53 protein-coding genes, 2 tRNA genes and 1 riboswitch (1 of these 56 only partly in view) are annotated in these 52,922 nt (G+C 45.9%); of the genes, 23 read left to right on the forward strand and 32 right to left on the reverse strand.

Annotation, left to right across the window (positions count from 1 at the left end):
* Positions 1–74, reverse strand: the start of a protein-coding gene (locus ACRPK8_RS08555; protein WP_432237845.1) for a hypothetical protein. 529 nt of this gene lie to the left of the window's left edge; only the first 74 of its 603 coding nucleotides appear in the window; its start codon is at positions 72–74; its stop codon lies off the left edge, out of view.
* A gap of 136 nt (positions 75–210) precedes the next feature.
* Here ACRPK8_RS08555 and ACRPK8_RS08560 point away from each other — a divergent pair, with 136 nt between their 5' ends.
* The gene (locus ACRPK8_RS08560; RefSeq protein WP_432237846.1) at positions 211–1,077 is read left to right on the forward strand and encodes a YitT family protein; all 867 of its coding nucleotides are present in this window, start codon (positions 211–213) and stop codon (positions 1,075–1,077) included.
* Between the two features lie 187 nt (positions 1,078–1,264).
* Positions 1,265–1,900, forward strand: coding sequence for a CHASE3 domain-containing protein (locus tag ACRPK8_RS08565; RefSeq protein ID WP_432237847.1), 636 nt, complete (start codon positions 1,265–1,267; stop codon positions 1,898–1,900).
* A 167-nt stretch (positions 1,901–2,067) separates the two neighbouring features.
* Here the strand turns inward: ACRPK8_RS08565 and ACRPK8_RS08570 are convergent, their stop codons facing one another.
* The 7 genes from ACRPK8_RS08570 to ACRPK8_RS08600 all read right to left on the reverse strand — a co-directional run bounded on the left by ACRPK8_RS08570 (position 2,068) and on the right by ACRPK8_RS08600 (position 8,338).
* On the reverse strand, positions 2,068–2,436 hold the full coding sequence (locus ACRPK8_RS08570; protein WP_432237848.1) for an ArsR/SmtB family transcription factor: 369 nt from the start codon (positions 2,434–2,436) through the stop codon (positions 2,068–2,070).
* A 55-nt stretch (positions 2,437–2,491) separates the two neighbouring features.
* A complete protein-coding gene (locus ACRPK8_RS08575) occupies positions 2,492–2,935 on the reverse strand; it encodes a hypothetical protein (protein ID WP_432237849.1) in 444 nt (147 codons plus the stop codon).
* 11 nt (positions 2,936–2,946) lie between these two features.
* Positions 2,947–3,585, reverse strand: a complete 639-nt coding sequence (gene thiE / locus ACRPK8_RS08580) for a thiamine phosphate synthase (RefSeq protein WP_432237850.1) — start codon at positions 3,583–3,585, stop codon at positions 2,947–2,949.
* Positions 3,575–4,345 carry a hydroxyethylthiazole kinase gene (thiM, locus tag ACRPK8_RS08585; protein ID WP_432237851.1) on the reverse strand — a complete coding sequence of 257 codons (771 nt, stop codon included), beginning with the start codon at positions 4,343–4,345 and terminating at the stop codon, positions 3,575–3,577. Before thiM ends, thiE begins: the two co-directional genes overlap by 11 nt.
* Positions 4,326–5,129, reverse strand: coding sequence for a bifunctional hydroxymethylpyrimidine kinase/phosphomethylpyrimidine kinase (thiD, locus tag ACRPK8_RS08590; protein ID WP_432237852.1), 804 nt, complete (start codon positions 5,127–5,129; stop codon positions 4,326–4,328). Before thiD ends, thiM begins: the two co-directional genes overlap by 20 nt.
* Positions 5,130–5,244: 115 nt before the next feature.
* A riboswitch (TPP riboswitch) is annotated at positions 5,245–5,355 on the reverse strand.
* A 64-nt stretch (positions 5,356–5,419) separates the two neighbouring features.
* Positions 5,420–6,697: a murein hydrolase activator EnvC family protein gene (locus ACRPK8_RS08595; RefSeq protein ID WP_432237853.1), complete on the reverse strand. Its 1,278-nt coding sequence runs from the start codon at positions 6,695–6,697 to the stop codon at positions 5,420–5,422.
* A 204-nt stretch (positions 6,698–6,901) separates the two neighbouring features.
* On the reverse strand, positions 6,902–8,338 hold the full coding sequence (locus tag ACRPK8_RS08600) for a murein hydrolase activator EnvC family protein (protein ID WP_432237854.1): 1,437 nt from the start codon (positions 8,336–8,338) through the stop codon (positions 6,902–6,904).
* A 267-nt stretch (positions 8,339–8,605) separates the two neighbouring features.
* On the opposite strand from ACRPK8_RS08600, the gene mce reads away from it, so the two are divergent.
* Positions 8,606–9,013 (forward strand): methylmalonyl-CoA epimerase, encoded by a 408-nt coding sequence (gene mce, locus ACRPK8_RS08605; RefSeq protein ID WP_432237855.1) that lies wholly within the window; start codon positions 8,606–8,608, stop codon positions 9,011–9,013.
* A 41-nt stretch (positions 9,014–9,054) separates the two neighbouring features.
* Here mce and ACRPK8_RS08610 read toward each other — a convergent pair whose 3' ends face one another.
* From ACRPK8_RS08610 to ACRPK8_RS08635, 6 genes are all read right to left on the reverse strand, one after another.
* Positions 9,055–9,567 carry a type 1 glutamine amidotransferase domain-containing protein gene (locus tag ACRPK8_RS08610; protein WP_432237856.1) on the reverse strand — a complete coding sequence of 171 codons (513 nt, stop codon included), beginning with the start codon at positions 9,565–9,567 and terminating at the stop codon, positions 9,055–9,057.
* A 26-nt stretch (positions 9,568–9,593) separates the two neighbouring features.
* Positions 9,594–9,767 (reverse strand): hypothetical protein, encoded by a 174-nt coding sequence (locus ACRPK8_RS08615; protein WP_432237857.1) that lies wholly within the window; start codon positions 9,765–9,767, stop codon positions 9,594–9,596.
* Between the two features lie 26 nt (positions 9,768–9,793).
* Positions 9,794–10,228 carry an Ohr family peroxiredoxin gene (locus ACRPK8_RS08620; protein WP_432237858.1) on the reverse strand — a complete coding sequence of 145 codons (435 nt, stop codon included), beginning with the start codon at positions 10,226–10,228 and terminating at the stop codon, positions 9,794–9,796.
* 160 nt (positions 10,229–10,388) lie between these two features.
* On the reverse strand, positions 10,389–11,726 hold the full coding sequence (locus ACRPK8_RS08625; protein WP_432237859.1) for a hemolysin family protein: 1,338 nt from the start codon (positions 11,724–11,726) through the stop codon (positions 10,389–10,391).
* A 191-nt stretch (positions 11,727–11,917) separates the two neighbouring features.
* On the reverse strand, positions 11,918–12,400 hold the full coding sequence (locus ACRPK8_RS08630) for a DUF456 domain-containing protein (protein WP_432237860.1): 483 nt from the start codon (positions 12,398–12,400) through the stop codon (positions 11,918–11,920).
* A gap of 36 nt (positions 12,401–12,436) precedes the next feature.
* The gene (locus ACRPK8_RS08635) at positions 12,437–13,666 is read right to left on the reverse strand and encodes a DUF2254 domain-containing protein (RefSeq protein ID WP_432237861.1); all 1,230 of its coding nucleotides are present in this window, start codon (positions 13,664–13,666) and stop codon (positions 12,437–12,439) included.
* Between the two features lie 168 nt (positions 13,667–13,834).
* Between ACRPK8_RS08635 and ACRPK8_RS08640 the strand changes: the two genes are divergently transcribed.
* Positions 13,835–15,319 carry an aldehyde dehydrogenase family protein gene (locus ACRPK8_RS08640; protein WP_432237862.1) on the forward strand — a complete coding sequence of 495 codons (1,485 nt, stop codon included), beginning with the start codon at positions 13,835–13,837 and terminating at the stop codon, positions 15,317–15,319.
* A gap of 55 nt (positions 15,320–15,374) precedes the next feature.
* The gene (locus ACRPK8_RS08645) at positions 15,375–15,764 is read left to right on the forward strand and encodes a tautomerase family protein (protein ID WP_432237863.1); all 390 of its coding nucleotides are present in this window, start codon (positions 15,375–15,377) and stop codon (positions 15,762–15,764) included.
* A gap of 101 nt (positions 15,765–15,865) precedes the next feature.
* Here ACRPK8_RS08645 and yidD read toward each other — a convergent pair whose 3' ends face one another.
* Positions 15,866–16,150, reverse strand: a complete 285-nt coding sequence (gene yidD / locus ACRPK8_RS08650; protein ID WP_432237864.1) for a membrane protein insertion efficiency factor YidD — start codon at positions 16,148–16,150, stop codon at positions 15,866–15,868.
* A gap of 110 nt (positions 16,151–16,260) precedes the next feature.
* Here yidD and ACRPK8_RS08655 point away from each other — a divergent pair, with 110 nt between their 5' ends.
* The 3 genes from ACRPK8_RS08655 to ACRPK8_RS08665 all read left to right on the forward strand — a co-directional run bounded on the left by ACRPK8_RS08655 (position 16,261) and on the right by ACRPK8_RS08665 (position 20,241).
* Positions 16,261–17,229: a quinone oxidoreductase family protein gene (locus tag ACRPK8_RS08655; protein ID WP_432237865.1), complete on the forward strand. Its 969-nt coding sequence runs from the start codon at positions 16,261–16,263 to the stop codon at positions 17,227–17,229.
* Positions 17,230–17,381: 152 nt separating this feature from the next.
* A complete protein-coding gene (locus ACRPK8_RS08660) occupies positions 17,382–19,700 on the forward strand; it encodes a YhgE/Pip family protein (RefSeq protein WP_432237866.1) in 2,319 nt (772 codons plus the stop codon).
* Positions 19,687–20,241, forward strand: a complete 555-nt coding sequence (locus ACRPK8_RS08665) for a TetR/AcrR family transcriptional regulator (RefSeq protein WP_432237867.1) — start codon at positions 19,687–19,689, stop codon at positions 20,239–20,241. Before ACRPK8_RS08660 ends, ACRPK8_RS08665 begins: the two co-directional genes overlap by 14 nt.
* 15 nt (positions 20,242–20,256) lie before the next feature.
* Here the strand turns inward: ACRPK8_RS08665 and ACRPK8_RS08670 are convergent, their stop codons facing one another.
* Complete coding sequence (locus ACRPK8_RS08670) at positions 20,257–20,892, reverse strand: sterol desaturase family protein (RefSeq protein ID WP_432237868.1); 636 nt, start codon at positions 20,890–20,892, stop codon at positions 20,257–20,259.
* A 115-nt stretch (positions 20,893–21,007) separates the two neighbouring features.
* Here ACRPK8_RS08670 and ACRPK8_RS08675 point away from each other — a divergent pair, with 115 nt between their 5' ends.
* Positions 21,008–21,286, forward strand: a complete 279-nt coding sequence (locus ACRPK8_RS08675) for a hypothetical protein (RefSeq protein ID WP_432237869.1) — start codon at positions 21,008–21,010, stop codon at positions 21,284–21,286.
* Between the two features lie 35 nt (positions 21,287–21,321).
* On the opposite strand, the gene ACRPK8_RS08680 is transcribed toward ACRPK8_RS08675, so the two are convergent.
* On the reverse strand, positions 21,322–22,056 hold the full coding sequence (locus tag ACRPK8_RS08680) for a metallophosphoesterase family protein (RefSeq protein ID WP_432237870.1): 735 nt from the start codon (positions 22,054–22,056) through the stop codon (positions 21,322–21,324).
* 363 nt (positions 22,057–22,419) lie between these two features.
* Between ACRPK8_RS08680 and ACRPK8_RS08685 the strand changes: the two genes are divergently transcribed.
* Positions 22,420–23,442, forward strand: coding sequence for a PTS transporter subunit IIC (locus ACRPK8_RS08685; RefSeq protein WP_432237871.1), 1,023 nt, complete (start codon positions 22,420–22,422; stop codon positions 23,440–23,442).
* 94 nt (positions 23,443–23,536) lie between these two features.
* Here ACRPK8_RS08685 and ACRPK8_RS08690 read toward each other — a convergent pair.
* Positions 23,537–23,609 (reverse strand) — tRNA-Val (locus ACRPK8_RS08690).
* A 185-nt stretch (positions 23,610–23,794) separates the two neighbouring features.
* On the opposite strand from ACRPK8_RS08690, the gene ACRPK8_RS08695 reads away from it, so the two are divergent.
* Positions 23,795–26,926, forward strand: coding sequence for an efflux RND transporter permease subunit (locus ACRPK8_RS08695; RefSeq protein WP_432237872.1), 3,132 nt, complete (start codon positions 23,795–23,797; stop codon positions 26,924–26,926).
* Between the two features lie 298 nt (positions 26,927–27,224).
* Here the strand turns inward: ACRPK8_RS08695 and ACRPK8_RS08700 are convergent, their stop codons facing one another.
* Both ACRPK8_RS08700 and ACRPK8_RS08705 read right to left on the reverse strand, forming a co-directional pair.
* A complete protein-coding gene (locus tag ACRPK8_RS08700; protein WP_432237873.1) occupies positions 27,225–27,701 on the reverse strand; it encodes a hypothetical protein in 477 nt (158 codons plus the stop codon).
* 65 nt (positions 27,702–27,766) lie between these two features.
* Positions 27,767–28,591 carry a D-alanyl-D-alanine carboxypeptidase family protein gene (locus ACRPK8_RS08705; protein ID WP_432237874.1) on the reverse strand — a complete coding sequence of 275 codons (825 nt, stop codon included), beginning with the start codon at positions 28,589–28,591 and terminating at the stop codon, positions 27,767–27,769.
* Between the two features lie 211 nt (positions 28,592–28,802).
* Here ACRPK8_RS08705 and ACRPK8_RS08710 point away from each other — a divergent pair, with 211 nt between their 5' ends.
* Both ACRPK8_RS08710 and ACRPK8_RS08715 read left to right on the forward strand, forming a co-directional pair.
* Positions 28,803–29,348: a methyltransferase family protein gene (locus tag ACRPK8_RS08710; RefSeq protein ID WP_432237875.1), complete on the forward strand. Its 546-nt coding sequence runs from the start codon at positions 28,803–28,805 to the stop codon at positions 29,346–29,348.
* Between the two features lie 17 nt (positions 29,349–29,365).
* Positions 29,366–30,853: a phytoene desaturase family protein gene (locus ACRPK8_RS08715; RefSeq protein WP_432237876.1), complete on the forward strand. Its 1,488-nt coding sequence runs from the start codon at positions 29,366–29,368 to the stop codon at positions 30,851–30,853.
* A gap of 67 nt (positions 30,854–30,920) precedes the next feature.
* Here ACRPK8_RS08715 and ACRPK8_RS08720 read toward each other — a convergent pair whose 3' ends face one another.
* The 3 genes from ACRPK8_RS08720 to ACRPK8_RS08730 form a co-directional block, all read right to left on the reverse strand.
* Entirely contained in the window at positions 30,921–31,487 is a 567-nt protein-coding gene (locus ACRPK8_RS08720; protein WP_432237877.1) for a histidine phosphatase family protein, read from the reverse strand.
* Between the two features lie 140 nt (positions 31,488–31,627).
* Positions 31,628–31,700: transfer RNA gene (locus tag ACRPK8_RS08725), tRNA-Val, on the reverse strand.
* 138 nt (positions 31,701–31,838) lie between these two features.
* Positions 31,839–32,465, reverse strand: a complete 627-nt coding sequence (locus ACRPK8_RS08730) for a nitroreductase family protein (RefSeq protein ID WP_432237878.1) — start codon at positions 32,463–32,465, stop codon at positions 31,839–31,841.
* 188 nt (positions 32,466–32,653) lie between these two features.
* On the opposite strand from ACRPK8_RS08730, the gene yhfH reads away from it, so the two are divergent.
* From yhfH to ACRPK8_RS08750, 4 genes are all read left to right on the forward strand, one after another.
* The gene (gene yhfH, locus ACRPK8_RS08735) at positions 32,654–32,800 is read left to right on the forward strand and encodes a protein YhfH (protein ID WP_294743515.1); all 147 of its coding nucleotides are present in this window, start codon (positions 32,654–32,656) and stop codon (positions 32,798–32,800) included.
* A 275-nt stretch (positions 32,801–33,075) separates the two neighbouring features.
* Positions 33,076–33,837, forward strand: coding sequence for a polysaccharide deacetylase family protein (locus ACRPK8_RS08740; RefSeq protein ID WP_432237879.1), 762 nt, complete (start codon positions 33,076–33,078; stop codon positions 33,835–33,837).
* 15 nt (positions 33,838–33,852) lie between these two features.
* Positions 33,853–34,494, forward strand: coding sequence for a YkyA family protein (locus ACRPK8_RS08745; RefSeq protein ID WP_432237880.1), 642 nt, complete (start codon positions 33,853–33,855; stop codon positions 34,492–34,494).
* 101 nt (positions 34,495–34,595) lie between these two features.
* Positions 34,596–35,498: an EamA family transporter gene (locus ACRPK8_RS08750; RefSeq protein ID WP_432237881.1), complete on the forward strand. Its 903-nt coding sequence runs from the start codon at positions 34,596–34,598 to the stop codon at positions 35,496–35,498.
* A gap of 22 nt (positions 35,499–35,520) precedes the next feature.
* Here ACRPK8_RS08750 and nagE read toward each other — a convergent pair whose 3' ends face one another.
* The 3 genes from nagE to ACRPK8_RS08765 all read right to left on the reverse strand — a co-directional run bounded on the left by nagE (position 35,521) and on the right by ACRPK8_RS08765 (position 38,792).
* Positions 35,521–37,029 (reverse strand): N-acetylglucosamine-specific PTS transporter subunit IIBC, encoded by a 1,509-nt coding sequence (gene nagE, locus ACRPK8_RS08755; RefSeq protein WP_432237882.1) that lies wholly within the window; start codon positions 37,027–37,029, stop codon positions 35,521–35,523.
* A 209-nt stretch (positions 37,030–37,238) separates the two neighbouring features.
* Positions 37,239–37,436, reverse strand: a complete 198-nt coding sequence (locus ACRPK8_RS08760; RefSeq protein ID WP_432237883.1) for a CsbD family protein — start codon at positions 37,434–37,436, stop codon at positions 37,239–37,241.
* 153 nt (positions 37,437–37,589) lie between these two features.
* Complete coding sequence (locus tag ACRPK8_RS08765; RefSeq protein WP_432237884.1) at positions 37,590–38,792, reverse strand: ornithine--oxo-acid transaminase; 1,203 nt, start codon at positions 38,790–38,792, stop codon at positions 37,590–37,592.
* Between the two features lie 186 nt (positions 38,793–38,978).
* Here ACRPK8_RS08765 and ACRPK8_RS08770 point away from each other — a divergent pair, with 186 nt between their 5' ends.
* On the forward strand, positions 38,979–41,000 hold the full coding sequence (locus ACRPK8_RS08770) for an EAL domain-containing protein (protein ID WP_432237885.1): 2,022 nt from the start codon (positions 38,979–38,981) through the stop codon (positions 40,998–41,000).
* 62 nt (positions 41,001–41,062) lie between these two features.
* On the opposite strand, the gene ACRPK8_RS08775 is transcribed toward ACRPK8_RS08770, so the two are convergent.
* Positions 41,063–42,460 carry a basic amino acid/polyamine antiporter gene (locus ACRPK8_RS08775; RefSeq protein WP_432237895.1) on the reverse strand — a complete coding sequence of 466 codons (1,398 nt, stop codon included), beginning with the start codon at positions 42,458–42,460 and terminating at the stop codon, positions 41,063–41,065.
* A gap of 110 nt (positions 42,461–42,570) precedes the next feature.
* Here ACRPK8_RS08775 and ACRPK8_RS08780 point away from each other — a divergent pair, with 110 nt between their 5' ends.
* Together ACRPK8_RS08780 and ACRPK8_RS08785 are read left to right on the forward strand one after the other, a co-directional pair.
* Complete coding sequence (locus tag ACRPK8_RS08780) at positions 42,571–43,254, forward strand: MgtC/SapB family protein (RefSeq protein WP_432237886.1); 684 nt, start codon at positions 42,571–42,573, stop codon at positions 43,252–43,254.
* Between the two features lie 109 nt (positions 43,255–43,363).
* Complete coding sequence (locus ACRPK8_RS08785; RefSeq protein WP_432237887.1) at positions 43,364–44,998, forward strand: peptide ABC transporter substrate-binding protein; 1,635 nt, start codon at positions 43,364–43,366, stop codon at positions 44,996–44,998.
* A 111-nt stretch (positions 44,999–45,109) separates the two neighbouring features.
* Here the strand turns inward: ACRPK8_RS08785 and ACRPK8_RS08790 are convergent, their stop codons facing one another.
* Together ACRPK8_RS08790 and ade are read right to left on the reverse strand one after the other, a co-directional pair.
* On the reverse strand, positions 45,110–45,367 hold the full coding sequence (locus tag ACRPK8_RS08790) for a hypothetical protein (RefSeq protein ID WP_053452309.1): 258 nt from the start codon (positions 45,365–45,367) through the stop codon (positions 45,110–45,112).
* A gap of 262 nt (positions 45,368–45,629) precedes the next feature.
* The gene (ade, locus tag ACRPK8_RS08795) at positions 45,630–47,363 is read right to left on the reverse strand and encodes an adenine deaminase (protein ID WP_432237888.1); all 1,734 of its coding nucleotides are present in this window, start codon (positions 47,361–47,363) and stop codon (positions 45,630–45,632) included.
* Positions 47,364–47,487: 124 nt separating this feature from the next.
* Here ade and ACRPK8_RS08800 point away from each other — a divergent pair, with 124 nt between their 5' ends.
* Together ACRPK8_RS08800 and ACRPK8_RS08805 are read left to right on the forward strand one after the other, a co-directional pair.
* Positions 47,488–48,027, forward strand: coding sequence for a gamma carbonic anhydrase family protein (locus tag ACRPK8_RS08800; RefSeq protein ID WP_432237889.1), 540 nt, complete (start codon positions 47,488–47,490; stop codon positions 48,025–48,027).
* A gap of 111 nt (positions 48,028–48,138) precedes the next feature.
* Entirely contained in the window at positions 48,139–48,324 is a 186-nt protein-coding gene (locus tag ACRPK8_RS08805; RefSeq protein WP_432237890.1) for a hypothetical protein, read from the forward strand.
* A 145-nt stretch (positions 48,325–48,469) separates the two neighbouring features.
* Here the strand turns inward: ACRPK8_RS08805 and ACRPK8_RS08810 are convergent, their stop codons facing one another.
* Both ACRPK8_RS08810 and ACRPK8_RS08815 read right to left on the reverse strand, forming a co-directional pair.
* Positions 48,470–50,053, reverse strand: a complete 1,584-nt coding sequence (locus ACRPK8_RS08810) for a glycine betaine ABC transporter substrate-binding protein (protein WP_432237891.1) — start codon at positions 50,051–50,053, stop codon at positions 48,470–48,472.
* Positions 50,050–51,177 (reverse strand): ABC transporter ATP-binding protein, encoded by a 1,128-nt coding sequence (locus tag ACRPK8_RS08815; RefSeq protein WP_432237892.1) that lies wholly within the window; start codon positions 51,175–51,177, stop codon positions 50,050–50,052. Before ACRPK8_RS08815 ends, ACRPK8_RS08810 begins: the two co-directional genes overlap by 4 nt.
* A 193-nt stretch (positions 51,178–51,370) precedes the next feature.
* Between ACRPK8_RS08815 and ACRPK8_RS08820 the strand changes: the two genes are divergently transcribed.
* The gene (locus ACRPK8_RS08820; RefSeq protein WP_432237893.1) at positions 51,371–52,366 is read left to right on the forward strand and encodes a LysM peptidoglycan-binding domain-containing protein; all 996 of its coding nucleotides are present in this window, start codon (positions 51,371–51,373) and stop codon (positions 52,364–52,366) included.
* Positions 52,367–52,441: 75 nt separating this feature from the next.
* Here the strand turns inward: ACRPK8_RS08820 and ACRPK8_RS08825 are convergent.
* Positions 52,442–52,922 (reverse strand): IS3 family transposase (locus tag ACRPK8_RS08825; RefSeq protein ID WP_432237894.1); only part of this gene is annotated, 481 nt, incomplete at its 5' end.

Consider the following 52,922-nt stretch of genomic DNA (forward strand, 5'->3'; position numbering starts at 1 on the left):
GAAGGTTGCATGAAACGTATTCCGACTACTATACCAAGCAGAATGCACCCGAGAATCAAAAACGTTTTCTTCATTTTCATCACCTTCCTAAAAAAAATCACCCTTTTTCATTTTTTTTCATAAGAAGGGTTGAAATTTTATGCATATGGGCGTACTCTTGCATGCAGATACTCACAGAAGGAGGAGCATGAGGTCACTCATCACATTGCCATGACTACGAAACATCCACAGAAAAAGAGAGTAGAAAAAATCAGCTTTTTAATCGTAGGTACTTTGCTGTATTCCCTTTACATCAGCTTACTCCTATCTCCGAATGATATCGGATCCGGCGGTATCATGGGGATCACATTAGTGATTCAGGAACTTTTCCACACACCGATCGGATTAACACAATTACTGTTAAACATCCCCCTTTTCCTTTTGGGCTTCCGCTTCTTGCGAAAACGATTCATGTTATTATCAGGCATCATCGTCGTGGCTTCCTCTTTTTTAATCGACTGGATTCCAACCCAAATCGTTCCAGAATCCCTCAATGATCCGCTCGTCGCTTCCATCTTCGCCGGACTCGTATCCGGTCTTGCGATGGCATTGATTTTCTTTGGCGGCGCCTCTACAGGTGGCCTTGATATTCTTGGGAAGTTTTTCTTTGCGCGTTTTCACAATTGGCCACTTCCTCGTATCTTTTTGATGCAGGATTTAGTGATTTATGTACTAGTATGGTGGGTTTTTGATTTGAAACACGTCATGTATGCCCTGATTATGAGTTTCGTCCGCGCTAAGGCACTTCAAACCGTCTACAGTTTCTATTCCGCTTCCAAACAATGCATCATTATTTGTGAAAAGGCGGACGAAATCAATGAAGTCATCACTCAGGAACTCGGTCGCGGCGTCACGATTCTTGATGCTCGCGGTGGATACTCGAACCGGACGAAAAAAATGGTCTATGTCGTCGTTCAAAACAATGAAATCGTTCGTTTACAGGAAATCGTTTCTTCCGTCGAACCGAATGCCTTCGTTACGTTCTCAGAAATCCACACGGTATTTGGCAACTACAAGGAACATTCGTACTCGTTTTAAGCGCAGTCAGACTGCGCTTTTTTTGTTTCTTTAAGACAGCTTCTCGTAGCGACTCCACATTCCTGCTTTTAATGTCACGAATGATTGAAAAAAACACTAGTTCCTATTCAAAAAATGGATAGGCTTCACTTTTTTTGCAATAGTAGTTAAGCTAATGACATGTCTCTATATTTAAAGGAATGATTGCATGCACTCACTTTGGCGTCAACGCATCTTACTGATTTTTTTCATCAGTCTATTCGCCTCCATCCCTATTATTTACGCTTTTTCCGGCTATCGAACGATTGCTGCGATGACGGAGCAGATGAAGGATCGGGACATCCCCTTGATTAATCAAGTCGATCAGCTTGTTGAACATAATCGGGATCGCGCGAATGCCGTTCGTGGTCTTCTATTGTATGAAGATAATCGGTATATTGAACAGTACTACTTTTCAACTTCAAAAATTCATGACTTACGCAATAGCTTGAACCAGTCACCGACTACACCGGGAGCTGTCAAAGATCTGTTACGCCGAAACAATGTTTGGGAATCTGAGATCGAACGCGTTTTCGTCGTCTACGAACGTCAAAGTCCAGCAGCAGCAAAACAACTTGCTCGGCAATCTACCCAAACGACACAAACGATTTTAGAGGATCTTTCACGGGTGAAAGATGACTTATATAAAACACTCCAATCGCAACTCCAACAATCGGACGCCTTGATTGCTACATATAAATGGATGTGTCTCGGACTCTCGATTCTGTCTTTTTTGCTCATTGCGGCTACTGTTTTTTTCTTTCATCGACTCACTCCGGCAAATCCTCCCGACAAACAGCTTTAAAGTGGCAGGAGCTTCCTTGGCTTTTAATACTGAATATCCCGTATACTTTTGTTGTAGCTCACATCCAAAGCCTCTCTGTTGCTTGATTCGTATACACCAACAATCCCCTATTTCGATTTCGAAATAGGGGATTGTTTCACATCTAAAGCGTGGAATACAGCACTTTTTTATTCTGAAATGGCTTTTCCTTCTTGAACATGCTCCATCGCCATATGAACAAGCGACGATACGTGATGATCATCCAAGGAATAATAGACGACTTTTCCTTCTTTACGGAACTTGACGAGCCCTTGTTTCAACAAGGAACGTAAATGATGCGATGCAGTAGCAATCGAGCAGTCAACGGATGCCGAAACATCACAGACACATAGTTCTTCTTCGATTGTCAGAGCATAGACGATGCGTAATCGTGTAGCATCCGACAAAATCTTAAATAACTTTCCGATTTCAGGCGTCGGGATCGTATCCACGACTTGTCCGATTTCCGCAGCACGTCGTTCGTCAATCGCGATCGTCTCACAGCGGGGAGCTTCCATTTCCGTCACCTCGTTTCTCTCTCTATTGCACCATGGCAAAAGAGACATTGCAAGTTCAGCGCCTGTGTCGTCGAACTAACCAGAACACCAGCCAACCGCCTACGAAATCACCGATATCCCATACAATCCGGTTTTGATCCACAGCTCGTACACCGATATCAATGATTTTCGTACTCTTTAAACGATTCACGTAGCGGTGACGTAACCGACGCGGAAGCGGAAGACGAAGTAGGATTCGATAAAAGATATCTAGGTGCGTATGCCCCCAAATCTCCGTCGCAATCGAACTTGTTTTAATGTACAGCGGACGTTTATAGCGTCGTTCATACTTTTGCTTTAATAGACGCGCCAGTTCATAAGATATCCGATCCGGTCGTGGAAATAACACTTTCCCTAAGTGGTATATGCCTTGATTATCCAACCGAATGATTTGCGATTCCAATCGGTAGCGAATCCAATGGCCGCGAAAACGGATGGTTTGCCATTTCAATACAATCACCTCTGAACAGGTTATACCCTGTTCTGAAAAGATTGATGCCACTCTTGAACGGCATCCGTCATGCGTCGCGTAGCAGCCCGGCGATCTTCTTGAGCAAAAATTTCAGAAATGACAGCATAGCCTTCAAGGGGAAGCGGAAGTGAAGACACATTCGTAGCGGTAATACCGCCAATGCCGATCAACGGAAGGTTAACAGCTTTTCGAATCGCTTCGAGTGTCGCGTAAGACATCGCATCAGCATCCGCTTTAGATGAGGTCGCAAATAAAGATCCGACTCCAAGATAAGATGCCCCGTTTCGCTCCGCTTCAATGGCCTGCTCCACCGTTGCAACGGATACACCGATGACAGCGTTCGGCAGTAACCGACGGGCAGCCGTTAGAGGAATATCTTCTTGTCCGATGTGAAGACCTGCTTTTACTAATAACGCGATATCAATCCGGTCATTGATGATCAACGGCACACCAAAGGAGTCCGTGACTGTTTTCAAGCGAATCGCCTGCTCCAAAAAGTCTTTCCCTTGTGCTGTTTTTTCCCGTAGTTGCACGATGGTCGCCCCACCTAAAATGGCCTCTTCGACGACCGTTTCGATGGCGACTCCCGGGTGATATCTCCGGTCTGTCACAGCGTAGATGGAATAATCAATTGGCATGTACGGATACCTCCATCAAATCCTGTTCCGTCATCAGGCTGATGGCATTGAACAATTCGCGTTTGAAGTCTCCAAGCCCTAGCGCCATGGATGCCTGCTCGCCCGCTTTCCCCATGATGAACGTGCCGTGAACCGCGGCTTCAAATGCCGAATATCCGGCACCGAGGAAACCCGCGATCAGCGAAGCTGTCATACAGCCAGTTCCCGTGATGAGTCCAAGTCGCGGCGTTCCCGTTCGAAGCGTTAGCTCCCGTTCGCCATCTGTGATGTAATCCATCGGTCCTGTCACGACGATGACCGATCGATGTTTACGGGCGAATGCACGTATCCCGTCTCGATCCATCACGTCATCCACCGAAGCGTCGACTCCTTTCGTTCGTCCAACCGCTCCAAGCAATGTCTTAATTTCAGATGCATTTCCCTTAATGACCGTACACGGGACCAGATTGATCAACTCTTGAGAAAACGATGTCCGCAGTGTCGTTGCGCCTGCGCCGACCGGATCAAGGACAATCGGCACGTTTAAACGTGCTGCTTCTTTTGCGGCCAACCGCTGGGATGCCTGCATGTCTGCATCCAGTGTTCCGATGTTCAACACGAGTGCTTGTGCGAGACCGACCATTTCCTCTACTTCACGAATATCCTCCGCCATGACAGGCGACGCTCCGACTGCTAATGTCATATTCGCACAATCGTTGATCGTAACCGTATTCGTCAGATGATGAATCAATGGTTTCTGTTCAAGAATGGTCGTAAACATGTGTATCCCTCCAAAGTGAATGAAAATGATGTGTGGGTCCGATGCCTTGTCCGAGCGCAAATCCGTGACGGATCGCCTCCGTGACGTAGTGCTTAGCCTGACGTACACTAGTTGGTAAATCTTCTCCAAGCGCCATTCGTGCCGCAATCGCTGCTGATAACGTACAGCCGGTTCCGTGAGTGTGTTGATTGTCTAACCGTTCCGATGTGAAGTGATGTTCCTCCACTCCATCAAACAACAAATCCGTCGCAGCTCCCGGTAAGTGACCCCCCTTTAGTAAGACTGCACCTGTCTGCGTAGCTAACTGATGCATCGCCAGTCGCATTTCCTCTAGATTGGTCACCGCTTGTGCCGTTAAGCGCTCAGCTTCCGGTAAATTGGGTGTGATGAGGGTCGCAAGTGGCAGTAAATCCGAAATCAATGCTTGTTCAGCTTCTGTCCGCAATAGGGCATGTCCGCCTTTTGCGACCATGACAGGGTCTAGTATGATCGGAACGGTCTGTTCGCGAAGATGTGTAGCAATGACACGGATCGTCTCTGCATTCGAGACCATACCGATTTTGATGGCATCGACACGAATGTCTGAAAAAATCGATGATAATTGGGCGTCGACGATTTCCGGTGACAACTCTTCCACCGCTTGAACACCCAGCGTATTTTGTGCCGTGACGGCTGTCAGGACGCTCATTCCATAAACGCCTAACGCCGAAAATGTTTTTAAATCGGCTTGAATCCCGGCTCCACCACCGGAGTCGGACCCTGCAATCGTCAGTACATGTTTCATGTTCCTCTCACCTTCCGATCGAGCAATGTAAGGGAGTCGTTACCGAAAAAAAAAGCGCCGACTGCTGTAAAAAAGCAGTCGACGCTATCCGAAAGCGTTATATCCGCATTTCGGTATCCGTTCGGCTCAACTTTCCTACGCTGGTATTATCCAGTTCAGGTAATAGGGTCGAAAACAGATTGGTTTTCCTCTCAGCCGGATTCCTCCAGCTCCCCTAGTTGCTCAAGTATTCGTTTCGCCTTAACTGTAGCATAGAGGGCAAAAAAAAACGAGCCGAAGCCCGTTTTAGATTACAGATATGCTAATGGATTCACTGCATTCAAAGGAGATGAGGCACTGTATTGATAACCGCCGACATGTAATTCGAAATGCAAGTGTGGTCCTGTCGAATTCCCTGTACTACCGAGTGTTCCGACTTGCTGCCCTTGAGAGACCGCCTGCCCCGCATGAACGGATAATGAACTCATATGCGCGTAGACTGTCGTATACACTTTTCCATCAATGAAATGCGAAATCATGACGTGATTGCCGTAAGGTCCACCACCTGAAGCTGTAATGACCGTTCCGGCTGCTGCTGCGACGATCGGAGATCCGACTGCCCCGCGGAAATCAACACCGTTGTGGAACGTATAGCCGTTCACACCGCTTGCTGGTCCGAATCCTTGCGAAACGCTACCAGAAGATGGTCGAACGAATTTTCCACCGCTCGAAACAACAGGAGCCGCAGTCGAAGTCGTCGTTCCTGCATTCTTACCTGTTTGTTTGGCTGCTTGCGCGTTCGCCTTAGCGGCTTGTTCGGCGGCTGCTTTTTCAGCTGCGGCTTTCTCTGCTGCTGCTTTTGCTGCCGCTTTCGCTGCTGCGATTGCACGTTCCTGAGCTTCGAGTGTCGCTTGAAGTTCTTTGGCATCTAACAATTCTGTCGTGAACTTCGTCTTTCCTTTTCGTAATTTTTTGAGCGTAGCACTGCGTTCTTTCATTTGTGTTTTTAAAGATTTCTTTTGTTCGATCAATACTTTCTTTTCTGCCACTTGTTCCGCTTTTTTCTCGACAAGCGCTTGTTTAGCTTCTGCCAACTTCTGTTGTGTCGCAATGTAATCAGAAATCATCTTATCATCTTGTTCCGCGATTTTTTTACCCGCCATGACACGGCTGAAGAGATCACCTAAATCCTTTGATCCAAAGATGACTTCTTCCCACTTGATTGAGTTTCCATCATTTTCTTGGAAGACACGTAGTCGGTCACCCAGCAACTCTTCTTGTTTTCGTAACATCTCTTCGTAACGAACGATATCTGCTTTCAACTCGTCGATACGCTGGTTCAACTTCTCGATTTGCTTATTTTTTTCTGAAACTTGGAAGATTTTTTCGTTAATCGCTGCATCAATGCGGTTGATTTGGCGTTGCTCTTTTGAAATCTTTGACTCTTGTTTTTTAATTGCTTTTTCTAATTTACGTTGCTCAGCGGCATTTTCGGCCTTTTTTTCCTTAATGGTCGCCGCTGCGATTGGTTGTGTTCCTGTTATAAGTAATGCCCCTAAAACAATGGTAGAAATTAGTTTTTTTAGCATATATCGTTTCCTCGCTTATGTATTTTTCATATTTTATTATAGTATTCAAGTTTCTCTCACATCTGAAATTGATTATAGCACCGTAATCGTTTCAAAAAAATTTCATTTACATTTCAAATGAAAACGGTTTTTTGTAATCTAATCATTAGATTTTTGAAAATCATAAAAAAAAGAACCGTTGCCAAGGCAACGATTCTTTCATAATTAAAACATAGTCATTGGATTGATCGAGCTAGCTGGACCTGTCGCACTATAGCTGTATCCACCGACGTGGATTTCAAAGTGTAAGTGTGGACCTGTCGAATTCCCTGTGCTACCACGTTTACCGATTTGTTGACCCTGGCTGACACGTTGACCCGCATGTACATTTAATGAACTCATATGTGCATACAAAGTCGTGTATGTCTTTCCGTTCAACTGGTGCGCGATCATGACGTGGTTTCCGTAAGGACCGCCGCCTGATGCTGTAATGACTGTTCCTGTTGCAGCAGCGACAATCGGCGTGCCGACTGGACCACCAAAGTCGATTCCGTTATGGAATGTATAACCGTTCTCCCCACCAGCGGAACCGTAGCCTTGCGTTACAGCCCCGACTGTCGGATGAATGAACAGACCACCTGACGATGGTGCTGGTGCTGGTTTAGGTGTCGCAGGAGCTGATGGTGTTGGAGCAGGTGCGGATGTTTTCGGAGTCGATTGTTTCGTCGAACCCGAAGACTTCGTCGAACGTGCTGCTTTTTCTTGAGCAGCTTGTTGAGCCGCTGCTTCTCTAGCAGCTTGTTGCTCAGCTTCTTTCTGTGCTGCTGCTTGAGCTGCTTCAGCCTCCGCCCGTGCTTTTGCTTCACGTGCCGCTTGCGCTTTGCGTTCTTTTTCAATTCGTGCTTCGCGCTCACGTGCCGCTTTTTCAGCTGCAATCGCTTTTTCTTGAGCAATCAAGATTTGTTGCACTTCTTTTGCATCCATCAATTGCGTTTCGAATTTTTCTTTCTTCTTGCGCAATTCTTTTAAGCGTTTGTTCCGCTCTTTTAATTGTGACTCAAGATCTGCTTGCTGACGTTTCAGTTCGCGTTTCTCAACGACCAATTGTGCTTTTTTATCTTTTACTTCTTGTTGTGCATCTGCTAATTTTTTTTGCGTATTTTGATAATCCGTGATCATCTTATCATCTTGTTTGGAAATAGACTTTCCAGCCATGACGCGGCTGACGAGGTCACCGACGTCTTTAGCTCCGAAGATGACTTCTTCCCATTTGATTGAGTTGCCGTCATTCTCTTGCATGACACGAAGACGATCTCCAAGCAACTTCTCTTGACGTTTTAATTTCGCTTTGTACTTCTCGATTTCTTTTCCGAGTTGAACGATTTCACGTTCCGTCGCTTTGATTTGGCGATCTTTTGTCTCGACAGCGAAGATTTTTTCATTCAATGCTTCATCCAAGCGATTGACTTCTTGCTGTGTTTTAGAGATTTTTTGACCTTCTTGGTTAACAGAAGACTCTAGATTCTTTTGTTGTTTGGCATTGTCTTGTTGTTGCTGTTCGTTTTTAGCTTTTTGTTCACTTAAATCGTCAGCTGCAGCAAAATGAGGTGCCGATGAAAGAACTAGTGCGGAAACGATGAGCGACGCGAACGTTTTTTTCATGTAGTATTCCCTCTTTTTCTCTTAGTAGTATGTTGTATGTGATATCGCATGTTAGATAAGTTAATTTTAAATTCTATAATAGTTTTTCTTTTTTATAAGAACGTTTTTGATTATAGCATTCATTCCTCTTCCATAATATTTCAGTGATATTTCATTTTTAATAAATCGATTCCCCTTTTCGTAATAGAAATATTTGGAAGACAGCTTATCATTGCAACTTGTTTCTGTTTTTGGGAAACTGAAGCGAACAGTAAGGAGGATACATGAATGAAACTAGATCATACTGGTGTTGCGGTCCGCGATATGCAAGAAGCAATTTCCTTTTACACGCAGGTACTGGGCGGAACACTGACACGCGAGTATTCGAACCCCGCTCCCGGAGTGGCTTCTAACATTGCTGTCATCGCATTTGACGATGCCCATATCGAACTATTAACCCCTACAAGTAATGACAGCCCGATTGCCCGATTTTTAAAACAACGGGGGAAAGGTGTCCATCATATCGCCTATCGCGTTGATGACTTGGATCAAGCCATTGCGGAAGCGAAACAACAGGGGTTGACGTTTTTAGAAGATACGTATCGGACGACACCATTCGGTCGCCGGTTGATTTATATGAATCCGCGTCACTCGCATGGTGTCATTACAGAGCTATGTGATTATCCAGACGCATAAAAAAACCGGCACTGCATTTTTGCAGTGCCGGTTCTTTGCGATTAAGCCAGTTTTGCTACGATTTCCCGATTGAACGCCGGAATATCGTCCGGTTGTCGACTCGAGATGAAATTATCATCAACGACGACTTCTTCATCTTTGAAATCAACTCCGGCATTTTCTAAATCAATTCGAATTGATTTGTAGCCGGTCATTTTTCTTCCTTTAACGATTTTTGCGTTAATCATCAATTGTGGACCGTGACAAATCGAGAAGATTGGCTTTTTAGACATTTCGAATTCTTCTACGAATGATACGAAACGATCGTCTTCGCGCAACAAGTCAGGTGAGAATCCTCCTGGAATGAGAAGCGCGTCGTAATCGGTCGCTGACGTTTCATCAATCGAACGATCAACGTTCACTTTTGCCTCTTCTTGTTTCCCGACGAGCTCCGTTCCCTTTTCAGCACCGATGACTACCACTTCGTGTCCGGCTTCTTTCAAAGCATCTACAGGACCTGTGAATTCGACATCTTCGAAATGATCGGCAAGTACAACCGCTACTTTTTTAGACATATGATTCATCCCCCAAATTGTTTGATTTAGACCGGGTCTTTTCCCCGATCCCGTGGCGAGACCGGATCATCCGGCATCTCGTCTTTTCCTTTCAGGATTTCCTTTTGTTGCGCCTCTGTCAGCTTCCGTTCCTTATCCGACAGACGATCCCGTTCATCTTCCAATTTTTCGTTTGGACGATCGGTTTCTTTCGGTGACATGGAGAATCCTCCTTATGATGCATGAATTATAATGAATCAACGACTTTGACGGAAAGATCGACATCGATGTTTCCGCGTGTCGCTTTCGAGTACGGACAGAAGTTGTGTGCCTTCTCAAGCAATTCCTCTGCTTCTTCTTGCGAGACGCCTACGACTTCAAGAACGAGCTTCGCTGCAATTTTCACACCGTTATCCGCTTCATCCTGTAAGAGGCTGACTTCTGAGTTCGTCCGCGTCTCGACTCGTTTTTTCGCTTGGCGCGCCATCAGATTATACGCACCATCAAAACAAGCGGCGTATCCTGCTGCGAATAACTGTTCCGGGTTCGATGTTGGAATGTCTTCTTTTCCCTTTGTTCCTGGCATGACTAAATCGAGATTGATGACGTTGTCGTCTGAAGCGACCTTTCCGTCGCGACCACCGACTGCAGATGCACGTGAAGTAAGAATGACGTTTGACATAACATGAAAACCCCTTTTCCTGTTGAATTAAAAATTGTTTTTTGCCACATAAACAGTAATACCCGTCAACATAGGAGCTAAACACGTGGAGTGTCTGTCCAGAAGACTTTCTATACACAAAAAAAGCAGCGGATACAAAATCCGCTGCCTCTTATCTCGTTCACTCATCTTCTTCTGATACCACAGGTTCCTGTTCCGGTAACTGCAGATAAATCGATTTGACTTGGTGGTTGTCGACTTCCATGACTTTTATCGTGTATGCCTGATAGCGGAATTCTTGTCCACTCGATACCTCTGTATCCTGTGCCATGACCCAGCCGCCAATCGTATCGATGTCTTCCTCTTCAATGCCCAAGTTGAAACGCTCATTTAAATCATCAATCAACACACGACCTGAAATGCGATAAAGCCGTTCATGAATGAGTTCGATATCTGCTTTTTCATCTTTATCGAATTCGTCACGGATTTCTCCAACGATTTCTTCAAGAATGTCTTCCATCGTAATGACACCTGCCGTGCCGCCATACTCGTCAATCACGAGTGCCATCGGCGTTCGTTCGACCTGCATTTTCAACATCGCGTCCTGTAACGGAGAGTATTCAGAGACGATCGGCAAGTTATGGATGTAATAGCTGAGTGCTTTTCCTTTGTTCGCCATATGGTCCGTAAACAACTGTTTCGCATTGATGAAGCCAAGGATTTTATCCTTATCGCCCTCTTCTGCCACCGGATAACGTGTGAACTGGTACTCCTCAACTAGACGAATGATTTCTTCCATCGATGCATCGTTCGAAATCGTAATCAAATCCGTTCGCGGCAGCATGATGTCTTTCGCAATCCGCTCATCGAATGAGAAGATGTTTTGCATATACGAAAGTTCCGTCTGGTTGATTTCTCCACTCTTATAACTTTGAGTCATGATGATTTTAATTTCTTCTTCCGAGTGTACTTCTTCGTGACCTGCAGGTTCGACACCAAACAACCGAAGAATGACTCGTGCTGAACCATTCAAAGTCCAAATGAATGGTTTCATGACCTTACCGAACCAATAAAGCGGCGGCGCAAGGAGCATCGTGATCGCTTCCGTCTTTTGGATCGCTAAGGATTTCGGGGCCAATTCCCCGAGGACGACATGAAGAAACGTTACAATCGAGAATGCAAGAACGAACGAAATGATCGTTGAAACGGAACTTGGAATATCGATTTCTTCAAATAACATACTGAGAATCGCGCCGACGGTCGATTCACCTAACCACCCGAGACCGAGTGCTGTTACCGTAATCCCGAGCTGACAGGCCGATAAATAATAATCCAAATTCTCAAGCAGCTTCTTCGCCACTTTCGCAGTCTTGCTTCCTTCTGTAATCAACTGATCGATTCGAGACATCCGCATTTTGACGACCGAAAATTCGGCGGCAACAAAAAAAGCTGTCAAGACGATAAGTAACGCAATGACAAATAGCCGAATGATGATCGTCGTCGTGTCGAATGTCTCCATTGAGTGTGTACTGTCCAATCGTTTCCCCGAAAAAAGGGGATTCACCTCCATTAATATAAAGCCAGATGCCGGGGCATCTGGTGGTTTCCAGCAAAAAGAAGCTTCAGATTTCAAAGCTTCCTCACTTTTTCATATTCATACTATAACGGAACTTTCATGAAATGTGTACTTGAAGACTCCATTTCCATCCGTCAGACAACGTACAAGATGAAGATTACGATCATGAGCAACATCGCAATCCCCTTCAACAAGGCACTCGACAGAATGCCGAGAACTGTTCCGATTCCGACTGACACTGCCGTTTCCCACGTTTTTTTGCTGATGATTTTCTCCGTCAAGATGGCGAAGACGAACGGAAAAATCAGTAACCCGATCCCCGGTAAGAGGAAAGGTCCAGCAATCAATCCGACAGTTGTCGCGATTTTAGCCGCTTGTGATCCACCGCGCCGATCGACCGTGTAAGCACTGACGAGGTAGTCGAGTGTAAACAACAGAATGATGAAAATCGCTTGGATCACCCAAAAACTAATCGATAACTCCGAAAATCCGAATCCAAATCCATAAATCAAAAAACCGGCAACTAGGATGGGCGCACTCGGTATGATCGGATAGACAAGTCCAGCAAAAGCAACTAAAAAGCAGATCGCGATCAAACTCCACAATATGATAGTCATGATTCATCCTCCCTTCCTTGTAAGTTCTTGCTCTTATTACGGGGAAGTGGAATAAAAGGTTTCATCTAGCGCTCGATGTACTTGTTCTTGTAAAAAAGCACGGTCCCATTCGTTCATGTGTTCGAAGCGGACTTCTGAACAGATGTACGGGATGAAACGCTGAATCGTCTCAGAATGGCTCGGCAGTCCATTGCGCTTCATCATTCCGAGTGATTCAAGCATGGTGGCGAGAACCGAAATATCCTCTGCTCCGTAATGACGCATCTGATAAAAAGTCGTATACAACAGTTCTTGATAGGTCTCCCGCTCGATGATGTGTTGCTGATGCGTTCCGATAACCAGTGCACCATCCGGTATCACGGCATACTGCCGCATTAAGTCACCGATGATCCGAATTGCATGTCTCGCAGTATTCGGATCATTGATTCCTGGGGAAATGGCACGCAGGGCAACCTCACTCAGTTTTTCAAGAACGAATGCAAAATCTTGTTCCGACGATTTCGTAGGACCAATCAGGATACTTTCATCGATGTCCTGACACGTTGCACGCCCAATCACTTCCCCTTCCGTGACGAACGATCCGACAGTCCGGTGAATATATACCCCTTCTTCCTGATCAAACGTCTCATAATCAATCGCCTGAATATATCCGGTTCGTGCCGCCTTAATGACATAAGGATGATCAGTCTTCCCTTTGTGCTCTGTGATCACCTGATTTCCTGACTCAAGGTGATCCAATTGACGTGCAAGCAAGTCATTTCCTTCATTGTGTAACCGATCCAGTAACGTCGTGACGCGTATCGATTGACTCACGATATGAATGAAGGCTACGAAGGCAGCAATCGAAATTAGAACGACTAAAACGGCTACGGCGGATGAGACGATGCTCATCTTTAAAACCGGTCTGAGGAAAAAGAGCATCGTCATCGAATAAGAGACCGCTCCGATAAAAATCCCGAAAATGTGTTGTACTTGGCGATTCTCAATGAAGTTCGGTAACGTCCGCGGGGAAAATTGCGAAGAATACGTGGTTAAGACGACTAAAATCGTTGAGAAAGTGAACGTCATCATGGCTAATAACCCGGTAAATACCGAGCTGTGAATGGTTTGAGCCAATCCAAGCGTCGTCTTCCACGTCACCGGAAACCAGTTGGAGACATAGGAATCAGCCCAAATGACGATTCCAGTCAGCCCGATTCCGATGAGTCCGTAAAGTAACGGCCACCACCAGTTGATTTCACGTGACAGTACTTTCAATTTTTTCACGCAATGTCACTCCTTTGTATATTGCTATATTGATTATTTCCTGTTTTTACTCATCTCGAAACCATTTTCCTAAGCAATACATTTGGTGAAAGTGTCGTGATGTGTTTTACTTCTTTTCATAACGTGAATAACTTAACTGTTATGAAAACGAATAGGAGATGAAACGATATGGCTCAACAGAATGAAACAGCACTGCATACCGACTTCACGAAGATTTACATTGATGGTCAGTGGCGCACAGGCGCAAGTGACAGCAACATGACGAATACGAATCCGTTTACGGGGGAAGAGCTCTTCACGATCTCTGCCGCGAACCAACAAGATTTAGATGATGCGTATGAAGCGGCTCAGGTCGCTCAAAAAGAGTGGGCGAAAGTTCCAGCCTTAAAACGACAAGGTCTGATCGAAAACTTCTTGAAAGTCTTATACGAAGAAAAAGAAACGATCATCGATTGGCTGATCAAAGAATCCGGCAGTACACGCATCAAAGCAGAAGGTGAATTCCTTGCTTCTGTCTTGATCGTCAAGGAAGCTGCCACATTCCCATTGCGGATGCACGGTGAAATTCGTCCATCGGTCGTACCAGGTAAAGAAAACCGAATCTACCGGAAAGCACTTGGTGTCATCGGCGTCATCAGTCCATGGAACTTCCCGTTCCATTTAGCTGTACGGTCAATCGCTACTGCCATCGCCATCGGGAACGCAGTCGTTGTTAAACCGGCTACGGATACACCTGTTTCAGGCGGATTGATTTTTGCGAGCCTGTTTGAAAAAGCCGGATTACCAAAAGGTGTCTTGAATGTCATCGTCGGTCGCGGTTCGGAAATCGGCGACGCGATCGTCGAACACCCTGTCCCACGCTTGATTTCATTCACTGGTTCAACGGAAGTCGGTCGCCACATCGGCGAACTTGCCGGCAAACATCTGAAGAAAACAGCGCTAGAACTTGGCGGAAACAACGTCTTCGTCGTACTTGATGATGCCGACCTCGATCGTGCGGTTGAATCGGCTGTCTACAGCAAGTTCTACCACCAAGGTCAAATCTGTATGTCCACGAACCGGATTCTCGTTGCCTCTTCGATTCATGATGAGTTCGTCGAGAAGTATGTTGCTCGTGTCAAAGAATTACAGTACGGCGATCCATCACACGACCGGACACAAGTCGGACCGCTCATCAATCAATCACAAGTGGAACGGATTCTTGAAGATCTCGAGAAAACAAAAGCTGCTGGCGCAACTGTTCGTGTCGGCGGCGAAGCAAAAGATAATGTCATCGCACCTACTGTCGTGACTGGTGTTACAAATGACATGCCGCTTGCTAAAAATGAAATCTTCGGACCAGTCGCTGTCATCATCCCGTTCGATACGGATGAAGAAGCACTTAAAATCGCAAACTCGCTCCCATACGGATTGAGCGGTGCTGTCCACGGTTCTTCTATTGAACGTGCGACTGCCTTTGCGCTTGAAGTTGAGACAGGTATGATTCATATCAATGACCAATCGGTCAACGATGAGCCGCATATGCCATTCGGTGGTGAAAAAGATTCAGGACTTGGTCGCTTCAACGGTGAATGGGTACTTGAAGAATTCTCGACTGTCCAATGGTTGTCTGTCATGCACGATCGTCGCCAATACAAACCTTTCTTCGAATAATATAAGAGTAGGGTTCTCCCCTACTCTACATACTTTTATTAAGGAGTGGTTTCATATGCCGTTATTACGATTCGACGTCATTGAAGGACGTTCGGAAGAAGAGTTAAAAACATTGCTCGACACCGCACACGATGCGATGGTCGAGGCATTTGAAGTGCCGGAGCGGGACCGTTACCAGATTGTCCATACGCATAAAGCGAATGAAATGGTCATTCAAGATACAGGACTTGGATTTGAACGGAGTAAGAATATCGTTCTCATCAGTGTGACAAGTAAAACACGTACGGAAGAGAAAAAACAACGTCTCTACCATTTGCTAGCCGAACGGCTAGAAGCAAATTGCGGACTTGCTCCGACTGATTTAATGGTCTCGATCGTCGAAAATGATGCAGCGGACTGGAGTTTCGGTCTCGGGGAAGCACAGTTTTTAACAGGTAAACTATGAGCAGCCCATAATTAAAGAGGAAGCGTGTTCCGGATGATTTCCGGGAACACGCTTCCTCTTTTTTTCGTCCATTAAACTATCAACGCAAGACTCAACATGACTCATTCCTCTGTTTCTTCCGCCTTCTCACGTGGATTTTCCCGCTGCAGCGGTGCTTTCCAACTAAATTGATCAGGTTCTGGAACAAAATCGAGACCACCGGGATGGAACGGTTGGCAACGGAGCAGGCGACGTGTCGTCAAATAACTGCCTTTTACTGCCCCGTGGCGCTCAATCGCCTCCATCCCATAATGGGAACACGTCGGATAAAATCGACATGTGGCTGGTTTCATGGGGGAAATGACTTTCTGATAAAAACGAATTCCACCCATTAAGACACGCTTCATGACGTCCCTTCTTTCATCTTTTTTTATAGTGTAACGCATCTGTCCATCATTTTCAGATGTTCTGCCTTATACTGAAAGCAGACTCGTATACTAGTGAAGGATGTGGTGAGATGAAAGCTTTAACATTCCATGAATTCGGAACGTCCGACGTGCTACGCTTCGAGGATGTACCGACACCAATCATCAACGAACAGGAAGTACTCATTGAAATGAAAGCGATTGGTCTGAACTTTGCAGATATTTATCGCCGGAAAGGAAACTACCATTTAGAAGGTCAGCCCCCTTATATTTTAGGATACGAAGGAGCCGGGGTCATCACAGAAGCCGGAGCAGCGGTTTCAACATTCCATGTAGGTCAACGGGTGGCTTTTGCGGACGTTCCTCTGGCCAACGCGGAGTACGTGGCAGCCCCCGTCGATAAGGTGATTCCCCTTCCTGACGGGATCTCGTACGAAACAGCTGCCTCTGTTTTATTACAAGGATTGACGGCACACTACCTGACTCGCGATAGCTACCCTGTCCAACCAGGCGATACTGTCCTAGTTCACGCGGCCGCCGGTGGTGTTGGTCAGCTGCTGACACAACTGATTCGGTTGCTCGGGGCGACACCGATTGGATTGACCTCTTCTTCTGATAAAGCAGAGATTGCCAAAACCGCCGGCTGTGCATCTGTTTACTTGTATTCAGAAGACTGGGTCGAACAAGTACTCACGTTAACTGCCGGGAAAGGGGTCGACGTGGTCTACGAATCGATCGGCTCAACGCTACTGGATAGCTTCCAAGTCACGAAAGTGCATGGAACGGTCGTCTTCTACGGCATGGCAGGCGGCGACCCCGTACCTGTCGATCCCCGTCTTTTAATGGATACGTCCAAAACATTGACCGGTGGAGATCTCTGGAATGTCTTAACGTCCTCTGAAGAACGGATTCGAAGATCAGGCGAATTGTTTGATTGGATTCTCTCCGGTCACCTTACGCTCTCGGAGCCGACGACTTTTGCACTATCCGATGGAAAGAAAGCACATGATTTTTTAGAGAGCCGGCGCAGTACAGGAAAATTACTATTACTACCTGAATGATGTTTTTGAGAAGACGACTTTTCCGAGTCGTCTTTTTTATGTAAAAAATAAGAATTATCCATTGCATTTTTACGGTAGTGGGCGTAAAGTAAATCTCATGAAAAACCTAAAACCCAAATTAGTTTTGAGTTTTAGAAAGGGGATTTGTATTTATGTTTCGCTCAGAATGGAAGAAATTGAAGAGTCCGATGATGATTGTTGTCATTCTCGCCCTCATCCTCGTGCCGTTTCTCTACAACTCTATCTTCTTATCTGCATTCTGGGACCCATATGGTCGTACAGAAGATATTAAGGTCGCAATCGTCAACGAAGACCAGGCGACGAAGTTCAAAGGAGAGAAAGTCGACATCGGGGATCAATTCGTCGACAAGCTCAAAAAAAATGATGATTTTGATTGGCAGTTCTTGTCTCAGGACAACGCAGAGAAAAAATTACGGGACGGCAAAGTCTACATGACAGTCGTCATTCCGAAAAACTTCTCTAAAAACGCAACAACGTTACTCGATGATCATCCGAAGAAAATTGAATTGGAGTATTACTTAAATCCAGCCAAAAACTATTCGGGGACACAAATTTCGAGTACGGCTGCGAAGCAGTTAAATGAAAAAATCCGGAAATCCGTTACGCAACAATACAGTAGTGCCATTTTCGGCGCCTTAAAGAAAATCGCAAACGGAATGGAAAAAGCATCGGACGGTTCCTCTAAACTTGAGGACGGCAACCACAAAACAGCGGATGGTGCAAAAACACTGGCAACGAACCTAGGAAAACTTGCGGATGGTAGTCTGACGCTGTCCGAAAAACTTGGTGAAGCAAATCAAGGTTCTAAAAAACTCAGTGATGGCGTCACGACACTCGATGAAAAGACTGCCCTCTTTGCCCAAAAAACAGGTGAGTTGTCCTCCGGATTGAATACACTCGATGAAAACGGTGGAAAGTTACAAGATGGGGCTTCCCAACTCGAAGACGGCGCAACAAAGCTCAGCGGTGGCTCAACACAAGTCCGCCAAGGAGCAGAGCAACTGGCTGCGGGTACGGCTCAGCTCAATGAAAAAATTCCCCAGCTGACGGACGGTTTAAATCAACTGGATGAAAAAGCACAAACAGCGAATGCCTTTTTAACGCAACTCAATCAAGATGCAAAAAAAGCAAAACAAGACTTACGGGCACGTCGTGAAGCCCTTGAAGCAAACGTTGCTCAATTAAAAGAAGTCATTTCTGCTTCTGAACAGTTATCGGATGAAGAAAAACAAACATTACTCGGCTCCATCGGTTCATTAGAAGAAAACATTCAAAACCTCGCCGCTCAAGAAGGGGCGATTGATCAGAGTCTTGCTCAAGCAACAGAAGCAACGAAAAAAATCGGTCAACTCGCCGCTGGTGGTCAGCAAGTCCAGTCCGCTGTATCGCAACTGAACGCCGGTCAAGTGAAACTCGTCGACGGTGCGAAACAAGTCGAGTCTGGCGCTCAACAATTAGCAAGTGGTCAACAAACATTCAATGAAAAACTCGGTCAATATACTGCAGGTGTGCATAAAGCAGCAACGGGTGGCGCACAACTCGCTGACGGCGCAAATCAGCTGTCAGATGGCACACATCAACTCCAAGCAGGCGCTAGCGCGTTGAACAACGGATTAGGACAATTGGCATCTGGCTCAACTACGATTACAGACGGCATCGGTAAAACGACTGACGGCGCTTCAAAAATCGCGGATGCCAACACGAAACTGGAAGACGGGGCTAAAACCTTGAAGGATGAGCTCAGCAAAGGAGCTAAAGATGCAACCGTTAAGCCGACAAAAGAACGGGATAATATGCTGGCAGAACCCGTCGTCTTGAAAGAACATGACTATTCGACGGTCAACAACTACGGCTCCGGTTTATCGGCTTATATCCTCAGCATTGCCTTATTCGCAGGTGCCTTGATGTTCTCGTCTGTTTATCAGATTCGCCCCGAACACGGTGAGAGTCTGACATGGCGCTTCCTCGTCGGTAAATTATCGCTCATCTTACCGATCGGAGCCTTACAAGGGGTCGCAGCGGCCACAGCCATCGTCTATGTCCTTGATGCTGATGTCGCGAGTGTCCCTGCGCTCTATGGATTCGCCGCTTTGACAGGCATGACGTTCATCACGATTCTGTTCACACTCGCGATGTTACTCGGTCGCGTCGGACAGTTCCTTGCCTTCCTACTCCTCCTGCTTCAAATCGGTGGTAGTGGCGGAACGTTCCCTGTCGAAATGACACCAGGCTTCTTCCAAGCAATCCATGCCTTCTTACCGATGACGTATTCGGTCGGTGGATTCCGTGAAGCTCTAGGACTCGGTGTAACGGACGCGCTTATCTCAAACAGTCAAGTCCTCGCGACCATTCTAGTCGTCGCCTTGATCATCAGCTTCGTTGGAGGGCTCGGAGCCAAACGGATTCTACTCTCAACAAAAGTGAGACGAAAACAACATGACACTGTCTGATAAAGAAACACTCATACTCGATTCAGCGATGGCTTGCTTTTCTGAACTCGGTTATAAAGGAACGACGATTGAGCGTGTCGCCCGGCGCGCTCACGTCGGGAAACCGACTGTCTATCAGCTGTTTGAAAGCAAACTCAACTTATTTGAATCTCTCGTGACTCGTGTATTGCAAGAGATGAAGGAAGAAGCCGAACGCGCTTACGTCGAACAGGCGACGGTGGAAGAAAACAAACAAGCGATGATTGATGCCATCGTCTATCATCAGCAACAACACTTATTCATTCTTCAAATCATCGAAGAAACACGCAACTTAAAATTACAGGAGATGCAGGAACTACGGACACGGATCGAACGACATGTCGTCGAATATCTTAAAACGCTCCTTGAGACTCGTCTCGGACAAGATGACCGTGACGTACCGGTCGATGTCACAGCTTTTCTGATTTTCCGGACGTACATTGCACTGATTGCCGAATGGCCATCGATTGCTCGTCCCCTCGAACTCGATACGATTCGTCGTGCCATGTTGCGCGTCCTATGAATCAAAAACCGCCGGTCAATCGATCGGCGGTTTTTTAGTATCTGATTCTTTTTCTAAATTACGTGCCGTCTGGCTAGAGACGACCGTTTTTTCATCCTTCAGTGTGCCAAACAACCAATCCCCGACCGGATTCGAAACGCCGAACCAGTAGTGTTCATTCTTGAAATGGTGCAACAGATGCGTCTTTTTCATCCATTTCCCAAAGCGCGTCTTCGGCTTCAGTGGAACGTGCGCCACATAATGTTTCCATTCGTAAACAAGTAACATGACGATCAGTCCACAGGCAGCTGCCGCTGTCGAAACGATAGACTGCGTCAGAAGATACGTCAAACCTGCAAAGAAACCAAGGTTCGGCAACGAATACCAGACTGGTAAAAATAACAGATGCAATTCATTCGGATGCGCATGATGATCATAGTGGAGTCGTTTCAATAGCTTTCGTCCGACTGCATTCTTCGGTGGCGGTAAATGAAACAAAAAGCGGTGTGTCAGGTATTCACTGAAACTAAAGACAAGGAGTCCAAGGCAAAAGAATAAGAGGACTGACCAATGAAACGGCTGAGCAATGGTATAACTGCTTATTCCGATCAGTAGCACGCACATGATCAAAATATCTGGAAATAGAAAAAAACGACGGTAGATGTCCGACATGATACCCTTCCCCCTTCTAATGCATTACCGTAGCGTTCATCGATTCGTCACGTTTTTTACTTCAAGTCGTGTAATCCTTCTCGCTCCTTCCCTTATACTAAAAAGGAATGGAGTGATGATCGTTTTGAGTTTATCGACCGGAATCATGTTTGTCTTACTTGCTTATACACTCCTGTCACTCTACGACATGTGGCAGGTTTACCGGACAACAAGCAAGCTCTGGATATTTGTCTTGTTTCTTGCAACACTAATCAGTCTTGTCCTTGCTTTTTTTGTAGCCCCTCTCCTTGCGCTATTCTTCTACTGGTCACGTCATCCGTTGAAACGAAACATCGGCATCCTGTTACTGATCGTCGTATGCCTCGTATCAATCATGACGAAATTATCGGCTTGATCAACTTCCTTCATGAATGTTTCATGAAGGATTTTTCATGTTCTGTTGCCGAAGAAAAGACGCCGCATCAACTCCCGCTCCGGCATTTCTGTCGTGTTGAGCACATTCAGGAACGGTCGGTCATCATATGGAATCATGAGGATTTCCGACCGGACGTGGTCCTTCTCCCAGTTGACGATCGCTACCGGAGCGACGGTCGTCTGCTGACACCCGAGCGCACCAGGATTGATGTAGAGTGTTTGATTCGTCTCAACTTGTTGTGCTGGGTGATGATGACCGAAGCCAATGATTCGTGCGTGAGTTCCAGCAAACAGGACGGATAGGTTTTCTTTCGTTCCTTCTACTGCTGGTTTTAATGGTTCATCCCCAATCTTCTTAGTTAGATCGGCATAGGCATAGTGCGTCAGATGCATAATCTGTTCCTGATGCGTGATATTCAAGACACGCGGTAATCCTTCTAAATACTTCTGATTCTCATGCGTCAGTGTATTCGCGATCCATTGATGATGTTCTTTAGCGTGCCGGTAGCTATCGGGATAGGTCTCCCCATGGATTAAAGCAAGGACACATTCGTCATGATTTCCGGAAATCGTCTGGATATCAGATCGATGCTTCAATAGCTCAATGACCTCATTGTGTTCTGGCCCGACGCCGACAAGATCACCAAGACAATAGACGGCATCAATGTCTGATTGTTGATCGAGATAGGACAATGCTGCACGCAATGCCGATGCATTTCCGTGAATATCGGTCAAGAGCATGACTTTCATGTAAACGCCTCCATTGTTGTTAGATTAGGATTTCCCGGATGATAGGGTAAATTCCTGTCAGATTTAAGCAAAAATAAATTGTCAGAAAATATTGATTATTAGTCATAAGCGTGTTAGGCTTAGAAAAATTCACAGAGAGGGGCACGATCGTATGATACCGACACAGCAGCCATTTAACCAAGCCGGACGACTGATTATTCTATGCATGAGGGACTGAAAACTTTTCCGATGATGACACGGAAATGATTTTTGGGCCCTTCTTTCGATGCATCGAATGAGGCGCCCGCACAGAATGAGTGGCGCCTATCCCAAAAACGGATAGGCTTTTTTCATGGCAAAAAAATAGAGATAGACAGAGAGAGGATGACAACGTTGAAAGAATATGCGATGGATCGAATGGTAAAAGTATCGGCTGGAATGGCAAATGCCGTCCTTGTGACACTTGGTGTCGGACTCCTGATTGAAACGCTCGGAAATCTTCTACATATCCAAATGCTACTAACGATTGGCGGCATTGCAAAAGTACTACTCGCTCCAGCACTTGGTGCCGGTATCGCCTTTCAGCTCGGCGGGAATACACTCGTCCTCTTCAGTGCAATGATTGCTGCGACAATTGGCGGTGCTGCTCTTCAGACGACCGCATCCGGACTCGTTCTAGTTCCCGGACAACCGATCAGTGCATTACTCGCTGCTGCGGTTGCCGTATACGTCGGAAAACGCATGACTGGAAAAACGAAATTTGACATGATGGTCATCCCGATGAGTGCTGTCCTAGCTGGTGGTATCACTGGAATCGGAGCTGCTGCCGTCACGACACCACTCCTTACACAATTCAGCGCCATGATCACAGCGTCGGTCGAATCGTCTCCTATCGCTACGTCTCTTGTCATTGCACTCATCTTTAGTGTCCTATTGATGTCTCCTGCTTCGTCCGCTGCGCTTGCTATCGCTTTACAACTTGATCCTGTAGCAAGTGCCGCTGCACTCATCGGCTGTTCTGCTCAATTCGTCGGTTTTACGTTGATGGCCTATCGCCAGACGGATCCAGGCGGTTTGATTGCTTCTTTCTTTGTCACACCTAAAGTACAATTCCCGAATATCGTTAAAAATCCGCGTCTTGTCGTAGCACCGTTTCTCGCAGCAATGATTTCAGCGCCTGTCGCGACGTTGCTTCTCTCTTTGAAAGTACCCTACGAACTCGCAGGGCTCGGTTTAAATTCGATGATTGCACCACTCAACATCTTCGTCAATCAAGGACCGCAAGCTTTCTTCGTTTTCTTCTTGACTGGTGTTGTCCTACCTGGTGCCTTGACGTTCGTCTTCTATCGATTGACGACTGTCGCCGGGTGGACGAAACGTGGCGATCTTCATCTTGAGATCCAATAAAAGGATTGACCTATCTTCTAACTATTCCTGATTGATTTCGGGAATAGTTTTTTTAACGCAAAAAATCGCTCCTTCGAAAAGGAACGATTCGGTATGATTCTGACTGGGCTCGAACCAGCGACCTCTACCCTGTCAAGGTAGCGCTCTCCCAGCTGAGCTACAGAATCATGCTGTGTTGTTACTGGGTATGTTTTTATTATAGCAGCATATCGAAAAGTGTAAAGCCTTTTTAATAAAAAAATTTATCTTTTTTCAAAAAGATCTTTTTCCATAAAAACAGTTTTAAAGTTGCGGCTTCTATGAGTGTCCTCTACTATGTAAATAAGCACATATAAACGAAAGGAGCGTTCACATGAACTTTTTAACCCGATTTAGTTTGAAAAACTCGGTTGCTGTCTTCATCATTGCAATCCTATTAATTTTAGGAGGCGTCTATTCCTTCTCACAATTAAAAGTTGATCAGTTTCCGGAAATCGAGTTTCCTCAAATTTCAATCGAAGCGGTCTACCCCGGTGCCTCACCTGACGATGTCGATCAACAAGTCGTCTCAAAACTTGAAACTGCTTTAAAAGGTATTGAAGGATCAACGAAGCTGACAAGCTCTTCTTATGAAAGTATCGGTATCTTAAATATCGAATTCCCGTTTGATACCGATATGGACAAAGTCGAACAACAAATCGACGCTGCCATTCAGGATGCTAATCTTCCAGAGGAAGCGACAACGAAATTAAATCGCTTGTCATTCGGTTCATTCCCGATCTATAACATCTCCTTCTTCAGTAAAGATGGGAAAGATATCGAAAAAATCCTGAAGGAAGAGATTGAACCCGAGCTAAACAAAATTCCGGGTATCAACAGCGTTTCCGTCGGTGGTTATAAAGATGATCTCGTTCAAATCACCGTTGATAAAGAGAAAGCAACGGAAGCAGGTCTCTCACTTTCTAGTATCAAGGAACAAATCAATGGAAAATTCGTCTCGTTCCCATCCGGACAATTATCGGAAAACGATTCGAAAATCCCGATTCGCGTCGAAGAAAAGCTAGAAAATCTTGATAAATTAAAAAATCTACAATTAACACCCGCTGCAGGAGCTACTGGTTCATCAAATAACAATCAGTTATCTGCTGGTGGTCCGCCGCAGGGTACAACGCAAGGACCTCCTAGTACAACAGGTGGAGCAACTGCAGATCAGGCATCTCAACCGGCAGAACCGATTCGTCTAAAAGACATCGCGAAAATCGAAGCGATCTCGCAACAAAGTGAAAAAACGCGTTATGACTTAAAAGACTCCTTATCGATGGCGATTACGAAGAAGCAAGATGCCAACACGGTCGAAATCGCAGATGAAGTCACGAAAATTCTCAATAAATATGACGATCAAGTCGACTATACGATTGGAATCGATTCCGCGAAAGACATCGAGGAATCCGTTGCGACACTCGTCAAAGAAGGATTACTCGGTGCTCTCTTCGCATCGCTCGCTGTTCTCTTATTCTTACGAAATATCCGTGCAACCATTATTGCCATCGTCTCGATTCCGTTATCGTTGCTCATCGCAGCGATCTTCTTGAACTGGCAAGATATTTCATTGAACATCATGACGCTTGGCGGGATGGCTGTTGCAGTCGGCCGGGTTGTTGATGATAGTATCGTCGTCATTGAGAATATCTTCCGGCGCGTCCGAAAATCAGAATCCGGGATGTCGGATGAGGTCATAGAACAATCGACGAAGGAAATTCTAAAAGCGATCACATCATCGACATTGACGACCGTCGTCGTCTTCCTGCCGATCGGATTCGTTGGTGGGATTACCGGTAAATTCTTCTTACCGTTCGCCTTGACGATTATTTTCTCGTTACTTGCTTCACTACTCGTTGCGATTACGATTGTACCGATTCTCGCGAAATTTGCTTTCAAAAAGGTACCTGCCGAAGAAAAAGAAGGTGCACTTCAACGGTGGTATGGCAAGCTGATTGAAAAATCACTTTCGCACAAGGCAATCATCTTAATCGTATCGTTCGTCCTTCTCGGTGGTTCGCTTGCGATCGTACCGCGTCTCGGCTTTACATTTATTCCGAACGAAGCATCGAAGACATTGACGGCGTCGCTTGAACTTCCTGCTGCTACATCACTTGAAAAAACAAGTGACGTCTCGTTTGAGATGGAAAAAATGTTCGACAAAGAACAAGCAATTGCTGATGTGACGACTTCTGTCGGCGCGCGTGACTTTACGACAGGCTTACGCCTCGATAACAAGGCAAGCTACTTCCTGAACTTGAAGGATGGTGCAAACGTCGAAAAAACGATCAAGTCACTTGAAACACAGATGGAAGACATCGCTCAAGACGAAAACGTCGATGTCAAAATCAGTGTAGCCGAACTATCGACAGGTGGTCCTCCATCAAATAACAATGTTGATGTCGACTTGTTCTCAAATGATCTCGAAGCACTCCAAAAAGCTGCGAAACTCGTTGAAGATAATATGTCGAAAAATAATGATTTGAAATATATCACGAATAACTTCAGTGAAAAACAAAAGCAATTCCTTGTTAAAATTGATCCGGAAAAAGCGAGTGATCGCGGACTATCCGGCTTCCAGATTCTCGGTACCGTCAATGATCAGACAAAACCTGTCACAGTCGGAACACTGAATCTTGATGATAAGGATCAGGACGTCCAATTATCTTACGAAAAAGATCTCGTCTCGAAGAAAGACCTCGAAGACGTACAACTCTTCTCGGCTAACGGTCCTGTTGCCTTAAAGGATGTGGCAGACGTCCAGGAAGTCGAGACGTTCACATCAATCCAGAAACTCGACGGTAAAGTATATGCTCGTGTATCCGGACAAGTCAAAGGGGACGATGTTCAGAACGTATCGAACGCCGTGAAAGCAGATGTTGAAAAAATCGATTTACCAGACGGTGTTTCGCTGACAAGTGGCGGCGGAAATGATGATACGGTCGAAATCTTCCAGTCACTCGGCATCGCGATTGTCGTTGCGATCGGACTCGTTTATCTGACGATGCTGATCACGTTCGGAAAAGCACGCATTCCGTTCATCATCTTGTCCTCTCTGATCTTTGTTCCAATCGGTTCGCTTGTCACGCTCTTCTTGGCAAAAGAACCGCTATCGGTTAGTGTCATGATCGGTTTCCTGATGTTAATCGGAATCGTCACGACGAACGCCATCGTTCTCGTCGACCGGATTGGTCAAAACGTCGGACGTGGTATGCCAATTCGTGAATCATTGATTGAAGCGGGTAAAACACGATTACGCCCAATCCTGATGACGGCATTTGCAACGATCATGGCATTGGTACCACTCGCATTAACAACTTCTTCAGGAACATTGATCTCAAAAGGTCTTGCCTTGACGGTCATCGGGGGACTGACGACGTCTACCCTCTTGACGCTGATTATCGTTCCAGTCGTTTATGAACTGTTTTTCTTCAAAAAAGCAAAAAAAGAACGGACAATCCGTTAAGAGCAAATAAAAGGGGATGACTCAAAAGTCAGTTTCCACAAAGATGAGGGTGGCAGAATGATTTTCTGCCATCCTTATCTCATAACAAAAAGAATGACGCATTACACGCCACTCCTACAGGAAAAAGCGCATCTTTGCGCTGTCAGAGACAAACAAGACCCGGTTTCCCGCTCTATTCGAGCAGGAAACCGGGTCTTGTGTCTCGCCTGAGGAAAGGGCGTGAAAAAATACGTCATTTTTTGAGTGTGCCTATTTGTCTACAATCTAAGAGTCGATCCTTTTTGATCGGCTCTTTTGCTTAGGATTCCAGTTGTTCATCCGTTCGTTCCAATGTGCCATTATGCTCGGCTACCAATCCATCCAGTACGGAAGGTTCAAATTCTTCACCGATCGCGATGATACCTGTTTTACCTGGTGGTATCACACCAAGCGTCCGCTTGAATGTCTCCTGAATTTCTTGATGTTCCTTCACATCTTTTGATCCGCCAATCAGCATGCCGGTCATCGAACCGAGCAAGATGCCGAATGGTCCGCCAAGGATTCCTACAGCCATTCCAATCAACGAACCTTTCACGACACGATTGGATCCGTTTAAATCCGCTGCATCTTCAAACGAAAAAGCACCATTCTCGTTCCGCTTGATGACAGCAATCTGTTCAAAATCAACTTGCCCTCGGGCATGATACTTTTTTAATTCACTGAACACTTGATACGATGTCGCTTCTTCATTGAAAGTAAAGGTCATGATGTGATGTTTCGCATCTTTTTTCGCCATCCGTTCCACCTCTTTCACCTGAGACGACTATCCGACGGGTTCGACATCCTCTATTTACCATGTTTTTACGAAGACGAAACCTGTACCGGTTTCCACGGTGCCAGTTGGAAATACTCCTCCATCGTCAATCCGCTCAGTTTTAAGCGGGCAGCAAGTGTTGCCCCGACATAACGGTAGTGCCAGCTCTCATACGTATAACCTGTCCATGCTTCCTTCCCGGATGGATAACGAAGATGAAAACCATATCGGTGCGCATTGGCAAACAGCCACTTCGCTTCTTTCGTTTTGGTGAAACTGAACATCGCGTACTTGGAAGAATCCGCTCCGCCGATATCAAACGCAAGTCCAGTCTGGTGTTCGCTTTTTCCCGGCTCCGCACTATACGTGCTTGCTTTCTCATACCCATCCCGCGCGACATACTTATCGAACAATGCTTTTTGATAAGCATAAGAGCGGTATGTACTAAATGCCACAAGCGTGATCCCTTCCTTTTTCGCTGCCAGGCGCATCTTTTCAAAAGCGGCTCGCGCCTGCTGATTTTCACCTGGTGCATAAGTCGAACGTAGCGGCAAATTTTTGTTCGCGATCAGTGTCTTACCCATTCGTTTTCCACCGATTTGTGCATCCGTCAACAGATACTTCGTACTCGCATAACCAATTTTCGTTCCATATTGTACTTTTGACCACGTACCGACTTTCGACAGTTCCGTCACATAGATCCCCGTCGGAATGACCGCAATACTCGGTTGTTCAAGCGATGCTCCTTGTCGTAAATGAAGAGGTGTCTTAGCTTGACGATAAGAGGAGCCGGCTTCAACTGAAGGTATGTAAACCGACGTACACGCTGCTGTTAATGCCATCGTCGTGATGAGTGTCTTGATGTATTTCATGAATCTGTCTCCTTTATGCACAATCAGTTGCATCCATATTTTAGATTAGAATACCATTGTTTATTTCAAACAGGGTTCTTTCGGAATGCTTGTCATGAAAATGAAGTATTTCTGAAGTTTTCTAAATGTAGCTTAAGGACGAATTGCAATGGGTAAATAACGATGTATGCGGTTATGAAACATGATTCTACTGTAGAAAGGAGTAGCGTACGTGTCACTTTGGGAATGGATATTCAGTATCGGCAGTATCTGCTGGATCGGTGAGATGATTCGCTTTCGCAACCGTTCCGAGTCGAAGGCAGGAACAGCTGAGCAAATCAGCTTTTATCTGATTTTCTCCGTCCTGAGCGGAACGATCATCTGCGCTTTCCTGTTTGCAGAGGAAACCGTTTCTCAAGCAATGCGCATCATTTCATGCTTTCTGTTGTGGAGTGGAGTCGCCTTACGCCTATGGGGTATTCTTCACTTGAAACAACAATTCACACGTCACGTCGTCGTCGCATCGGGGGACGAGCTTGTCAGTAGTGGTCCCTACCGCTTTTTGCGTCACCCGCTCTATACCGGTCTTCTTTTTATTACGATCAGCTTTCCGCTGTTCACCGGTCAACTTGTCCTGCTTGTGTTTTCCGGACTACTCATGATTGGTTTTCTGCTTTACCGAATCCGGATCGAAGAAGCGATGTTAACGAAAGGCTTCGGCCCTGCCTACACGCAATGGGCTGCGAAACGAAAACGACTGATTCCATTCATCTACTAAAAGGAGAAGTGATTCATTTGAAGAAACGCGCAATCGTCATTGGAGCCGGTCTTGCCGGAATGTCTGCCGCCATTCGTTTAGCCGGAGATGGCTACGCGGTTACCATGCTTGAAAAGAATGCGAACGTTGGTGGAAAACTGAATCAACGTAGCGGAAAAGGCTTTACTTTCGATACTGGTCCATCCATCTTAACGATGCCTTGGGTACTCGAACAACTCTTCTCAAGCGTCCACCGCAATCTAGATGATTACTTAGAAATTGAACGGATCGAGCCGCAATGGCGCACATTTTTTGAGGACGGAACAAAAATTGATGTCAAAGGGGATTTGCCGGGAATGCTCGAGGAAGTCGAGCAGGTTTCGTCACGCGCAGATTTCGTTGAATTGTTCCGGTATTCGAAGCAAATGTACGACTTATGCCTCGACAGTTTTTATAAATACAGTCTTGAAGATTTAAAAGACTTAAAGAAATACCATACGATGTCGGACTTGCTCAAGATGGATCCGATGAATACCGTCGCGACCGGTACAAAAAAGCATCTGAACGATCCGTATCTGGAACAACTGTTCAATTACATGGTCATGTATGTCGGTTCCAATCCGTATCAGGCACCTGCCGTCTTCAACCAAATGATTTATGTCCAAATGGGACTCGGTATCTATTATGTCAAAGGCGGCATGTATCAGATCGCCCGTGCCATGAAACGTTTACTGGACGAACTCCGTGTGACGATTCATTTGAACTCACCGGTGGAACAAATCGTTCTCGAAAATAAAAAGGCGGTCGGTGTCATCTCAAACGGCACATTCCATGCAGCAGATATCGTCGTCTCAAACCTCGAGGTCATTCCGACGTACGAACGGATCGTACCTGAGAAAAAAGCGCGGAAGCAAGCAAAAAAATTACAGGCGTCGTTCGCCCCATCTGTCTCAGGACTTGTTTTGTTGCTTGGTGTGAACCGAGAATATTCCGGACTTGCACATCATAATTTCTTCTTCTCTGAAAATCCGGAGCAAGAATTCGCTCAGATGTTCAAAGACAGAACACCTCCTGAGGATCCGACGATTTACGTCGGTGTTTCCTCCAAATCCGATCCTTCGCAGGCGCCTGAAGGAAAAGATAATTTATTTGTCTTAACACACGTCCCTCCACTGACCCTCCAAAAGGGAGAAGTCGACTGGGATGCTTATCGAGATGTCGTCCTAGATAAACTGGAACGGATGGGGCTTCATGGTCTGCGGGAATCCATCGAGTTCGAATATCGGTTTACACCGGAAGATTTGAAGGAATTATACGGTCCAAACGGTGGATCGATTTATGGAGTGGCGGCAGACCGGAAGAAAAATGGCGGATTTAAGATTCCGTCCAAAAGTGATCTGTACGAAGGACTTTATTTCGTCGGGGGGTCCACACACCCAGGCGGTGGTGTGCCGATGGTGACTTTGTCTGGTCAACTGACGGCTGATTTGATTCGTAAACATGAAGGTGCAGTTACAACGCCTTAACGCCACAATCGGCACAACAACCGAAAAAAAACGGCCAAACGGAGACGCACATCCGTTTGGGCGTTTTTCATTGACTGGTCGTATTCAAGGGTATGACCTGAATGTCCACTTCGCCTGTTTCATCTATAGTCAGCCGATATACTGCCGGCATCGGTAAAGTCTTCCAAAAGGAATAGTCGAACGAAGCATCAAATGCCTGCAAAAGCAGTACCATGATATTTCCATGTGTTCCAAGAACGAGTGTTTCCTCAGGATGTTGCACGAGCAATCGGTCGATGCACTGCCGAATCCGGTCCGTCGCCTCTTCATTTGTTTCTCCCCCGTACGGATTTTGATCCGGATGTTGCCAGACAAAGGTGACAGCTTCTTGAAAATCAGTCAGTGCTCCGGGTGCAAGCAGCCGCTCCCGTAATGCTTCCACCTCGACGATGTCCTGTCGACGTTCTATTGCGAGCGGGGAGATCGTTTCCACAGCTCGTCGATACGGACTGCTGTAAAACCGGTCAACCTGAATCCCCTGAAATACCTTACATAAGTGATGGGCATCCTGTACCCCTTTCTCTGATAACGGACGCATTCGTTCATCCGGTGAATAAGTAGAGTGAGCATGGCGTACGAAATATAGAATGGTCATTTTATATATCTCCTTTTTTGTACATCATCCCTCGAACTCTGGTGGATCACTGCTTTAAAAACCGGTCGAGGAGTACTATGATTCAAAAAATAAAAAAAGCGCCCGCTTCTCCTGTTACAGAAGAAGCGGACGCTTCGGTATGATTCTGACTGGGCTCGAACCAGCGACCTCTACCCTGTCAAGGTAGCGCTCTCCCAGCTGAGCTACAGAATCATGTTTGCAGTACGTTATGTACTTGCTAGGACATGTATTAATATATCAAGAAACTAAAAGGCTGACAAGTCTTTTTTCAAAAAAAATTAAAAAAGTTGAAATGGAGGAATTGATCCCCGATTCCTCCATTTCAACGTCTTACAGGAACGTTGATACCTGATCAACCGGTAAACGCAACGCCGGACGTTTTTTTGCATCTTCGACCGCTTTTCCGACAGCAATCAGCATGACCGGTACATAACGGGCTTCCGGAATGAATGTCTTCGCAAACTGTTGATGATCAAAACCACCCATGGCAAGCGTTGATAATCCGCGCGCTTCTGCCGCAAGCATCAATTGCATCGCCGCAAGACTCGCATTCGACATCGCTGCATCACGTCCGTACGCTTCGCTTTGGTAAGCACCTTCCACTTGTGCCTTGATTGAATCGAACAAGTCCTCCGTCATACCGCCCGCTTCCACTGCTGGTCCATAGACCGGATTATAGTTTCGATTCGCTTGCACGTCTCCTAAAATCGCGATGACTGCTGAGGCAGACGTGATGGCTGGCTGATTGTAAGCGATCGGTGCCAGCTGTTGTTTCGCCTCTTCTGAATGGAAAACAGTAAAATGCCAGTGTTGCAGATTCCAAGCACTCGGTGCCGCTGTCGTCCATTCCAGTAGTTCTTCCACTTCCTGTTTTGAAAGTTTGAATGTTTCGTCGTAATGACGAACAGAGCGTCTTTCTGTCAATACACGCATTGTATCCAGTGTTGCTTGTGTCATGAATGAATCCCCCTTATGATTATCAGATTACTTAGGTATCGTAGCATGTCTCTTTTTTATTGTCCTGCATCAGTACTCGGCATTTTTTTACCTGTTATAAAACAAAGATTGACTTTATCCCTCTGTACTAATACAATAAAAACAAGAAAACAGACACTCGTGTTTCATTTCAAAGGAGGAATACACGTATGGAGCAACCTCTTTACCAAGAAGCATCTGCTGAGTTTTACCGTGAGCTACCCGTAAAAACATGCGCTCACTGTGGAAAAGAGATGGATGAGCAATGTGAATCCTATCAAACGGAATGTGATGAATGTGCTGTAACCGAACACTAAGAAATCCCGAAACAATCACTCCTATAGTGGTTGTTTTTTTATTTTGACAATATACTTTCTAACGAAAAGACGGTTTTTTCGAAAAATCGTTAACTCGTCATCTTTTTGTCATCTGTTTGTTACAAATGAAACAGACAAAATGTTACATTATTTGTATATGATCTTTTGGACAAAAGGAGCGACAGACAACGATGGATCCATTCACTTCAAGCTACGACAGCGGACTTGGGCCAAGACCGCGGACAAAAAGAAAAAAAGTTCTCCCCCGATTTTTGTTGCTTCTGACCATCCTTTTACTCGGAGTCGGAGGGTATGTTGCATACCGGTATATGTTCACCCCTGCCCCAAAAGCAGTTACTGCCAGTAAACCGATAACAGAAGTTCCCGTTGCCGATATGGAAAAAGCACGCATCGAAAAATGGAACGGCGTGACGAAAAAAGTTGCCTATTTAACATTTGAAGACGGACCAACCGCTTTGACGCCGGATCTGCTCCGGACATTAAACGAACTCGATACCCGTGCTACCTTCTTTTATCTTGGACCACAGGTAAAATCTTTCCCAAAAGAGGTGCAGGCAGCCGCTAAAGCCGGTCACTATATCGGACTTCACGGCGAAACACACGATTACGCTACGCTATATGAAAAAGGGAAGTACGTATCCGAGATGCAGAGTGTTCAAAAGAAAATTTACGAATTGACGAAGCAGACGCCTCATTTGACAAGACCCCCTTACGGATCCAAACCCGGGATTACGAAAAAAATGGCTGCCGCGATACATTCTGCCGACTTCCGTGTCTGGGACTGGACGATCGATTCAATGGACTGGTACTACAAAGATAGTGCGAAGGAAGTCGTACAGACAGTGATCCGCCGGGCAGAACGACCATTTGAAATCATCCTGTTACACGAACAGCCGCAAGCCATCAAAGCACTTCCGGCTATCGTTGAAGGACTTCAGAAAAAAGGCTATCAATTTGCGATCTATGATGAGGATTTCCATATCCCTTATAATTTCGCGCAACATTCAGATCTATAAGGAGTTAACGTCCAGATGAAAAAATCACTCTTAGCGATGCTGTTCATGACTAGCTTCGGACTCGCTGCTTGTTCCAATGATTCTCCCGCCTCCCTTCAGCAAAAACTGGAGCAGCAAGTCAAAGGAGAAGAAAAAGCATACACGCTTGCCGATCAACGTGCGCGAAAGGACGAAATTTCAGTCAATACGTATCAAGCTGTCCTCGATGCGGGAGCTGAAGAAATCAAACGCGCCCGTAACGAACGCGAGGAGCTGGAAGCCTTAAACGTCGAGCGGCTTTCGTTATTGAAACAGGAAGAAACGCTTCGTAAAAAAACGTATGCCGAACTCGACCTGGATGACATCAAGGATGCCGTGAACCAGCTTGACGGAAAGGCAAAACTGGAAGGAACGACCTTGCTGACGCTCATCAAACAGCGCGAGCAGACGTTTGATACATTCGTAAAAACGTACCGGCAATCGATTGCTGCTGAAAAGAAAGTGCTTTCACGCTTGACGGAAAAACCGGATTTCGTTAAGATTGATGAGTCGACAGCTGATTTAAATCGTTTATCACGGAAGGCTACCGCCTCGTTGAAGAAGTGGAATCGGTTGACCGTTCAATACAATCAAACGAAAACACGGCTGTATCATTTACTTGACACATCAACTCAATAAATCACACAGGTTGCAACCAAACCCTGTCCAAAAAACCTGGACAAGGCCCCGTTGCAACCTTTTTTGTGTGGTTTTTAGTAAAAAATGGAGGGAAATCATTCATGCATCGCTCAAAAGCAACCTTATTCGTTCTCATTGGCGCCATCAGTTACGGTGTCCTCTCAACGATCGTCAAACTCGCTTATGCAGCCGGGTTTGATTCGGCAGCCGTTTCAGGAAGCCAGTTTTTCTTTGGCTGGCTGATGATATTCGGACTCGCCCTATTTACGAAGAATTTACGTCTCGACATCAAAACAGCAGGACTTCTCATGCTGATTGGTATATCGAGTGGTACAACAGGATACCTATACTACCAGAGTCTTCAGACCGTATCCGCATCCGTTGCGATCATCCTGTTATTCCAGTTCACCTGGATTGGCGTCGTGATCGATGCCCTTGTATTCAGACGCTTGCCGTCGCGTGCCCACTTCTTGTCTGCACTTCTGTTGATTGGCGGAGCTATTCTTGCAAGTGCCGCTTACTCGAGTCCGCTTGATTTACGCGGTACATTGTTTGGTCTCGGGGCAGCCGTCAGCTTCTCGATTTTCCTACTCGCTAGTGGACGTATTGCTAATCATCTACCTGTCGTCAAGAAAAGTTTTTATATGATGACGGGTGGTCTCGCTTTTGTCATGATCATGTATCCACCGACGACGTTCTTATCCTCTGCGAATTTCGAAAACGGTCTTCTCCTGTATGCGATTCCGCTCGGTCTATTCGCATTGATTTTGCCACCACTTTTATTTGCAGCGGGTGCACCGCATTTGTCTCCGGCAAGCGTCTCTTTGCTTGGGGCAGCTGAATTACCGACAGCTGTCATCTGTTCCGTTTTAATTTTAGGTGAACACCTGATGAGTTCCCAATGGATGGGGATCGTCATCATTCTCGTCGGTATTTTTTATCCGATTTACCGTTCGAGTAAAACTGCGCCTGTTGCGAACGTACAGCAAAACGACCTTTCCTGAGTTCAGGAAAGGTCGTTTTTTCTTACTTCTGCCGTTTCATCGCATCCGCAACGAATTCGACATCCGTGCCGATGATGATTTGGACACTCGTCGCGCCCATTTTCATGACACCTTTCGCTCCAGCCGCTTTAATGACCGCTTCATCAATGATATTTGGATCCTTGACTTGAAGACGTAGACGTGTCGCACAGTTATCAATCGATGTGACGTTGTCTGTTCCTTGTAGTCCGGCAAAAATCTGAGCTGCCTGTTGCTCATACTTGTCGTCCGAGTCTGTCAGAACAACTCCCGTGTCTGTGACGAGCGATTCATCTTCACGTCCTGGTGTCTTCAAATCGAATTTCGTGATCATGAAGTAGAACAGGAAGTAATAAACGACCGCGAACGCGAGACCAACCGGGATGATGAGTAACGGTTTCTTCGCAATACCGAAGTTCAAGGCATAGTCGATAAAACCAGCCGAGAAGGAGAAGCCGTGCAAAATGCCGAGCAAGTTGACGATGGCCATCGAAAGACCGGTCAGTACTGCATGGATGACGTACAATACTGGTGACAAGAACATGAACGAGAACTCGATTGGTTCCGTAATCCCGGTCAGGAACGACGTCAGACCAAGACCAATCATTGCCCCGGCAACGGCTTTACGGTTTTCCTTGCGCGCAGCCATGACGATCGCAAATGCTGCAGCTGGTAAAGCAAACATCATGATTGGGAAGAATCCGGCTTGATAAATACCGGCCGTCGGATCTCCAGCGAAGAACCGCGCGATATCACCGTTCGCGACCGTACCATCTGCTTTTTCATATGAACCGAAGACGAACCAGAAAATATTGTTCAAGACATGGTGCAATCCGACAGGAATCAGGAGACGGTTAAAGAATCCAAACAGAGCAGCACCTCCTGCACCGAGTCCAACCATCCATTCGCCGGCACCATTGATGCCCTGCTCGATGAACGGCCAAATGTATCCAAAGATAAAAGCAAGCACGAGCATGACTGCTGATGTAATGATCGGAACGAAACGGCGACCACCGAAGAATGCCAACCAATCCGGCAGCTTAATGTTGTAGAAGCGATTGTAGAGAAGACCGGCAACGATACCCGCGATGATTCCACCGAATACCGCCATATTGACGGTCGAACCGAGTGTCGCCTGATTCGCGATCGAACCAAGTGTCGCGCCGTCGACCTTCGTCGAGGAATCATTGACGATTGCGGCGATTGCATCATACTTCGCCTGAATCTGTGCACTCGAATAATCCTTGTTCATCGAATCGACGCCATTCTTTAATACTAGGTAGCCGATGGCTCCGGCAAGACCCGCGGCGCCACTTGCATCGATGGATAGACCGATGGCGACACCAATGGCAAATATCAATGGTAGGTTATCAAAAATAGCCCCTCCTGCTGCGACCATCAACGGAATATCAAGCATATCCGCTGAACCTAAGCGAAGCACGATACCCGCAGCCGGTAATACTGCGATCGGTAGCATCAAGGCTTTCCCAATTCGTTGTAGAAACTGCAACATACCTTTCACCCTTTCCTGAATAAACAATAATGGCAGAACAATGTAAACGCTTTTACGTGTTTTATTATTCCACATAAATATCTAAATGACTAGACCTTTATACAAATTATTTTTGATCTTTTTTCTTTCATACGACACATCTTTCTATAAGACATGAAAAACCGGACTAGAGCGGTGTCTAGTCCGGCTGAATTCTTTTAAAAACGATCTTAGCGACGATTCGTATCTTCAACATTTTGTTGAACGTTTCCGACTGTTTTTTTAGCGTCACCTTTTAGTTGATCTTTTTTTCCTTCACGTTCTGTTGATTTGTCTCCCGTCGCTTTACCGAGTGCTTCTTTTGCTTTTCCGGCTGCTTTATCGACGAGACCATCTACTTTTTTATTGAGTCCACTGTTTTCTGACATGTGAATTACCCCCATTTAAAAGTTTTTTTTGCGATAGTTGTATGTTCCCTTGTCACAGGTTTTCAAACGTTCTCTGTATCAAACTGGATTCTGGTCCAAACCAAAACAACAGTGAACATACTGTCCACTGTTGTTCGATTTAAATCTATCTTTTTATTGGGCGACAGAAACACCCAACACTTGTTCAATCCGTTCGAACGCCCAATCTAATTCTTCTTTGGTGATGACGAGCGGTGGTGCAAAGCGAATGACTGTCTCGTGTGTTTCCTTGCACAGTAAGCCTTTCTCTTTCAATGCTTCACAATATGGTCGTGCGGCTTCTGTCAATTCAACACCAATGAATAATCCACGACCGCGGACTTCTTTAATCATCGGATTTTCGATTTGTTTTAGTTTCTCCATGAAGTACGTACCGAGTTCAAGTGAACGCTCCGGTAACTTTTCATCTTCTAATACTTCAAGTGAAGCAATCGAAACAGCACAAGCGAGTGGATTTCCGCCAAACGTCGAACCATGCGATCCCGGGTTGAAGACAGAGAGGACATCCTTGTTCGCAGCCACACAGGAGATTGGGAATACACCACCTCCAAGTGCTTTACCGAGAATATACATGTCAGGTGTTACCTCATCCCAGTCTGAAGCAAACCATTTTCCTGAACGTCCAAGACCAGACTGAATCTCATCTGATACAAGAAGAACATTTTCAGCACGGCATACTTCCTGTGCATCCTTCAGGAAGCCGTCGTACGGAATTAAAATACCAGCTTCCCCTTGAATCGGTTCAAGGATGAATGCTGCTGTATTTTCCGTGATTGCCTGTTTCAATGCATCGAGATCCCCATATGGAATCGTCTTGATCCCCGGAAGGAGCGGTCCGAATCCGCGTTGGTACTCTGCTTCTGTCGACATGGAGACGGCTGTCATCGTCCGTCCGTGGAAGTTCCCCTCGCAGACGATGATTTCAGCATCACCCGGAATTTGTTTGACTTCGTATGCCCAGCGACGTGCTGCCTTTACCGCTGTCTCGACTGCTTCAGCGCCTGTGTTCATCGGTAAGACCATGTCTTTCCCTGTCAATTGCGCTACCTTTTCATAGAAGAAACCGAGTTGATCATTGTGGAACGCACGTGACGTCAATGTAATCTTATCTGCCTGTCGTTTTAGCGCCTCGATGATCTTTGGATGACGATGCCCTTGGTTAACCGCTGAATAGGCACTCAGCATGTCCATGTAACGACGTCCTTCCGGATCCGTGACGAAGACCCCTTCTGCTTCTGAGATGACGATCGGGAGTGGATGGTAGTTATGTGCTCCGAACTGTTCCGTCTGTTGAATGATTTTCTCTGTTTGATTCATCGTGATTCCCCCTCATTACTCTTTAGAAAACGCTTTCAATGCCATTATAGCAGATTCTTTCATAGAATCTTCATTTAAAAAATGTTCCACAAAGAGGATTCCGATGCGTAAGAATTGAATATATTGGGAATAGACAAGACAAGTGAACCGTCATCTCTTTTCCTCATAAAGGAGCGTGCGCACGTAATGGACCGTTCGACCATTGATTCCTATGAAGTCGTCATTCAAGAGTTTCCACTACCGTCCTTCATCTTAAATATTGATTTGACCATCCGTTCCTGGAATGAGTTAGCGGAGCAGCAGTGGGGCTGGACGCAACAGGAAATCGTCGGTCAAACCGTTCCCTTACTTGACCAGGAAGATATGGCATTCAGCCATCAGATTTGGCACGCTTTTCTAGAGCGCCGCCAATCGGTCCAATTGCCGAATACCTCCTTAATTCATAAATCCGGCACTTCCATGACATCGACGCTGCTACTGTCCCCTCTGCTTGATGAGACAAACAACGTCATTGCCGCTTTCGTTTGCTGTATTCCGTCTGTTGAACAACCGGTTGCCACGAAACCGTTATTCCAAGGGCTGATGGATTTACGCCAGGCATTCGATCAGATTGCCTGTGTCGCTGTATTTGACGCACGCGGTACGATTACGTATCTAAACGACCAACTCACGGATGTAACGGGTTACTGTCCTGAAATGCTCATCGGACAGCCCTGGACCGTAATTCTTGATCAAACGAGTTCGACTGTCTCGGAAATCCGGACGCAACTTCGTGAACGCAAAGCTTGGTCTGGTCGTCTCAGTTTGAATGCTCATACGGGGGAGCGTAAACATCTTCAAGCGACGCTTATTCCGATCTATGATGCAAACGGTGTTCGTTTTCAACACCTCTTCATCGGAACGGACATTACTGAGACAACCGTATTAGAGGAAGAACTCGACTTTTTAGTTCACCATCACGAGATGACACATCTGTTGAACAAACGAGGCTTTTTACGTGAAGGTGAAGCGCTGTTCCGTTCTGCTTCATCTCATGATCCCATTGCCCTCGTATTATTTGATATCTACCGTTTTAAAGTCATCAATGACTCGTTTGGAACACATGTGGGTGATCAACTGTTACAAGCAATGGCAGCTCGACTCGTTCAATATACGAATGGTGTACTGGCTTTTCATCCGACAAGTGATTTGTTCGGCGTTCTGTTACCCGCCCCTTCTAGTAATTTGCTTTTTCAGTACGCACGAAAGTTACAACAGGCACTGCAGCGTCCATACTATATCAATGGTCACTCGCTCATTGTTTCCTGCACGTTCGGGATTACGACATATCCGTCTGAAGCCAAAACACTGGAAGATTTGTATCGACGGTCTGAGACTGCACTTTACGCCGGCAAATCGATTGGTACAGGAACGATCCAGTATTTAACTCACGAAATGGATGCGCAATTCACACGAAAAATCCAGTTGGAACGCTCGCTATTTACAGCCTTAGAAGACCGGTCGCTCTATCTTGCCTATCAACCGATCATCGACCTGCAAACACAAGCCGTCGAGGGGTTTGAAGCCTTGTTACGCTGGAACCATAATGCACTCGGCAGCATCCCGCCGGACGAGTTCATTCCGCTTGCTGAAGAGGCTTCCCTGATTACACCGATCAATAACTGGGTCATCATTGAAGCGTGCGAGCAGCTTGCGAAGTGGCAGAAGACAATCAGCTCCGAACTGACGATGGCGATCAACATCTCACCGCATCAATTCCAAAGCGACTCCTTCATCCGGACGTTACAGCATGTCGTGACCGAGCGACTCGTTTCACCGTCTTCCATAACACTCGAGATGACAGAAAACATCGCTATTTTACAGACACAACGGACGGTCGAACGGATGCATCTCATCAAATCGCTCGGGTTCCGTTTATCCATTGATGATTTCGGCACCGGTTATTCCTCATTACAGTATCTGAGTGCCTTTCCGATTGATGAACTGAAAATCGATAAAGTCTTTATCGATGGTCTGGCCACGAACGATCATGCTTTACTGGACTCAATCATACAGCTCGGCCGTAATCTGAATTTGAACTTAGTTGCTGAGGGCGTCGAAACCGAGCATGCCTTATCCTATTTGAAAACGACGGACTGTCAGCACATGCAGGGCTTCATTTTTTCTGAACCGTTGTCCGTACAAGAAGTCGAAAAACGATTTTTATAACCTTACGCCAAAAGAAGTCCCGATGGGTTTTAACCCACCGGGACTTCTTTTGCGTAGCATTTTTACAATTGAATTTCTCCTACGACCATTCCGTACACCGCTACCCCAGCTAATACAACTAAAATCATGCTGGCAATCCATTCATACCGTGACATGCCTGTCCGTTGCTGTTCTCGTTCTGCTAACGCATAAGCGAGAATCCCTGGTGCATAGACTAATGCTGCAATAACGATGTACCAGATACCGGACGCATATACGAGCCAAATCGAGTAAACGGAAGCGATGACAGAGAAAAGGAGCATTTTCCGATTTCGTTCTTCTTTTGAAGTCCGTATGCTGTACAGGGCAGATAACAGGTACGGTAACAACGCACAGATTCCGGCGATACTCGATAGAACAAGATACGTTTGAGCAGAAAAGAGCGCAATGCCGGCGACGACCTGTGTTGCGATTTGTGTAATCAATAAGGCGCCGACTGGTGCCCCTTTACGGTTCGTCTTCGCAAAAGCTTTCGGAAATGCTCCGTCCTTTGCTACGAGATACGAAATCTCAGAGGCAAGAATCGTCCATCCAAGAAGAGCACCTGATAAGGAGATAATCAGACCAATCATGATGATTGTTGCACCGGCCGGTCCAATCGCCGCTTCAAGTACATATGCCATCGTCGGCTCCTTGAGCCCTGCCAACTGCTGTTGATTGAGTACACCAAGTGATAAGACCGAAATCAGGATATAGATGACTAAAACACCGACCAGACCAGTTACTGTCGCTTTTCCGACATCACTCCGGTTTTTAGCACGACTTGATAAGACGACGGCTCCCTCGATTCCGACGAATGCCCAAAGTGTGACGAGCATCGTCCCTTTGACTTGCTCAAAAATCGAACCGAGTTCCGTCCCCTCTCCCCAGATGTCTAAATTAAACGTTTTTACATTAAAGGCGATGCCGACGAGTAAGATAAAAATCAAGATCGGAACGAGCTTTGCGATCGTCGTAATCAGATTGACGAGTGTCGCTTCCTTGATTCCGCTTGAGACAAGCCAAAACAATCCCCAAATGACGACAACACTCATCAAGAGAAGGAATAGCCGATTTTCCGCTGCAAAAATCGGGAAGAAATAACTAATCGCATTAAAGACGAGTGTGATGTTCGCAACGGTTCCAATCCAGGCCGACACCCAGTACCCCCATGCACTGTTGAAGCCGATGAAACGTCCGAACCCTTCACGTGCATAAGCATAGATGCCGCCTTCAAGTTCCGGTTTACTGTTTGCTAAATGCTGGAACACGAGGGCGAGCATGATCATTCCGACCCCTGTAATACTCCAGCCGATGAGAATCGGACCGGCACTTGCACTTTGTGCCATTGCTCCTGGAAGGTTAAAGGCACCTCCACCGACCATCGAACCGATGACCATGGCAGCTAGAGCAAAGAACCCGATTTTTTGCTGATTCATGATGAGACACTTCCTTTTTCGTATATCTATTACATCTGACGTATATTCATTCGAAAGACACAAAAGTCATTATAACAAATCACCTTCTAAAGTAAAGAAAGGATTTGAGACGAATGGACTGGATTCATGTTTTTCAGCTCGAGGACCTCTTCAAACTCCTGTTAGCCGCTACACTTGGAATCTTCATCGGTTTCGAGCGTGAAATCAAAAATAAACCGGTCGGTATACGCACTAGCCTCGTAATTACCCTCATCAGTTGTCTTTTAACCATCGTATCCATCAAATCCGTCCTGCTCTACCACGATATGGCGACACATGTTCAAATGGATCCGATGCGACTCGTCGCTCAAATCATTACCGGAATCGGTTTCATTGGAGCTGGTGTCATTTTGCGCCGTCCACATGACATCGTCAGCGGACTGACGACTGCTGCTATCATTTGGAGTGCAAGCGGCATCGGCATCGCTGTTGGAGCCGGCTTTATCTGGGAATCGATATTTCTCGTCCTATTCCTTTTTTTCTTGCTCGAGGGATTGACCTGGATCATGCGTCGCAGTAACAATAGCCGTTTTGAAGCAAATGTTCTCGTTGCTCATCTGTTACTCCCTGCTGCACTTGATCCTTCTGATATCGTACTTGCGCTCGAACAAAAGGGGGTCCGCATCACGAATATGCGTCTGCGTGGAAATCCCGTTCGACTCACGTTACGGATGTATTCCCCGCATACCTTGACCATATTCCTACTTTATGACTATTTGACATCGCTCGGGATTGAGGATATAGACCTTGATCAATGAGAATTATCTGAAAATTTATGTTGCATTTTTAAACACTTTCACTTAAATTAACAATATGTTCACATTTTTCTGAAATATTTAACTCTAACTATCGGGGGGTCATCGTTCCATGAATAAACCAACTAAAATCGCTTTTGCTGGGTTATCCAGCATGGCACTGCTTGCCGTCGCCGCATGCGGTCAAGGAAATGACGAGAATGCAAGCGGATCAGATTCAAAAAGTAAACAAAAGGAAGTCACGCTCGTTTCAACGACGGATGTACCTCAGCTTGATCCGACGAAAACGACGGACTCGACTTCTATCATCGTCACGAATAACGTTTTTGAAGGACTCTATCGCCTTGATGGTGACAACAAGCCTACACCTGGAATCGCCGAAAGCGTCGAAGTCTCAGATGACAAAAAAACATATACGTTCAAATTGCGTAAAGATGCCAAATGGTCGGATGGATCAGCCGTCACAGCGGATGATTTCATTTATTCCTGGAAACGGGCACTCGATCCGAAGACTGCAGCAGAATACGCGTACATTCTGCAAGATTTAAAAAATGCCAATAAAATCATGGCGGGTGATGCTGAACTCGATGAACTCGGTGTTAAAAAGATCGATGATCAGACACTTGAAGTCCAGCTTGAAGCTCCAGCACCGTATTTCCTTGGTTTGACGAGTTTCCCGACTTACTTACCACTCAAGCAGTCGTTCGTCGAAGATAAAGGAGACAAGTTTGCAACAAGCGTCGACACAATGGTCTTCAACGGACCTTTCGTCCTCGATAAATGGCAATCCAATGCAGGATGGACATATAAGAAAAATCCGGATTACTGGGATAAAGCAAACGTCAAGATGGATAAAATCGATGTAAAAGTCGTCAAAGAAATTTCGACTGGAGTTAACCTCTTTGAATCAAAAGAAGTCGATTTCGCACCGATTACATCTGAATTCGTCTCACAATACGAAAAATCAGAGGATTACAAGACGCGTCCGGATGCTCGAATCAACTTCCTTCGCTTCAATCAAAAGAATAAGGCATTGAAAAATAAAAATATCCGAAAAGCTCTCGCACTCGGCTTTGAGAAGCAAGGCATTACGGATGTCATCTTAAATGACGGATCAAAACCAGCAAACTTCATCGTTGCAAAGGACTTCACGTTCACACCGGATGGTGAAGACTTCCGTGCGAAGTATCCAGATCTCCAAAGCTATGATGCAGATGCTGCGAAAAAAGCATGGGATGCCGGATTGAAGGAACTCGGCGTCAAAACGGTTGAACTTAGTATGCTATCGCGTGATGAGGATGCCTTCAAGAAGGTCTCTGAATTCTTAAAAGGTGATCTTGAAAAGCACCTTCCAGGTTTGACGATCAACATCAAACAACAGCCGTTCAAGAACTTCCTCGATCTTGAATCGAAGGGTGAGTATGATATCTCTGCCGCCGGATGGGGACCTGACTACCAGGATCCGATGACCTTCCTCGATATGTGGTTGACTGATGGAAGCTTTAACCGGATGGAGTATTCGAATAAAGAGTTCGATGCACTCATCAAGGATGCGAAACAAGAAGCCGATGAAGCAAAACGCTGGTCGGAACTGCAAGAAGCTGAAAAAATGCTCTTAGCGGAAGACTACGCGATTGCACCAATCTATCAAAAAGGGGAAGCTTACCTGCAACGGGCGAATATCGATAAACTTTACCGTCACCCGTTCGGTGCTGATATGAGTTTCAAATGGATGGAATTGAAGTGATCCAAACGGAGAACTGATTCGTTCGACCAACAAGTAGTGGACATCGTCCGCTGCTTGTTTTTGTTTTCTAAAAACAACAAAGACCCCTTCTGACGGAGCCATCGGGGGTCTTTACTGTGCGATTTGTTTGTAAAAAGCAATCTCTTCATCCTGTCCTTCTTCCACTGCGCGGAAAAATTCAGCGAAATACGCGTACAGGACTGTTCGTTCTTCATACGTTGGTCTCGCTTGGCGAATGACAGAAAAGGCAAGATTCCGTAATTGTCGTTTCGTCCGTCGGTGTGTCGGCAAAGCGTGGAATTGACGTGTAAACGAACGGTAGACGTCTGCAATCAAGGCTTCATGTCCTTCAAAATATGATTTATCCATTATCTGATCCCCTTTCTTCATTATCTCTTTCTTCTCTTCTACGAAATATTCTTAGTAAAAGTTTCATCAAAAGTGATATGTCTCACAAATGATATAGAACCTACTATAACAAGCTTTCCAAAATGATTCAACATCCTAACTATTAAGTTTCGTTAAGGATTTCGGATGCATTTCGTAAAGTCTTCTCCCCTAATCTTATCGTTGTGTCTCTCTCATGAAAACGGTCTGAGTCCTGGCATAGGACTCAGACCCGAGACGGACGTCAGTCCGCTTGAACCGGTATATGACGGAAGTGTTTGACATCAAACAATCCGCTATCCGTCAGCTTCAGTTCTGGAATGACCGGTAAACAAAGGAACGACATCGTCAAGTACGGGTTAAAGGACCGATCGGCTTCTAACACATCAAGCGCATCATTTAATGCCTCGAGTGTATCCCCGACCTCCTGGAACGGGCGATTCGTCATCAAACCAGCAATTTCAAGTGGCAATTCAGCAAGGACATCCTGTCCGTTAACCGCGATGACACCACCACCGGCTTCAACAAGACGCTCTGCCGCTAACTGCATTTCAGCGTCCGATGCTCCTACGATGACGAGGTTGTGCGAATCATGGGCAACCGTCGCTGCAATCGCGCCACGTTTCATCTTGAACCCTTTCACGATTCCGACAGCCGAGAACGACGTCCCGTGATGGCGTTCGATGACGGCGATTTTCAATAAATCCTCATCCGGTACAGGTACGAACTGCCCATCTTGAAGCGGAACATCCAGGATCAGATGCTCGGTGACGATACTTTTCGGAATGATACCGATGACGTGCGCGCGTGATGATTCAAGCGGAAGCGCAAATACTTCCGGTATGATCGGTTTGGTATTCAACGCCCCTCGTAATGACTCTGGTACATGCGCGCGGCGTCCCGGGCGAATCGTTTTCCCTGCTCGCGCGACGCAATTCCCTTGAATATAAACCTCGTCAATCACGACGTTATCCGCATCCGATAACAAGACGAAGTCCGCCCGGCGTCCTGGTACGATGGCTCCACGATCGTCTAAACGATACGCGTTCGTTGCGTGCAACGACGCCATCGCGTACGCTGTCTCACGTTTAATCCCATGGCGAATCGCATAGCGGATGTTGTAGTCGATCGTTCCTTCACGCAACGTATCATCTAAGTGCTTATCATCCGTACAGAAGAGGAAACGACTGGCGTTGCTCTCTGTCACAGCATCGAGTACTTCTTTTAAGTTTCGCGCTGCCGATCCTTCGCGTACCTCGACATAAAGACCACGGCGAGCCCGCGCGATCGCATCCTCCTTACTGACGGATTCATGATCCGTCCGGATGCCAGCGACACCATAGATGTTGATTTCGCGTGGTCCGAGTCCCGCTGCATGTCCATCGACCAGTTTTCCAGCGTCTTCGATCTGTTTGATTTTTTGAAGCATGTCGCGATCGGTCCGTTCGACGGCAGGATAATCCATGACTTCCCCTAACCCATGGACCCCCGGATGATTGACGAACGGTGCCAGTGCTGCTGCGTCGAGTGAGGCTCCTGCATGTTCAAATGACGTCGCAGGAACACAGCTCGGTAACATCATACGGACGTCAAGCGCAAGTCCTTCTGCATCCTCGAGCATGAAAGACAATCCGTCTGCCCCTTTAACGTTTGCGATCTCATGCGGATCCGCAATAATCGTTGTGACGCCTAACGGCAAGATGGCTTGTTCATACTCACTCGGTGGCACCATTGATGACTCGATATGGACGTGTGCATCCACGAAGCTCGGTGCAATGAAGCGCCCCTGCCCTTGACGATTTTCAAGTCCCTCATATCCTTCTCCGACAGCAGCAATATAGCCTGAATCAATCGCTACATCTGCCGTATAGGTCTCGCGTGTCATGACGTCGATGACTGAAATATTCTGATACACGACAGCTGCTTTCTCTTTTTTCGCAGCAATCGCAATCAATCGTTCCCGAACTGTTTGTTCCATTCTGTCTCCTCCTGTTGCAAGCGTATTTTTACCATCTTACAATTAGTTTGGAAGCAGTTGCAATTCATTTTTTATCACGTCAAGATGAAAGAGTATCGATTTCATGTCTGAGGGGGAAAAGCGTATGAAGTATCGTGTCGGTTCACTTGTTCCAAACATCGATCCATCCGTGTATTTAGCAGATGGATCAAAAGTCATCGGTGAGGTTTCAATCGGAAAAGACTCGTCTGTCTGGTTCAATACAGTCATTCGGGGCGATGAAGGTCCGATTCAAATCGGCGAACGCGTCAATATTCAGGATGGTTCAATGATTCATCAGTATGAAGGGTATCCGACGATCATCGAAGACGAAGTAACGATTGGGCACATGGCGATGATTCATGGGGGAATCATTCGAAAAGGAGCACTGATCGGGATGTCGGCAACAATTCTCGATGAAGCAGAGATTGGAGAAGGGGCATTCGTTGCTGCCGGAAGTCTTGTTCCACCGAAAATGAAGGTGCCAGCAGGAGCAATGGTCATGGGCGTTCCGGCAAAAATCGTTCGGGATATCAGTGATCATGATCGCTTCATCATGGAGCGAACGGTCCGAAAATACGTGAAACGCGGTCAACAATACGCATCGAGTTGCGAAGCAATCGAAGAAGATTTGACAAGTTTGTGAGAATGTTTACAAAGTTCACTCGTTCTTAACAGCTCCCCTCTTCCATCTTTACATTTCTTTCGTACACTAAAGGTGTAAGAGATGAATCAAGACACAGAGAGGGGATTTTATATGATTCCAGTATTCGAAGAACGGATCATGTCTGATTTATTTTCATCGACGAATAACCCGAGTTATGGCTTACCGACGTTACCCGAATCCGAAGCGGATCGGTTGACAGTCGAGATCCAAGAACGTATCGTTAAAGATGCCGAGTATCGCCTTGGAACATTAAACCGAGAGGAAGAACGTGTATGATTCAGCAACGCACAGTTCGCGCTTGGCTCGCTAGTCGCATCAAAAAATAATTTAATCAATTGATTACGTATTTCCCAAAACGATATAGCGCGTCAGCGCGCATTTAAAAAGAGCCGAAGCGGATTCCCGCCTCGGCTCTTACTGATTATTTTGAGATTAATCCTTCTTCAATCAAGAAGTCACGCGCGACTTTTTCAGGGCGCTCTTTCTCAACATCCGCTTTGTAGTTCAGTTCCTGCATTTTCTCATCCGTGATTTTATCCTTCAATGTGTTGAGGACTTTTTTCAGTTCTGGATGCTCTTCAAGCGTTTCTTGACGCACGAGCGGAACCGCGTAGTATGGCGGGAAGAATTCCTTATCATCTTCGAGAACCGTCAAATCGAATTTTTTCAAAAGACCATCCGTCGAAAAACTATCGATGACGTTCGTCCGACCGTTCGTCAATGCCGTATAACGAAGACCGCCATCGACAGGTTGGACATCTTTGAACTTCATATCCGGATATTTTTTCTTCAGACCGAGATAACCGTCTTCCCGGTTCGCGAATTCAATCGTCGATCCGAGAATCAACCGATCGCTGACTTTTGACATATCCGAGACTGTCTTTAAATCATACTTTTTAATATCTTCTTTTGTCATGGCAAGCGCATACGTATTGTTAAAGCCAATCGGATCAAGGACATCGACCTGACTTTTCTCCGGAATCATCTTTCCGACTTTTGCATACACGGCCTCCGGATCCGTCTCGACGTCTTGCTTCAGAACGTCGATCAGCAAAGTACCTGTGTACTCGACATACGCATCGATTTCTCCTTTTTCAAGTGCCCCGTAAGCGACTTTCGTCCCCCCGAGATTCAACTGACGCTCGACTTGTAAATCTGTCTTATCTTCAATCAAATCAGCTAACATATTACCAAGAATCAGTTGTTCCGTGAAATTTTTTGAACCGATGACGATTTTATCTTCCTTAAGGAAAGAGTAAGCGACTGTACCACCGATTAATAGGAAGACGATGCTTGCGATGGCAATCTTACGTCCTGCTGACATCGCTTTACGGCGCTTCCGTGCTTTATTCTTGATTCGACCATCCGCGAGTGGAATCCCGTTCGGTGCCACCGAATATTCAATCCGACTGACGACGAAGTCGATGACGAGTGCTAAAATACCGGCTGGAATCGCCCCGGCAAGAATCTGGTTGTTATCGACGGTTTGAATACCCGAGAAGACAAGATAACCAAGACCACCGGCACCGATGAACGCAGAAATCGTCATTAAACCAACCGCTGTAACGGCAGAAATCCGAATCCCTGCCATCATGATCGGCAAGGCAAGCGGAATCTGGACCTTACTGAGAATTTGACGATCCGTCAGACCAATTCCTTTGGCTGCTTCAAGTGTATCCCCTGGAATACTCGATAGACCGGTGTACGTATTCTTGACGATCGGTAAAAGCGAATAGAGTACGACCATGATGATGGCAGGTGTTGATCCGATCCCGATGAACGGAATCAAGAAACCGAGTAAAGCAAGACTCGGAACGGCCTGCACGACACTTGTCAGAGCGAGCACCGGCTTCGCGAACTTTTGGTAACGGGTGATTAATATCCCGATCGGAATCCCGAGAATGACAGCGATTACGACGGCAAAGACCGTCAACTGTAAGTGTTCTAACAACAAGTCACCGATTTGTCCGGTGTTGTTTTTTACATAATCAAAGAATCCGTTCATTGGACTTCCTCCTCGTGAATGAATTGCTCACTCAGGACGGAAAGTAAGCTACTACGTGTAATCAATCCTCTTAATTTTCCATTCGCATCCGTTACCGGCAGATAACCTGTCTCTTCCTGATTCATGACTTCAAGAACGTCGAGCAACGAATCATGTTCATTGACGGCGATGATTTCTCCCTCCATCACTTCTTCGATCCGTTGGCTCTTATCCGGAATCGTCTGGATGTTCTTCAACTTGATTAAACCTTGTAAGACGCGGTCACGATCGGTAATCAACAGGCTGTCGACTTTTCGACCGCGCATGATCTCGATTCCCTGAAGTAACGTGCGTTTGCCACTGATTGATACTGGGTCTTCGATCATGATGTCTTCTGCCTTGATGTATTCAGGGCTGCTCCAAATCTTATTTTTCCCGATGAACGATTCGACATACTCATCTTTTGGATGACGCAGGATTTCTTCCGGTGTATCGAACTGAACGATCTCCCCGTCACGCATGATACATATCCGATCGGCTAACTTAATCGCTTCATCCATATCATGGGTGACGAAAACGATCGTCTTTTTCACTTCTTCTTGTAAGTTGAACAGTTCTTCCTGCAAATCATTACGGGTAACAGGATCGAGTGCACTGAACGGCTCATCCATCAAAATAACATCAGGATCATTCATCAGAGCACGCGCGAAACCGACACGTTGTTGTTGTCCACCGCTGAGTTCGCTTGGATAACGATCGATGAATTGTTTTGGATCAAGCCCGACCATCGTCAACAGTTGTTCTGTCCGTTGATCCATTTCATCGTGATCTTTCCCCTCAAGTCCGGCAATCAATTGAATGTTTTCCCGGACCGTCATGTGAGGGAACAAGCCGGTTTGCTGAATGACATATCCCATATGACGTCTTAATTCAATCGTATCCGTCTTCATGATGTCCTTCCCGTTGACTAAAATCGTTCCTGAAGAAGGTTCGATCAAGCGATTAATCATCTTAAGTGACGTCGTTTTTCCACAACCACTTGGCCCGATGAAGACAACGAGTTCACCCTTTTGAATCTCGAGCGATAGACCTTTCAAGACGACATTGTCCTTGAACTGCTTACCGACATTTTTAAATTCGATCATTCCTTCTCACTCCTTTTTACTATTTCCATATATTATGGTTTCCCAAAAAGATTACGGTTTAAACAAATTTTCTGTAATTTAGTTTTATTTCTTTATAAAACGGGAATTTCTTAGTTCTTTTTTTGAAGATAAAGGGAACAGCTTAATAAAGAGTACATTTTTAGCATGTTTTTAATGAAGGAGGTACTAGACGATGAACATCAAGAAACCTACCATCATGATGATCGGATTGCTTCTCCTTAGTCCATTTTCGATTCCGTCACAAGTTGATGCAGCGAGCTCTACGTTCGTGACGAAAGGAACGACGACACAAAAAGTCGTCGCATTGACATTTGATGACGGTTCAGACGGGACGAACATCGCAAAAATCTTAAGTATCCTAAAAAGTAACCAAGTGAAAGCGACGTTTTTTTTAACAGGTAGTGGCGCAGCCAACCATCCCCAATCGATTAAAAACATCACGACCGCCTCGCCGACACACCAAATCGGCAATCACTCCTATTCACATCCGGATTTCACGACATTAACAGCAAGCCAAATGACGAGTGAGTTATCCCGGACGGAGTCTCTCATCCGGTCCTTGACCGGAAAAACGACGAAACCGATTTTCCGGGCGCCGTTCGGTGCAAGCAACAGTAACGTGTTAAGTGCCGTCGGAGCGGCAGGCTATACGAAAACAATTCAATGGAACATTGATACGACGGATTGGAAGGGCATTTCTTCAACCGCTATCTTGGATCGTGTGTTACCAAAAGTCGTTCCCGGATCGATCATTCTGATGCATACCGGCGCTGGTGCGAAAGGAACACCGACCGCTTTGCCGACGATGATTTCGAAACTCAAAGCAAAAGGCTATTCATTCGTCACGATTTCGGAATTACTCCGCTCACCTACTCCGACAGGTACGACGTATACCGTCAAAGCTGGTGATACACTCTATTCGATTGCCCGTAAATACAACGTCTCGGTCTCTGCCCTCGCGAGTGCGAACAACATCACGAATTTGAATCTGTTGAATGTCGGTCAAGTCTTGAAAATTCCAACAACGACGTATACGGTCAAAGCCGGTGACACACTGTACTCGATTGCAACACGCTACGGTGTCACCGTCACAGCTTTGATGCAGGCAAACAACATTACGAATCCGAACCTCTTGCTCGTTGGACAAGTCTTAAAAATCCCAAACTGAATCTGCTGATCGCAACAAAAAAACGATCCCTCTTAGACTGACCTAGCAATATGAGACACATATAAAACACCTTGATTAGGCTGCCAGTACACCGTATTTTTTCGGTGTCAGGTAGCCTAATTTTTCTTGGATTCGTTCTTCGTTATAGTAATTCAAATAGTTGATAACACGTTCAGAGACCTCATGGTCTCTTAGTGAATTAAACTTGACGTACTGAAACTCCTCAGACTTCAAATTAGAGTGGAACGATTCGATGACCGCGTTGTCCCAACAGTTTCCTCTACGAGACATGCTGCTTGTTAGGTGATTCCTCTTGACGAATTCTTGAAAGGCGTATGACGTATAGACACTTCCTTGGTCCGAATGAAGGATGACCCCCTCGGGGTAGTTTCGATTCTCAAGCGCTATCTTCAACGTATCGATCACAAGAGTCGTTTGCTGATGCTCGTATAACTTGTAGGCGACAATTTCGTTATTATAAAGATCCATGATGGTTGAAAGATATTTCGTCGTGCTGCCATATTGGATATAGGTGATATCCGTCACCCATTTCTGA

Origin of the sequence: Exiguobacterium sp. TDN 0502, assembly GCF_050846835.1 — a bacterium.
GTDB lineage: Bacteria > Bacillota > Bacilli > Exiguobacteriales > Exiguobacteriaceae > Exiguobacterium_A.

Coding starts and splice junctions, on each gene's coding strand:
- ACRPK8_RS08560 (WP_432237846.1), top strand. CDS start 211: ATGACTACGAAACATCCACAGAAAAAGAGAGTAGAAAAAATCAGCTTT.
- ACRPK8_RS08565 (WP_432237847.1), top strand. CDS start 1,265: ATGCACTCACTTTGGCGTCAACGCATCTTACTGATTTTTTTCATCAGT.
- ACRPK8_RS08570 (WP_432237848.1), bottom strand. CDS start 2,436: ATGGAAGCTCCCCGCTGTGAGACGATCGCGATTGACGAACGACGTGCT.
- thiE (WP_432237850.1), bottom strand. CDS start 3,585: ATGCCAATTGATTATTCCATCTACGCTGTGACAGACCGGAGATATCAC.
- thiM (WP_432237851.1), bottom strand. CDS start 4,345: ATGTTTACGACCATTCTTGAACAGAAACCATTGATTCATCATCTGACG.
- thiD (WP_432237852.1), bottom strand. CDS start 5,129: ATGAAACATGTACTGACGATTGCAGGGTCCGACTCCGGTGGTGGAGCC.
- ACRPK8_RS08595 (WP_432237853.1), bottom strand. CDS start 6,697: ATGCTAAAAAAACTAATTTCTACCATTGTTTTAGGGGCATTACTTATA.
- ACRPK8_RS08600 (WP_432237854.1), bottom strand. CDS start 8,338: ATGAAAAAAACGTTCGCGTCGCTCATCGTTTCCGCACTAGTTCTTTCA.
- mce (WP_432237855.1), top strand. CDS start 8,606: ATGAAACTAGATCATACTGGTGTTGCGGTCCGCGATATGCAAGAAGCA.
- ACRPK8_RS08610 (WP_432237856.1), bottom strand. CDS start 9,567: ATGTCTAAAAAAGTAGCGGTTGTACTTGCCGATCATTTCGAAGATGTC.
- ACRPK8_RS08615 (WP_432237857.1), bottom strand. CDS start 9,767: ATGTCACCGAAAGAAACCGATCGTCCAAACGAAAAATTGGAAGATGAA.
- ACRPK8_RS08620 (WP_432237858.1), bottom strand. CDS start 10,228: ATGTCAAACGTCATTCTTACTTCACGTGCATCTGCAGTCGGTGGTCGC.
- ACRPK8_RS08625 (WP_432237859.1), bottom strand. CDS start 11,726: ATGGAGACATTCGACACGACGACGATCATCATTCGGCTATTTGTCATT.
- ACRPK8_RS08630 (WP_432237860.1), bottom strand. CDS start 12,400: ATGACTATCATATTGTGGAGTTTGATCGCGATCTGCTTTTTAGTTGCT.
- ACRPK8_RS08640 (WP_432237862.1), top strand. CDS start 13,835: ATGGCTCAACAGAATGAAACAGCACTGCATACCGACTTCACGAAGATT.
- ACRPK8_RS08645 (WP_432237863.1), top strand. CDS start 15,375: ATGCCGTTATTACGATTCGACGTCATTGAAGGACGTTCGGAAGAAGAG.
- yidD (WP_432237864.1), bottom strand. CDS start 16,150: ATGAAGCGTGTCTTAATGGGTGGAATTCGTTTTTATCAGAAAGTCATT.
- ACRPK8_RS08655 (WP_432237865.1), top strand. CDS start 16,261: ATGAAAGCTTTAACATTCCATGAATTCGGAACGTCCGACGTGCTACGC.
- ACRPK8_RS08660 (WP_432237866.1), top strand. CDS start 17,382: ATGTTTCGCTCAGAATGGAAGAAATTGAAGAGTCCGATGATGATTGTT.
- ACRPK8_RS08665 (WP_432237867.1), top strand. CDS start 19,687: ATGACACTGTCTGATAAAGAAACACTCATACTCGATTCAGCGATGGCT.
- ACRPK8_RS08670 (WP_432237868.1), bottom strand. CDS start 20,892: ATGTCGGACATCTACCGTCGTTTTTTTCTATTTCCAGATATTTTGATC.
- ACRPK8_RS08675 (WP_432237869.1), top strand. CDS start 21,008: ATGATCGTTTTGAGTTTATCGACCGGAATCATGTTTGTCTTACTTGCT.
- ACRPK8_RS08680 (WP_432237870.1), bottom strand. CDS start 22,056: ATGAAAGTCATGCTCTTGACCGATATTCACGGAAATGCATCGGCATTG.
- ACRPK8_RS08685 (WP_432237871.1), top strand. CDS start 22,420: ATGACAACGTTGAAAGAATATGCGATGGATCGAATGGTAAAAGTATCG.
- ACRPK8_RS08695 (WP_432237872.1), top strand. CDS start 23,795: ATGAACTTTTTAACCCGATTTAGTTTGAAAAACTCGGTTGCTGTCTTC.
- ACRPK8_RS08700 (WP_432237873.1), bottom strand. CDS start 27,701: ATGGCGAAAAAAGATGCGAAACATCACATCATGACCTTTACTTTCAAT.
- ACRPK8_RS08705 (WP_432237874.1), bottom strand. CDS start 28,591: ATGAAATACATCAAGACACTCATCACGACGATGGCATTAACAGCAGCG.
- ACRPK8_RS08720 (WP_432237877.1), bottom strand. CDS start 31,487: ATGACCATTCTATATTTCGTACGCCATGCTCACTCTACTTATTCACCG.
- ACRPK8_RS08730 (WP_432237878.1), bottom strand. CDS start 32,465: ATGACACAAGCAACACTGGATACAATGCGTGTATTGACAGAAAGACGC.
- yhfH (WP_294743515.1), top strand. CDS start 32,654: ATGGAGCAACCTCTTTACCAAGAAGCATCTGCTGAGTTTTACCGTGAG.
- ACRPK8_RS08745 (WP_432237880.1), top strand. CDS start 33,853: ATGAAAAAATCACTCTTAGCGATGCTGTTCATGACTAGCTTCGGACTC.
- ACRPK8_RS08750 (WP_432237881.1), top strand. CDS start 34,596: ATGCATCGCTCAAAAGCAACCTTATTCGTTCTCATTGGCGCCATCAGT.
- nagE (WP_432237882.1), bottom strand. CDS start 37,029: ATGTTGCAGTTTCTACAACGAATTGGGAAAGCCTTGATGCTACCGATC.
- ACRPK8_RS08760 (WP_432237883.1), bottom strand. CDS start 37,436: ATGTCAGAAAACAGTGGACTCAATAAAAAAGTAGATGGTCTCGTCGAT.
- ACRPK8_RS08765 (WP_432237884.1), bottom strand. CDS start 38,792: ATGAATCAAACAGAGAAAATCATTCAACAGACGGAACAGTTCGGAGCA.
- ACRPK8_RS08770 (WP_432237885.1), top strand. CDS start 38,979: ATGGACCGTTCGACCATTGATTCCTATGAAGTCGTCATTCAAGAGTTT.
- ACRPK8_RS08780 (WP_432237886.1), top strand. CDS start 42,571: ATGGACTGGATTCATGTTTTTCAGCTCGAGGACCTCTTCAAACTCCTG.
- ACRPK8_RS08785 (WP_432237887.1), top strand. CDS start 43,364: ATGAATAAACCAACTAAAATCGCTTTTGCTGGGTTATCCAGCATGGCA.
- ACRPK8_RS08790 (WP_053452309.1), bottom strand. CDS start 45,367: ATGGATAAATCATATTTTGAAGGACATGAAGCCTTGATTGCAGACGTC.
- ade (WP_432237888.1), bottom strand. CDS start 47,363: ATGGAACAAACAGTTCGGGAACGATTGATTGCGATTGCTGCGAAAAAA.
- ACRPK8_RS08800 (WP_432237889.1), top strand. CDS start 47,488: ATGAAGTATCGTGTCGGTTCACTTGTTCCAAACATCGATCCATCCGTG.
- ACRPK8_RS08805 (WP_432237890.1), top strand. CDS start 48,139: ATGATTCCAGTATTCGAAGAACGGATCATGTCTGATTTATTTTCATCG.
- ACRPK8_RS08810 (WP_432237891.1), bottom strand. CDS start 50,053: ATGAACGGATTCTTTGATTATGTAAAAAACAACACCGGACAAATCGGT.
- ACRPK8_RS08815 (WP_432237892.1), bottom strand. CDS start 51,177: ATGATCGAATTTAAAAATGTCGGTAAGCAGTTCAAGGACAATGTCGTC.
- ACRPK8_RS08820 (WP_432237893.1), top strand. CDS start 51,371: ATGAACATCAAGAAACCTACCATCATGATGATCGGATTGCTTCTCCTT.